Here is a 55,380-nt window from a genome sequence, read left to right as displayed (position 1 = left end):
TCGGGTTCGCTGAAGTCCACGGACTCCTCCAGCCAAAGTGTGCTGAACCGCAGCTCCTGGAAGTCCGGGTGGGAGGCAATGATTTTCGCCGCCGGAGCCGTTGTGGGGACGCCTTCGATCTGCAGCCTGTCCAGGCCGTCCAGCAGTCGCTTGATGGCTGTTTCGCGGTCCGGGCCGTAGGCGATGAGCTTGCCAATGAGGCTGTCGTAGAGCGGCAGCACGGTGTCGCCCGATTCGTAGCCGGCGTCAAACCGCAGGCCTTCGCCCTCCGGCGCCGTCAATACATCCACCGGACCCGGCGCCGGCAGGAAGAGGCCTTCGGCCACGTCCTCGGCGTTGATGCGGGCCTCGATGGCAGCACCCTTGGGCTTCAGGTTGTCCAGGATGGAAAGCTTCTCGCCGGCCGCCACTTTGATCTGTTCGGCGATGAGGTCCACGCCGTGCACCATTTCGGTGACCGGGTGCTCCACCTGGATGCGGGTGTTCATTTCCAGGAAGTAGAACTTCTGGTCCTCCACCATGAATTCGACGGTGCCTGCACCGACGTAGCCCACCTCGCGGGCCAGCCGCACGGCGGATTCGCCCATGGCCTGGCGCAGCTCGTCGGACAGGCCGGGGGCCGGGGATTCCTCGATGAGTTTCTGGTGCCGGCGCTGTACGGAGCAGTCGCGGTCGCCGACGTACACCACGTTCCCGTGGGTGTCCGCGAAGATCTGCACTTCCACGTGGCGTGCGTGGGTGAGGTAGCGCTCCAGGTACACCTCGCCGTTGCCGAACGCGGCGGTGGCTTCGCGGACGGCGGCGTCGAACGCGTCCTTCGCTTCGGCCTCGGAGTTGATCCGGCGCATGCCGCGTCCGCCACCGCCCGCGGAGGCCTTCACCAGCACGGGGTAGCCGTGTTCGGCACCGAAGGCTTCCACGGCGGCGGCGCTGGCGATCGCTCCGTTGCTGCCCGGGGCGAGCGGCACCTGGACACGGATGGCGACGTCGCGGGCGGCCACCTTGCCGCCCATGGTGGTGATGGCGTGTGCGGAGGGCCCAATGAACGTCAGACCCGCGGCCGCCACGGCTTCGGCGAACTCGGGGTTTTCCGAGAGGAATCCGTAGCCCGGGTGGATAGCCTGGGCGCCGGTTTCGACGGCGGCCGCGATGATCTTGGAGATATTGAGGTAGTTTTCGCTGGCCGGCCCGTCGCCGAGGTCGACGCCGGTGTCGGCCACGCGGACATGCAGGGAACCGGCGTCGGCGGCCGAGTACACTGCCACGGACTCGATGCCCAGGGCGCGGCAGCTGCGTGCCACCCGGACGGAAATTTCGCCGCGGTTGGCGATGAGGATCTTGGTGAACATGGTGGTCCTTAGTTTTTAGGCGCGGGAGTCAGCGTGTGAGAGTCAGAGCGCGGGATTCAGCGCGTGATGCAGGTGTTGCGGCATTCGCCGATGCCGGAGATCGAGGTGGTTACGGAGCTGCCGTCAGCCAGGAATTCCTTGGGGTTGAGCCCGTCCCCCACGCCGCCGGGAGTCCCTGTGAGGATGACGTCGCCGGGGTTGAGGGTGGTCACCGCGGAGATGTAGCGGACAAGTTCCACCGGGCCGAACACCAGGTCACCGGTGCCGGCCTTCTGCTTGACAATCCCGTCCACGGCGCAGGAAATCTCCAGGTCCGGGGCAGTGCCGGCTTCGTCGGCGGTCAGCAGGAACGGGCCAAGCGGTGTGGTGGCGTCAAAGGTTTTGCCCTGCAGCCATTCCGTGGTCCGGCGCTGGAAGTCGCGGGCGGAGATGTCGTTGGCCACCGTGAAGCCGGCTATCGCGGCCGCTGCTTCCTCTTCCGTGGCCCGCGAAACCTTTGTTCCGATGACGACGGCGAGTTCGGCCTCCCAGTCAACGGCTGCGGAACCGTGCGGGAGGACGATCGGATCGTTGGCGCCGATCAGGGCGTCCGCGAACTTGGCAAACAGGGTGGGATAGGCCGGAAGTTCGCGCCGCATCTCCAGGATGTGCTCGCGGTAGTTCAGGCCCACGCACACAATCTTTCCGGGGGCGGTGACCAGCGGCGCGAAGTCCGCCGCTGCCAGCGCAACCCGCGCACCGCCGTCGTAGGCTTCCACTGCCGGGGACCCGGCACGCAGCCACTCCCCGACGTCGGCAAACGGCAGCAGCGCCAGGGCGCCGTCCACCTCAACCGCCGCGGACGTTCCCGCTTCGGTGCGAACAGTTGCGAGTTTCATGCGCCCCATCCCAGGTTCGTTTTGAGCGTGGACTTGACGAGCTTGCCGGCGGCGGAACGGGGCAGCTGGTCGGCGCCCATGAAGACAATTTGCTTGGGAATTTTGTACCCGGCCAGGTGCGAGCGCAGGAACGTGGAAAGCTCCTCGCCGTTGGCCTTCAGTCCGTTGCGGAGGACGACGACGGCGCGCACCTCCTCGTCCCAGCGCGGGTCCGGGACGCCCACCACGGCAGCCTCCAGGACTGCGGGGTGCAGGTACAGCGCCTGCTCGATCTCGGCCGAGTAGACGTTTTCGCCGCCGGTCTTGATCATTTCCTTGAGCCGGTCGCGGAAGAAGTAGTAGCCGCGCTCATCCTGGACGGCCAGGTCACCGGTGTGCAGCCAGCCGCCGCGGAAAGCCTCGGCGGTGGCGTCCGGCCGGCCGTAGTATCCGGTCATCACGGACGGGCCCTTGACGCAGATCTCGCCCAGTTCGCCCGGGCCAACGGGCTCACCGAAGGGATCCTGCAGCTGTGCCTCGACCAGCAGGTATTCGGTGCCGATGGAACCGTCGACGGCGGGATCCAGCATGTCTTCCGGCTTCAGCCGGGTGACCATGGGCCCCGCCTCGGTGAGGCCGTAGCGGAAGTACAGTTCGGCGTCGGGCAGCAGCTCGGTGAAGAGCTGCTTGTCCGGCATGCGCAGCAGCCCGGCGCCGGTATGGACCGCCTTGAGGTGGGTCTGGATGGCGCGCTCGGCAAAGACGCCGTTCTCCATCAGCCGGCGCATCATGTTGGGAATGAGGAAGGTGTTGGTGATCCGTTCCCGTCCCACCAGGTCCACAATCAGTTCCTCGTTGAACTTCTCGGCGATCACGCTGGTGGCCCCGCCGATGAAGTGCGGCACCAGCCAGCACAGCAGGGCGGCCGAGTGGAAGAGCGGGGTGACGATCAGGCCGCGTTCCTCAGGCCGGGCGCCCATCTTGCAGTCGTACATCTCGTTGAACGCGTTGGCGGCTGCCGCCCGGTGGGAAATAACCACCCCTTTCGGCGTTCCCGTGCTGCCGCCGGTGTAAATGATGCAGAGCGGGCTGTCCAGGGTGGTGACGTCCTCCAACGGACCCGAGCCGGTGCGCAGGGTGTCCACTTCCGAACCCTGACGGACCAGCCGCGGCAGGTCTTCCTCGGTGCGGCCCAGGATCTCCAGGGCCTCCTCGGCGTTCGGAACGAGCCCTTCCTCCACCAGCAGGATCTTTGCGCCGGTCTCCTTGATGCCGGCGGCGAGCTCCGCGGGTGCCCAGCGCCAGTTGTAGGCAACGTAGGTGCCGCCGGCGGCAGCCACACCGAAAAACGCCTCGGCGTTGAAGGCTGAATTGCCGGCCAGGACACCCACATTGCCGCCCGCCCGGACACCGGCGTCCCGCAGGCCCCGGCCCAAGCTCCACGCACGCTCCGCCAGCTCGGCGAACGTCAGCCGGCTGACACTGTCCACGATCGCTTCACGCGTCGGGTAGCGCCGGTGGTTGAGCCTGATCCACTCACCAATCGTTCGCACTGTCCACTCCTCGGTCGGGCTGATGTGGAGTCCGGAACTTTACGAATCCACTGTACTTATTCATCAACGAACAAGCGTTTGTTCATAGCGTAGTCCGAGTTGATTCTTCCCGCAAGAGGCCGCCCTGATCCCGATCGCCACTATGCAGCGTTCCGCATGCGGGACCATTTGAGGGCCGCGAAAACTCCCCCTTGCGGGCGATGCAGATCACACCCTATGCTTTCGAACGAACGCTTGTCTTACCCTGGTGACCGCACTGGCACTCCGCCCGGCCCAGGCCTTGCCCCTTCACCCATCCACGGAATGAGTTCCAATGTCGGAATTAACAAGTCCAGTTCAGCCCGCCCCGCCCGGGGTGCATGAAGCACCAGCATTCGATCCGAAGACGTCGCAGCGGGCGGTGGTGAGCGGCACGTTCGGCACAGCGCTGGAGTGGTTCGACTTCGCCGTGTATGGCACCCTCTCGGCAACCTTGTTCCCCCAGCTCTTCTTTCCCAGCTTTGACACGAACTCGGCCATCCTGGCTTCCTTCGCCACTTTCGGGGCCGGGATGGTGGCGCGGCCGCTGGGCGGAATTGTCTTCGGCGCCCTGGGCGACAAGATCGGCCGGCGGAACGTCCTGATGTTCACCCTGGTGCTGATGGGCATGGCCTCTGTGCTGATCGGCCTGCTGCCCACCTACGCAGTGGCAGGAATCCTCGCGCCGACGCTGCTGGTGGTGCTTCGGTTCCTTCAGGGATTCGCCCTCGGCGGCGAAGCCACCGGCGTGCAGGTGCTCGTTGTGGAGCACGCACCCACGAATCACCGGGGCCTGTACGGCGGGATCCTGGCCACCGGCTCGCCGCTCGCACAGACGTTCGCCTCCATCACGCTCACAGGGCTCGCCATGTTCCTGTCCAAGGAGGACTTTGCCGCGTGGGGCTGGCGGGTGCCTTTCCTGATGGGCGTGCTGCTGCTGGCGGTGGGGGTGTTCATCCGGCGGCGGATCGAGGAGACGCCCGCGTTCAAGGAGAACCAGAAGAAGGCAGCAGACTCGGCCATCCCGCAGGAACGCGCCCTGGCAGTCATCGTGAAGAAGCCCGGCACGGTCATCAAGCTGGTGCTGTCCTGGGCCGCCTCCGCCGGATTGTTCTGGATCAGCGTCACCTACGCCGTGAACTACCTCACCAAGGAGCTCGGCTACGACAATTCGATCACGTTTGGCCTCCTGCTCATTGCCAACATGGTTTCCATTCCCGCCGCGGTCCTCGGCGGCCGGCTCAGTGACCGGATCGGCCGCAAGAAGACCTTCCTCCTGGGCCTGGGCATGCAGGGCATCGCCGCCGGCACCATGTTCCCCATCATGAACTCGATGAACTACCCGGCCAGCGTGGCCATCATCGCCCTGGCACTGTGCGGCATCCAAGTCACCGCCGGCACGCAGGCCGCGTTCTTCTCGGAATCCCTGCCCACCAGCATGCGCTACACCGGCTCAGCGCTCGGCATGACCCTGGCGGGCCTCATCTTCGGGGCACCCATTCCGTTCATCGCCGCCTGGATCTTCCAGAACACGTCGAACGGGACGCTGGCACTGACGGCAATCGCCCTCGGTATCGTCCTGATCTCCGTCGTGGCCACGCTGACACTGCCGGAACGCTACAAACAGTCCCTGCACGAGGAGCACTGACCCTAGCCACACACGAGGCCACACACGTCGAATGCCCGGCTGGATTTCTCCGGCCGGGCATTCGCGTGTTCCGTCCGCCCATCGAGTGGCGGCATCTCGGCGCTAAGCGTCCGCCTAAGCGCCGAGAGGTCGCCGCTCGGTCAAGCCTTAGGCGGCGGAGCTGGAACCGGCACCCCGAAGGACGCGCTCGTCGGCATCCTTCACCTGGAGTTCGCGCAGCGCCAGGCGCGTGTAGATGCGGACAATCTCGTCAAGCGAGAACCGTCCGCCGGGTTTGAACCAGCCGGCGATGTGCGTTGCCTGGGCCACGAAGCTGTACACGTGGATCTTGGCGTCGATGACGTCCGCGAGCCCGTCCTTGCCGGCGGCGGTGACCAGCTTTTCCAGAATCAGTTCGTAGTCCGCACGCTTCTTGATCACCACTTCGCGTGCGTCCTGGGGCAGCGAGCGCAGTTCGGCGTTGCCGATGAACACTTCCTGGGCCCGCTCGGCGTGGAAGGTGATGTGCTCGGCCAGTGCGGCCTGGAGCAGGTCCACACTGTCCCCGCCGTTCGCGGCAGCCACCGCTTCCTCCACGCGTTCGAGCAGGTCATCGATGATGCCGCCCATGATCTGCAGCAGGAGGTGTTCCTTGCTGTCGATGTGGTTGTAGAGGCTGCCGACCTTCAGCCCGGCGGCGGCGGCAACCTGGCGCAGGGTGGTGGCATCGTAGCCGCGCTCGAAGAAGAGGTGCGCTGCCCCTTCCCTGATGGCCTGGGCTGTGTTTCGTTCGGCTCGTACGGTCATGTTGGCCGCCGCCTTTCAACATCGAGTCGTAGTTGTCTTCATCCTAACAAGCGTCCGCTTTCGGCCGTCAGGCGTTGACACTGGCAAAAACATGCGGAAAACTCAGACTAACGTACAAACGCTTGTAAGTCTTGAGGAGAAGTTCGTGGAACGTCCAAGCCGCTTGTTCGACAGCCTTGTCCTCGGAGGCCAGCCCCTGCCGAACCGCATTGTCCTCCCGCCCCTGACCCGCAGCCGCGCCACGAATGACGGCATCCCCACCCAGCTGATGGAGGAGTATTACCGCCAGCGTGCCGGTGCGGGCCTGGTGATCAGCGAAGGAGTGGTGATCGCTCCGCAGGCCACGGCGTACGCCCGCGTCCCCGGGCTCTACTCCGCCGAGCAGGTGGCGGCATGGCGGCCGGTGGTGGCAGCAGCCAAGCGTCACGGCGCCGCCGTCTATGCCCAGCTGTGGCACGTCGGCAGGCAATCGCATTCGACCGTCCAGCCCGACGGCCTGCCGCCGAAGGCGCCCTCAGCCATCCCCATCACCGGTTACCAGTACCGCGCTCCCTCGGGCAGGATTCCGTACGAGGTGCCCCGGGAACTGACGACGGCGGAGATCACCGACATCGTGCAGGCGTACGGCACCGCGGCCCGCAACGCCGTCCGGGCGGGGTTCGACGGCGTCGAACTGCATGCAGCCAACGGCTATCTGATTGACCAGTTCCTGAACGACGCATCGAACCAGCGGACCGACCACTACGGCGGTTCGTACGAAAACCGCATGCGTTTCCTCCTCGAGGTGATCACCGAGGTAGCCCGGTCCCTCCCGGCCGAACGCATCGGCGTCCGGCTCTCGCCGTCGTCGGACTGGATGGACGCCCGCGACACGGACAAGCGCACCCTGTACTCCACCGCGGTGCGCACGCTCAATGAGCTGGGACTCGCGTACCTGCACCTGGTGGAGCCGGAGATCGCCGGATCCACCACAGTGGCGAGACCCGAGGATTCCATCCCCACCGCGGAGCTCGCCGCCCTGTTCGACGGCGTCGTCATCGTCACCGGCGGACATGACCAGACGTCGGCGGAACGGCTGCTCGCCGACGGAACCGCTGATCTGGTGGGCTTCGGCAGGCTGTTCATCGCCAACCCCGACCTCCCGCAGCGCTTCCGCACCGGGGCCGCGTTGGAGCCACTGCGTCCCGCAGGCATCTACGGCGGCGGCCACGAAGGCTACACCGACTACCCGTCGCTGGCCATCAGCGGACTCTGAACGCCGGACACCAGCCACCCACCCTCCCGAAGGAGACCAGCACCATGAGCACCACACCCCTTAACATCCTGGTGACCGGCGCAGGCGGCGGCATGTGCCGCGGCATCAATGCCCGGCTCGCCGGCGCCGGGCACACCATCGTCTGCGTCGACCTCAACTCCGACGCGAGCGAGGCGGCAGCCCAAACCATCCGCGACTCCGGTGGAAAGGCGGAATCTTTCGCCGCAGACGTGGCGGACGAGGCCGCCGTCGGGAAGCTGTTCGCAGAGGTGACCGCAGCCGTGGGTCCGGTGCACGCGCTGGTCAACGCCGCCGGCATCCTGGACCGGAAGTACCTCACGGACAGCACAGCCGAGTCCTTCCGCCGGGCGCTGGACGTCAACCTGGTGGGCCCGTTCAACCTCATCAGGGCCTTCTCGCCCGCCATGATCGAGACCGGCTGGGGACGCATCATCAACATTGCCTCGATCGCCGGGGTCACGGGCTACCCGTACCCGAGCTACGCGGCGTCGAAGGCCGGCCTCGCCAACCTGACGCGTTCGCTGCTCGAAGATTTCTGGGGCACGGGGGTTACCGTCAATTCAGTCTGCCCCGGTGTGGTGGACACTCCCATGGTCATTCAGGAGGTCCGGGACCAGGTCCGACGGCGTGTCCCCACGCAGAACGTCATCGAACCTGCTGAGATCGGAGCCATGATTGCCTTTCTCCTCACCGATGACGCGCGCAACATCAACGGCGCCGACCTCCTGATCGACGGCGGCGCCACGCGCCTCTTCTCGCTGTTCAACAACCATGAAGGGCAATAGCGTGAGGGCTGGAACCGCGGGCATCACCATCACGGGCACCGCCCAGCGTGAGGCCTGGCAGCGGCGCGTCCTGCCGCCCGTGGAGGTGGTTGCACCGGGCGTCCACAGCGTTCCGGTCGTTTTCCCCGACAACCCCATGCGGTACACCCTCAGCTACGTGCTGCTGGACGGGGACGAGTGCGTGGTGGTGGATCCCGGCTTCGATTCGGACGAGGGCCACGGCCAGCTGCTGGCCGCCCTGGCCAGGCTTGACGTGGGCCCCCGGGAAATCACCGGCATCGTTGCCACTCATTTCCACACCGACCATCTGGGCATGGCCGCGCGTTTGGCACGTGGCTCGGGCGCATGGGTGGCGCTGGGCCGGCAGGAACGCCGGCACATCACCGCCTTTGAGGACGCGCACGAGGAATCGGCCCTGGACCAGGCGCGCATGCTGGGCTGGGGCGTTCCCCGGGAACGCGTGGCCGAGGCAGCCATCAGCCCCGAGGCGCTCCTGAACATGCGCCAACTGGCCGACCCGGACCGGCGGCTCCGCGACGGGGACAGCCTGTCCGTGGCTGGCCGGAACTGGCGCATCATGGAAACGCCCGGCCACACCCCGGGCCACATCTGCCTGTGGGATGACGACGGCGAGCTGGCCCTCTCGGGTGACCATGTCCTGCCGCGGATCTCCCCCAATGTGTCATTGGAGATCCGCGGTGACACGGATCCGCTCCGGCAGAACATCGAGTCCCTGCAGCGGATCGCCGGAAACGACCACTATGAGGTCTGCCCGGCGCACGAATACCGTTTTCAAGGCGTGGGGCAGAGGGCCAGGGTGCTGGAGGAACACATTGAAGAACGTTCGCGCGAGGTTCTCCAGGTCCTGACCGCTGGCGCTTCGACGGTTCACGAGGTTGCCCGCCACCTGACATGGTCCCGGGGTTGGGAATCCCTGGGCGATCTGCAGTTCCGGCTCGCGCTCAGCGAGACCGCGGCGCACATCCGCTATCTAGTCACCTCAGGAACGCATCCAGGGGTTCCCGGGCTGATGCTGGCGGAGTAGCCGGGCATTCCCGCACTCCTCCGCCAGCACCATGCAGACGGCAGCGGGTCACCCTGGAAGCCCGCGGGCCTCCAGGGTGACCCGCTTCGGCATGCTCAGGCTCCCCCGCGCAGGGGAACCTCGACTTCCTCGGCCAGGAACCACTCCACGTCCGCCAGGAAGTGGTGTTCATGGTCAAACAGGTCCTTGGCTTCCGGTCCGCCGTAGGCCGCTTTGACGTCCGCCACCGAGTCAAACCAGAGTTCGGCCATGCCGCTGTAGGGCCACGCCTTCCGGTGCTCGATGGCAGGGTTCTGCCGGTACCGGAGGATGCCCGGCAGCTTCCGCACGTAATCGGGGTGCTCAACGTTCCAGAAGTGCAGGAACTCCTCCCGGCTCAGTTCCGGTTTGGCCTTGACGACGGCTACCACCTTGATCATGTGCCGCGCCTACGCCGGGGTAACGGCCTGGCGCCGCTCCACGGGAACCATCTTGCGCTTGGAGTACAGCCCCAGCCGCCGTGTCAGGTCGGACCGCAGGTCGTTGGCCGGGACCACTGCCTCCACGGCGTTGGCGTTGGCAATCTTGAAGACGTCGATGCCTTCGGCGTACTCGGCGTGCTTTTCCATAATGAACGCCTTGCGTTCTGCCTGATCCTCGATCTCGTGGATCTGGTTGTAGTAGATGCCGTTGACGGCGGCGTCGGGACCCATCAGGGCTGGCCGGGCCGTGGGCAGCGCGATGACGGCGTCCGGGTTCATGGGGGCACCGGACATGGCGAGGTAGCCGCCGCCGTAGGCTTTGCGGACCAGGACGGTGATGCGGGGAACGCGGCACTCGGAGACGGCGAAGATCATCTTGGCGCCGTGCCGGATGATGCCCTGGCGCTCCACCGCGGAGCCGATCATGTAGCCGGCGATGTCTACCAGGAAGACGATGGGGATGTTGTAGGCGTTGCAGATCCAGATGAAGCGGGCGGCCTTGTCCGAGGAATCGGGGAAGATGGAGCCGCCCATGTGCTTGGGCTGGTTGCCCACCAGGCCCACGGGACGGCCGTTGATCCGGGCGAAGCCCGTCAGCATTTCCGGCGCGAACAGCTCCTTGTACGGGAACCAGGATCCTTCGTCCACCAGGGATTCGACGAACTCCTCCATGTCGAAGACCTCGGCCTCGCGGAGCGGCACGATGTCCTGCAGGGACCGGCCCGGGCGGGGTTCCAGGGCGGGTGCCAGCGGGGCCGGCGTCTCCCAGTTCGCGGGCAGGAAGGACAGCCAGACGCGGATGGCGTTGAGGGCCTCCTCGTCGTCCTCCACCAGGACATCGCCCAGCCCGGAGACGGTGCAGTGCATTTCGGCGCCGCCCATTTCCTCCAGGGTGACCTTTTCGCCGGTGACCATCTCGGCCAGGCGGGGTGAGCCAAGGTAGGCGGTGGCGTGGCCGCGGACCATGACGGTCATGTCGCAGAGCGCCGGAACGTAGGCGGAGCCCGCAGGCGAGGGGCCAAACAGTGCACACACCTGCGGCACGCGGCCGGAGATCTGGACCTGGTTGTAGAAGATGTTGCCCCAGGCGTGGCGGCCGGCGAAGCTTTCGAACTGTTCGTCGATGCGTGCGCCTGCGGAGTCGAAGAGGTAGACGATGGGGATGCCGGCCGCGTCAGCCTTGTGCTGGGCCTGCGTAATCTTTTCAAACGTGCGGTTGCCCCAGGTGCCGGCCTTGACCGAGTAATCGTTGGCGATGACGCAGACTTCCCGTCCGTCAACACGGCCGAACGCGATGACCACGGCGTCCCCGGGCAGGCCTTCCTCGTAACGGGCCAGCAGGCCGTCCTCGATGTAGTTTTCGTCGTCGAAAAGGATTGCGAGGCGCTGGCGGACCAGGAGCTTGCCTGATTCTGTGATCTTCCTGCGGTTCTTTTCAGAACCACCGAGGCGGGCCGAAGCGAGCTTCTCGGTCAGTTGTTCGTGCACCGTGGGTGCCGGAACTTCGATGTCCGACGCCGGCGCGGGGGCGACGATCGTAGCTTCACTCATGTTGAGCCTCCAGAAAAATTAGAGTTGGTGTCCTCTATTAGTATACGAACAAGCGTTCGCTCGTCTAGTCTTATTCCAGCGGGACTTACGATTCCCCTAGGGATCCCCCTTTACCGACGCTGAACAGGAGAACCATGCACGGCACCGACGCCACGCAAGCCGGCACAACACTGCCGCAGCCCAAGGGCCGGCCTGACCACTTTTGGGAAGACCTGGTGGCCGGGGACGTCATCCATACTGCGGGCATGACCATCACCGACGCCCATCTGGTCCAGTGGGCGGGCCTCACCGGCGACCTCGTCTCCCTGCACCTGGATGAGACCTATGCGGCAGCGACGCCGTTCGGACAGCGCATTGCGCACGGACCGCTGACCCTCTCGCTGGGTTTGGGCCTGATGACCCAGACCGGCTACTTCAGCAATGTGGTGGCCTGGCTGGGACTGGACGAGGTCCGCGCCACCGCGCCGGTCTTCATCGGTGACACCATCCATGTCGAGGCAGCCGTGGCCCTGGCGCGCGAGACAAAAAAACCCGAACAGGGCATCTGGACAATCGATTACTCCGTACTGAAACAGGACGGATCCACCGTCATGACCTTCAGCAGCAGCTTCATCATCAAGAGGAAATAGGCCATGAGCATTCAAGACGACTTCAAACCCGCGCCGCCGGCCGACATCACCGAGCCGGAGGAATTCGCAGCGTTGCGCAAGCGCGTGCGAGCGGTACTGGCCGAGCACGTCACCCCCGAACGGCTCAACAAATTCGACGAAGCCGAAGAGTACGACGTCGAGCTGTACCGCGAAATCGGCGCCGCCGGCCTCATCAAGCTCGACGGCGAACTCCACGGCCACGGACCCAAGCACCAGGCCCAGGCCGTGGTGCTCGAGGAACTCGGCGCCGGCCCCACCTCCGTCGGCGTGAGCATGGTGGTCCAGTTCATGGGCGTTCAGCTCCTGCACAGCTACGGCAACCAGGCCCAGCAGGAGGAGTTCCTGGCCCCGCTGCACCGCGGTGCAGCAAAGATGTCCTTCGCGCTGAGCGAGCCCGACGGCGGCACGGACGTTGCGCGGGCCATGAAGACCCGTGCAACGCAGCTGGCGGACGGCAGTTGGTCGATCAGTGGACAGAAGAAGTGGATCGGCGGCGCCATGGACGCTGACTACTTGATCCTCCTGGCCCGCACCAGCGAGATCAGCCGCTCCGCCATCGACGGCATCACCATGTTCCTGGTCCCCCGCTCAACACCCGGGATCCGCACGGAGGTCATCGACACCATGGGCATCCGCGGCCTGGCCCAGTGCGACGTCTACCTCGACGACGTCCGGGTCCCGGCTGACAACGTCCTCGGCGAGCAGGACCGGGGATTCCGGCAGGTGCTGGGCACGCTCAACGGTGAACGGCTGAACGGGGCGGCGGTGGCGCTGGGGATCGCCCGCGGAGCCATGGAAACCGCCGTGGGCTGGGCCCGGCAGCGGCACGCGTTCGGCCGTGCGGTGGGCTCCTTCCAGGGACTGCAGCACAGCCTGGTCGATGCCAGCGTGAAGATCGAGTCCGCCCGGCTCCTGCTGCGCCAGGCCGCGGAAGCGTCCGACGCCGGGCAGGGCACCAACGAGACCTGGTCCGCGATGGCCAAGCTGGCTGCGTCGGATGCCGCCACCACCACCACCGATATCGGCATGCGGGTCATGGCCGGCTGGGGCTTCTTCCGCGGCCTGCCCATGCAGCGCTACTTCCGCGACGCCCGGCTGTACACCTTCGCGCCGCTGACGGACGAGATGACCCGGAACTACATCGGCGAGAAGCACCTGGGGCTGCCGCGGTCCTTCTGACCTGGTCGAATAGTTGAGTGAACGACTAGTTGAGTGAACGACGGCGGGTGCGCACCCGCCGTCGTTCACTCAGGGGACCAACTGCGGGCCACTGCATCCAAGGCAGCGTCGTAGGCTGCCTCCCAGTCGATTCCGGGCGGGCCGACCTGTGCCAGCTCCAGGCTGACCAGCCCGTGAACCTGGCCCAGATTGCTGCTGCGATAATTTCGACCGGGGCGGCCGTAAAGGTGCCAGCCGCCTGTTCGGCAAGGACTGCCTCCCTGAGGGGCGCCATGGCATCGGCGGTGTGCGGGCCGGGCTTGCAGCCGGCAAAGGCGAGCGTGTAAACGGCCGTGGTCGAGGTCCCGGCAGCTGCGGCCACGTCCCGCAGGGTCACCCGCCCCGGGCCGTCCCGGTCCACCAGCTCGGCGGCCAGTACCTGCGAAGGTTCGCCTCGGACCGCAATGCTCCCCACCTGGGGCCATGGCGCCGCTACATGAAAGAACTCTCCGGCACGGGCGATATTGGCATCTGGCACGAACATACCAAGCGCCGGCGGCCGGCATCGAGACCGTTTACAGCGGAATGCCCCTGTTTTGCCTTGCCAAGGCAACGGCCCAGGTCCCGATCGGCACAGGCACCCACACGGCCCGACAGCGGATCGGGCACTTCGCTCCGCAGCCCGCACCACCGGACGCCGTGACGGATATGCAGTCGCTCGAGGGCGCCCCAACAACCCCGCACTGATCCCCTCGCCAAGGGATGTTCATCCCGTCATGACCGCGCTGAAACCGGCCGATTCTCCGGGCCGTTGGGCACTATTCCGGGAACCGCCCCGGACGTAGCTTCACAGGAAGACGTAGTTTCACGAGGAGAGGCCTGATCATGATGTATGGCTGGGACGGGACCGGCTGGGGTATCGGCGCGTGGGTGATCATGGCCTTGCTGATGCTGATTTTCTGGGGCGGTGTGGTCACCGTCGTTGTGCTCCTGCTCCGGCGGCCACCCACGGGTGACAGGCCGGCTGTGCCGCGGCCGCTCCACCATGACGCAGAACGTATTCTCAATGAACGCTTCGCCCGCGGGGAAATAGACGAGCAGGAGTTCATTGCCCGGCGCACGGCGCTCAGGCGGCAGGAATGAAGAGCACCTCGAGCGACCCTGACACCGTCTAACGTCAGAAAAACGGGGCGGCCGCCTTCCCGCGGCCACCCCATTTTGGTGCGCGAAAAATCAGGAGCGGTAGTCGATCTCCAGGTCCGCAATTTCCTGGTCGTGCAGGTTGACTACGATGTTGTCCGGGGTCCGGGTGGTCATCCAAATCAGCTCTTCGGTCTTGCTGGCGTTGCCTTCGATGTGCGGCATGTACGGCGGTACGAAGACGAAGTCGCCTTCTTCCAGGTACACAATCTGGCTGTAGTTCTCGCCGTAGCGGATGAAGCCACGGCCCTTGAGCACATAGCCACCGGTGTTGGCTTCGCCGTGGTGGTGGGCATCAGAGATCTCGCCGGGGCCGGTGTAAACCTTGCCGAACCAGAGATTTTCGACGGGGCTGTTCTCCTTGCTGACACCGGAGATTCGGCGGGCATTCAGCGTCTGTCCCGGTGCGGCGGCCAGTTCGTCCGCCCGGCTCACCCGGAACAGGTCCACGTTGCGGTTGATGTCAAAGGCCACTTCAGTCATGGCTCATCCCTCCTGAGATTCGATTTGCCGCCGGTTTCGTCATTGCCCCCGGGGCCTGACTTCAGTATGTCGGCTGTCGGCCCGACCGTCAAGACGTACGCTCGTTCGTAAAGCAATATTCGCCACCCATCCGAAATGGCAACAAATTGCCACTTCTGGCAACCGGTTGCGCGTCGTTGCCTTTTCGCATAAGGTGACTTTCGCGTCGACGGAGCTGTGGGCGCCGCCTCAGAACAGGAATAAGCAATGACGCAAAGCCCCTCGCCTACGGGCACCCAGACACACGGCGCGCCTCACCCGGCCGCCGTCAATAAGACAGAACTGCGCCGTGCAGGCTGGGCCGGCTTCATCGGCACGGTCCTGGAAAACTACGACATGGTTGTCTACGGTGTTGGCACTGCCATCATCTTCAACACCCTGTTCTTCCCCAACGTCTCCCCCGCGGTTGGCTTCATCGCCAGCTTCGGCGCCTACGCCGTCGGCTTCGTCGCGCGGCCCATGGGCGGCCTCTTCTTCTCCCGCTACGGCGACAAGATCGGCCGCAAGTTCGTCCTCGTGGCCACGCTGGCCCTGATGGGAACCGCCACCTTCGCCATGGGCCTGCTGCCCACCTACGAATCCGTGGGCATCCTCGCCCCGATCCTCCTGACGGTGCTGCGCTTTATCCAGGGCTTCGGCGCGGGTGCCGAAATGGCCAGCGCCGTGGTGCTGCTCGCCGAGTTTGCCCCCAAGGGCAAGCGTGGTGCCATGACGTCGCTCGTCTGGGCGGGTGCCGCCGTCGGCTCCGTTTTTGGTTCCGGCGCCTGGATCCTGGTCCAGCTGCTGCCGCGTGAGGACCTCGAGTCCTGGGGCTGGCGCCTGGTGTTCCTCTCCAGCGCGCTGGTGACTATTGCCGCGTACCTGATCCGCCGCAACATGAAGGAATCCCCGGTTTTCGCCGAGCTGAAGAAGGAGCACGTCCAGGCCGCCTCGCCGGTTTCGGAAGTGCTGAAAAAGGGCCGCCGGCCGCTGCGCCAGGTCTTCCTGATCAACATGGGCACGCACGCCCACTCGTACATTTACCAGGCATTCCTCGGCACGTTCCTGATCTCCGTGGTCAGCGTGGAGAAGTCGCTGATCCCCCAGATGCTGGCCATGGGCGGCCTGTTCGCCATCCCCGCGGCGCTGATCGCCGGACGTGCCACGGACCGCTGGGGCCGCAAGCCCGTGAACGTCTTTATCCTCGCGTTCCTCTTCCTGTTCTCGTTCCCGGCATTCTGGCTCACCAGCACGGGCAACGTTTGGCTGATCGCCCTCGTCTACGCCGTCGGCTTCACGTTCGCCGTTGAGGGCGGCATCGCGGCCCAGTCGGCCATGTACGCAGAGCTGTTCGGCTCCAAGTACCGTTACGCCGGCGTGGCCATCGCCCGCGAGTTCTCCGCCATCTTTGGCGGCGGCATCGCACCGATCATCTGCTCGGCCCTGCTGGCATGGATGACCAATTCCTACTGGCCTATCGCCGTCTACATGATGATCATCGTGGGCATCTCGCTGTTCCAGGCGATCAAGGCCCCCGAGACCAAGGACCGCGACCTCACGCTGGAGGAAAGCGCCAGCTAACTGCGCTCCGGCACAATAGCTCCGATACAAAAGCGGTGGACCACCCCGGGGTGGTCCACCGCTTTTGTTCTCAGAGTTGGTAGTCGGACTGGGCAACCAGGGTTTCGTGGACGCAGAGGATGTTGTGTTCCGTGTCCATGAACCAGGCGCACTTCTCGGCGTCCGTGGTGCAGATGTGGTTTTCGGTCCTGAGGTTGGGCAGGTCGTAATCCTGGAACCGGACGCCTCTGGCCTCCATGTCCTGGACAGTCCGCTCGATATCGCGCACCTCGAAACTGAGGGCGGTGTGCTCGGAATGTTTGCCGTCCGAGACCGGCTTCAGCTGCAGCATCGGGCCACCGTCGGCGCCGAGCAGCTCGCTTCCATCCTCTGTCATGCCGCGGTGCGGGAGGCCCAGTTTTTCAGTGTAGAAACTGTGGGCGCGCGCCGCGTCATCAACCGGCATGATGGTAGTGGCATTGTTCAGGGCTATGTTCATTTCGCCACCTCCTACGGGGAAATTTTACGCCGCGGCGCCACACCCGCAATGCCCTTCAGACGCTCTCGCACTTAACGCAGGTTTTCGCCAGACGCTCGATCACTTTCCTCAGGGAAGTGATCGAGCGTTGACGTTTTTGTTGCATCTAGTGAGAGAGGGTTTCCGGAGATTAGCGCTGCACGGTGCGGGTGGGACGCTGCCGCCGGCGGCGCCGCAGCAGGATCAGCAACACACCGCCCACCACCAGCGCGCCGGCAGCCAGTCCAGCGGCGGGGAGCAGACCCGAGGCGCCGGTACTGGCAAGCTGCGCAGGCTCTCCAAGTGGACGTACAACGACGGCGGCGTCACCTGCCGGGACCGGCGCACCGCCCGCGGCGGGAACCACCGCCGTGGTGGCGGCCGGTGCCGGAGTTGCGGATGGGGCGGGCGCCCCGGCAGCCGGGCCGTCCGGTGTGACCGCGGGCGGCACTACCGGGGCTACGACCGGCGGCGCCGCCGGCGCCGGGTCAAACTCGAAAGCCGTCGCCCCCGATTTGCTGAAACCGTTGACAGTTTCGGCCGTAAAGCGCAGTGGCCGGGGCACTCCGGGAGCCGTGAACGACCATCCGCCGGCGGGGTCCACGGGGACTTCGATCGGATCTTCTCCGGCCAGGGTGACCCGGACCTTCGAGCCGGCCGCGACGGCGGACGCCGGAGCAGCGGCCACCTGCCCGGAAATGGTGGCACCGGCGTCGAACGTGGAACCCGGGGCAGGCTTAGTCACCGTGGGCTTGTTGAGGAACAATTCCAGCTGGACGCCCCCGGGGATACTGGCGAGGGAGTCCACGAGGGTGGCGGCAATGGCCCGCTTCTGCACGCCGTCGAGTATTTCGGCCCCGGTGTGGGTTCCCACCGCATAGTTGCCGGAGATCCAGGGGCCGCCGGAATCGCCGCCTGCGGATGCTACGGAGCTTGAGTCGAAGGCGCGGACCGGGCGGGGGTCATTGTCATAGTCGGGCGGCGTAGCCTTTGAGCCGGGCATCATCACTATCGCAATGGAGTCGATGGTGCCGCATTTCCAGCCTGTGGTCCGTCCCGACCGGCACACGGGTTCGCCCTGGACGGGTGCGGCAGCTCCCACAATCTTGACGGGATCCGGAGTCTTGGCATCGCCCCACGTTGAGGCGGCCGGCTGGAGATCGAGGCCGGCTGCAATGTCCTTGATCACCGCAATATCGGTGCCCACGGACGAACCGTCCGTCGCCGCCGCATTGTTCGGACCGCCGAACTGGCTGAACCCGAAGTTGCCGAGCGGGGCCAGCGCAGGCATCGGCCACGGGGTAACTGCGGAGCTGCCACCGGCCGGAGCCCAGCCCAGCGGCTCCAGGCCGGCGGCCTTGGCTGTGCCGTCGCCGGTGCAGTGCCCGGCTGTCAGGACCAGCGGCAGTCCCGTGGGGCCGAACGCGCTGAAGCCGGTGGAGCACCTGATCATGTTGTCGACGAAGAATCCCTGGCCGCCGAAGATGTCGTCCTCGGTTTTGACTGCTGCGCCCGTCTCCAGCTGGACATTCGCGTAGCGGGACACGAACTGCTCAGGTGTCAGCTTGCCGGCAGCGGCCGGTCGAGGCGAGGACGCCGGTTCAGCTGCCAGCGTCGGTTCAGGTGCCGACGCCGGCAAGGAGGGTTGTTCGCTGACAGCGCCGGGGACATCGGATTCCGACGTATTCCCGGGACCTGTGCGGATCACGAAGTGCCCGTCGGTGTAGGCAACGGCCTGAAGACCCCGGGTTCCCACCTCGTGGACGTAGGCCTGGAACAGCTGATCAATATTCTGCGCCACCAGCTCCGGCGCGGAGGGGTCCACTGCGGAAGAGCCCAACATGGAAGAGTTCGATGCAGTGGGAGAGGGAGCGGGAGCAGCCGTGGCGTCAGGGCCCGGCGAGGGCTGAGCCGGCGTTCCAAGCGGTGACGGTGCCGCCAGGACAAAGACTTCAGGACCAGACTGGTTCAGCTCATCCACTTTGGCCTGGAGGGCCGGGCCGGTACCGTGAACCAGGATCTCGCCGTTCTTCAGGCTGACGCCCACAAATCCGGGTAGGGCCTGCAGGGTATTGAGCGCATCGGCTGCCCGCCGGCCGACCTCCCCCGCGGCGTTGAATTCCGTCAGGCTCAAGCCAAGGTCACGCAGCAACGCCTCGGAAAGCCCCGCCTCGGATGGACCGGCCTGCGACGGTGAAACCGTCGAGTCGTCGCCTCCCGTCGCGGCCGCTGCCGGGACAATGCCGAGTGCCAACGCCAAAGCCATTCCAGCTACTGTCCCTGCGGCAAGAATTCGTTTCATTCGGATAGCCGTTCCGCTCGTCCCACTCAGGTATGCTCCGCGCGTGACCTGGACCTGGCGTCACGTGCTTCGTCACCACCTGTCACAGTGGCCACGTACGTCACAAGGGTACCCGGCCGGCGGCGAGGTGTTCGATGGCGGCAACTTCGTTTCCGGACATCCCGTTCTCCATCAGGAAGGCGCGGGTATTCAGTTCGCGGACGAACTTGACCACCGCCTGGCCGCGCTCTTCCAGCAGCGGCGCCAGTTCGGCGTCGTCGAGGTAGCGTTCCCGCGCGTGCGGAGGCCCTTGCGTCCGGTACCGTTCGTTGATGCCGCGCGCCGCCTTTGCGTAACCATCGGCGATGGCGTGGTCCGGGTGGCCGGCGAGGTCCTGGATCATGGCCGCAACCATGCCGCTGCGGTCCCGGCCGGCGGCGCAATGAATCACGACGGCGCCCGGTGCGGCACCTGCCACGGCGCGGAAGACTTCCACGAACTTCTCCGGGTAAAGCCTGACGTTGTGCAGGTAATGGGCGGGATCGTTGAGGTACGGGCCGCAGACAGCGGTGAAACGCGGATCGCCAGGCTCCTCGGTGGGGGTAACGACGATCTCCACGCCGGACAAGGCGCCGTCGGGCACCTCCGGGTCCGTGTCCCGCCGCAGCGCCTCGCGCGGGTGACGCAGATCCACCACGGTGCGGACGCCGTCGTCGTACGCCTGCCGCCACCCGGTTTCGGTGAGCCATTCGCGGCGCCCCATGCGGTACACGCTGCCGGCGACGTGCCAGGCATTAACAGCTCCGTCCCAGCCCACGGCCCCGCCTCGATTCTCCACGCGCATAGCTAACCACACGTCAGCGGTGGCTGCACGCTTCCGTTAGGGGGAACGGGAGCCGGAAATCCGGGTGGTTGCGGGCGATGACGGGGGCACACTGCCGGCGGTAACGTGATCGATTACCTGCCCTCATTCCAAGGGCCGATGATCAAGGGGACAGTCATGAAGGATCATGCAGTACGACGGCGGCTCTCGGCTTTCGCAGCCGGCCTCGCCACCATCGCAATGACTTTGGGCTTTGCCGCTATTCCGGCGGAGGCGGCTCCGCCGGTTCCGAACGTTGACCTGGTTGCTGTTGGTGATTCCTACACGGCGGGAACTGGAGCTGGAGCTTTCGCTTCCAGCCTTCCCTGTATACAGACCAAGGGCGGTTATGTTGATGACCTAAGGGACCTGGCAATTGTTGACGATAACGTAACCAACGGGGCCTGCCACGGGGCGCTGCTCGACCAGATGGCGGACGACGTCGTTCCCAGTGTCATGCAACAAATCGCCCGGCTTACGGCGGCCGAAACCCTCTCCGGGAGAACAGAACTCGTGACGCTGACGGCCGGAGCGAACGACATTGGTGTCAATTCGATTCTCTTCGCCTGTGCTTACTCCACTCCCGAGGATTGCCAGCAGGCGGTATTAAGTGCCGAAGGCAAGTTGCCGGGCATGGCGGCAGACCTCTCCAGGGCTGTGACTGCCATCCATCGGGCGGCACCCCGCGCCAGGATCGCAGTTCTGGGCTATCCGCTGCTGTTCGATCCGGAGCGTGGGATTCCCGTGATTCCCTTGGAGAGGCAGGAAATGATCAACCAAGGCACCGCAGCCCTCAACGCCACAATCGACGCGGCCGTGTCCGCCGCCAACACCGGGTCAAAGGCCAACGCACAGTACATCGATGTGACGTCACGGTTCGCCGAACATGCTGCCAACTCGATCATTAATCAATGGATTGTCTTCGGGCAACCGTTCACTCCTCAGACCTTCCACCCCACGGCGGATGGACATCGTGCATACGCCGCCGCCGTCACCGACGCGGTAAATCTCGCTTCGATCGCCCGGCGGAACTAACGCTGCCCGCTCGCCAAGCACCCCTACGGGTGCTTGGCGAGCCTGTGTTCGAGCCCGTTCCGGACCATGGGCCACTCGTGTTCCAGGATGGAGAACACCACGGTGTCACGCAGCACGCCGTCGGACGTGCGCCTGTGGCTGCGGAGCACCCCGTCCTGCTTGGCTCCCAGCCGGGCAATGGCCTCGCGGGACTGGTGGTTGAGCCAGTGTGTGCAGAATTCCACCGCCACGTAGCCGATGGTCTCGAAGGCATGGCGCAGCAGGCGCAGCTTGGAGTCCGGGTTGGTACCGGTGCCGTGAACGGACGCGGCATTCCAGGTGTATCCGATCTCCACACGGGGCGTGGCGGCGTCGATGTTGCAGTACGTGGTCATGCCGATGATCCGGCCCGGACCGCCTGCGGCCGGATCAATGAGCCGGGTGGTGAACGGCAGCATGGAGCCTTGCTCGTGCATCGCCAGCCGGCGTTCAATCTCGGCCGCCATCCCCTCCGGCCGGGGAACGGACGTGTACCAGAGCTTCCACAGCTCGCCGTCACGGGCTGCGCCCACCAGCCCGTCGTGGTGCTCATGGCTGAGGGGCTCCAGGATGACGTTTTGGCCGGTCAATGTCAGTGGTTCGAGAAAGGTCACAGGATCAGCCTAGGCGCACCAACTGCAGCCCGCTTACTCTTGGGCCACCGGCCTGACTGTCTGCCGGCTACACCACCCGGATGCCCAGGTGCCCCGCCAGGAGCGGTGCCAGCAGGCTTAGCTGGTAGTCATCGATGACCAGCCCTGCCAGGCTGGCCAGTCCGCTGATGGTCCGGAACTCCGTGCCGCGGATATCGAAGTCCTTCAACCGGGCGCCCGTGAGGTCCAGCGCCCCCACGGTGCAGTTCTTCAGCACCACCCGAGTTCCCGCGGCTGAGCCCAGGTCCAGTTCGTTGATGATGCAATCCGTGACCAGGACGTCCGTCAGCTTGGATCCCCGCAGGTTGAGGAAGTCCAGCTTGCCGCCTTCGATCCGCACGGACTGCATGCCGCTCTCATAGAGTTCAGCCGACCCGAGCCGCGGGTTGTTCAGGTGCACGTCACGCCAGGTGGAGCGGGCCGCCCGGAACACCGGCGCGTACAGCTCGGACAGGATGCAGTCGCGAAATCCCGCCCCGCGAAGCTGGGTGTCGTTGAATGAGACCCCTTGGAACTCACACTCAGCGAAATCGGTGCCGCTCAGTTCGAGACCGTCGGCCGCGACGCGGCTGTACCGGACGCCGTCGTACTTTTCACCACGGCCGAAACTGGGAGCGGCGTCCTCGGTCAGGTCCTCCAACCGGACATCAGTGAGGCGGGGACCGGCAACCTTGGGCAGCTTGGCGGCCATTACAGCGATTCCGCTTTGGCCAGGCTTTCAGCCGTCCAAATGGTGTCCGGGCGGGCCCGGCTGCGCTGGGTGCTTGTGGTGTGATCCATGAATCGAGCCTAGCCCGGGACCGTGGCATCGGTCAGAAGTTCTCCGCTGGACTTGAAATAGTAAGCATGCTTTGTGTTATGGTGAAAAGGCATTGTTCGATCAACGGGACACGAAAGGCGGCCAGCGATGGGCCTCGGAGACAAGATCAGTAACGAAGCGGAAAACCTCGGCGGCAAGGCCAAGGAAGCGGCCGGAAACGCCACCGACAATGACAGGTTGAAGGCCGAAGGCCAGGCAGACCAGGTCAAGGCCGGCGCAAAGAAGGTCGGCGAAGACATCAAGGACACCTTCAAGAAGGATTAGTTCTTCAAAAACCGGATGGCGGTGGATCCTCATGGGGGATCCACCGCCGTCTTTTTGCCCTTTTACCGCCGCGGGTGAATTTAGCGGTGCCGGCTCATGCGTCGGCAGCTACCCTTGGCCCATGACGTACGTCGACCTGAGCGCCCAGAGCGCCGCCGCCGGAGGTTCGCCTGCGCTGGGCGGATATCTCGCCACGCCGTCGGGTTCCGGCCCGTTTCCCTCGGTGCTGATGGTCCACGAAGCGTTCGGGCTGAACGACCAGATACGGGTCCACGCGGACAGGCTGGCACGGGCCGGCTACCTGACGCTCGCGGTGGACCTGTTCAGCGACGGCGGCGCCCGGCGCTGCCTGGTCAGCACCATGCGGAGCATGATGACGGGAACCGGCCGGGTCTTTACCGACCTCGCCACTGCCCGGGCCTGGCTGGCAGACTCGCCGCTGTCCACGGGCAAGACCGGCGTGATCGGGTTCTGCATGGGCGGCGGCTTCGCCCTGCTGGTGGCACGCGACGGCTTCGACGCGGCCTCGGTCAACTACGGCCGCCTCCCCCGCGACCCGGAGGGGGCGCTCCGCGGCGCCTGCCCCATCGTCGCCAACTTCGGCGGCAAGGACAGGACCCTGAAGGGCGCCGCGGAAAAGCTGGAGACTGTGCTGGACAACCTGGGGATCGAAAACAGCGTCAAGGAATTTCCCACTGCCGGCCACTCCTTCCTCAACAAAACCGAGGAAGGCCCGGCGGTGCTCCGTCCGCTAATGCGCGTGATGGGGGTAGGCCCCGACCCGCAGTCCGCCCCCGAGGCCTGGCAGCGGATCGAGGACCACTTCGCCAGGCACCTGAAGGAGCCGGACCCCGCCACGGCCGAGGGGAATTAACGACGTCGGCGGGCCGCCCCGGGAGGGTGACCCGCCGTCGTCGTACTTCTTGGCGTACGGTGCCGGAAACTAGCTGAAGAGCTCGCTCTGCGGCTCGTTGTGCTTGACCTTCTGCCAGCCCAGCCACAGCACCAGCGCGAAGAACGGGATGGTCGCAAGGGTCCAGAGGCCCAGCATAAAGACCTCACCGGTGTCGCTGGTCATGGTGTCGAACCCGATCAGCACGGTGATGGCCAACAGCGCCACGAGTCCCAGCCAGCTGGTCCACGGCGAGCCGGGCATGGGCAACGAGGACACCCTGCCCTTCTTCTTCCGCAGGGCAATCTGGCTGGCGAAGATGGAGCCCCAGGTGAAGATCACGCCGATGGAGGCGGAGTTCAGAGCGAGGTCGAACGCATGTGAGCCGCCCAGCCAGATGTTCAGCAGGATGCCCACGAGGTACACGGCGGCGATGGCCAGGATGCCGGCGTAGGGGATGTGACGGCTGGACATCTTGGTGAGCCACTGGGGTGCGTGCCCGTTATTGGCCATGGTGCGGAAGATCCGGCCAATGGAGTACAGGCCGGTGTTGCAGGAGGACAGCGCCGCGGTGATGACGATCATGTTCATGACGTCGCCCATCCAAGCCAGGCCCATCTGGCCGAACACGGTCACGAACGGTGACGTGCCGGCGTGGTACTGGTCCGAGGGCAGGAGCATCGCCAGGAGGGACACCGAGCCCACGTAGAACACCACAATGCGGACCACTACGGCACGGATGGCCTTGGGGACTTCGCGTTCGGGGTTCTCCATTTCACCGGCGGTGATGCCCACCAGTTCAATCGCGTTGTAGGCGAAGATGACGGCGTTGAGCACCAGGATCATGACCAGGGCGCCCTTGGGGAACATGCCGCCCTCGTCATGGAAAAGATTGGCCACCGAAGCGTGACCTTCGCCCACCTTGGCGTTGGTGACCACCATGAACGTGCCCACGGCAAGGAACGTGACGATGGCCGCCACCTTGAGGCAGGACGCCCAGAATTCAAACTCGCCGAACGCCTTGACGCTGAGCAGGTTCACGGCCACCAGCAGCACCAGCGCGGCGATGGCGGACATCTCAACGGGGACGTTGGGGAAGAAGAACTGGAAGTACAGGCCGATCGCGATGAGCTCGGCGATGCCGGTCATGGCCCAGTTGATGAAGTACATCCAACCGGACAGGTACGCGCCCTTCTTGCCGAACATTTCCCCGGCGTAGCTCACGAACGAGCCGGAGGTCTGGCGGTACATGATCAGTTCGCCGAGCGCCCGCATCAGCAGGTAGGCGATCACGCCGGCGATGGCGTAGGAGAAAATCAGGGCCGGGCCGGTGGAGGCCAGGCGTCCGCCGGCGCCCATGAAGAGCCCGACGCCGATCGCGCCGCCCATCGCGATCATGGTTACGTGGCGGCGGCCCAGGGTCTTTTTGTAGCCCTCGGCGCTGAGGGAAGAGTCGACGGCGGCGGATGGCGCCGTGCGGCTCTGAAGTTCTGTGGGGGTACTTTGAGGCACAACAATTCCTTGTGGAGTCGGGGGTGGCCGGCACAAAGTCCCAGGCATGGAGGGCCCGCGCGGCGTTTCAATCTTACAAGCCGCCGTTATGTGTTCGTGACGCGGGCAACACTCTGCGGCAGTTAACGCGAATTTAAATCGCAAATTGCCTCATTCAACAGAACGATATTTTGACATCCACGCATATTGGGCACGGTTCGGGCGAAGGCGTTCGGGCTGCCCTCCGTCACGCCCGGGCCAGCACTCCACGGTCCATCGAGTACCGGATCCAGCGGCCGGCCGCGGCTGTCCGCGCCTTTTCGTCCTTTCTCGCATTCCGGGCAAACCAGTCACGGAGGGCGCGGTCATGACTGACCATCACCAGGGTGCCGGCGAAGTCCGCGAGCGCTTCCTCAAGCTGCTCCACCAGCACAGGCGCCAGGTGGTTGGTGGGTTCGTCCACAATCAGGGTGCTGAAGCCGCCCAGCAAGAGTCGCGCGAGGGCGAGCCTGCGCTGCTGGCCCGCGGACAGGCTGCCCACCGGAACGTGGAACTCGCTGGTGCGGAACAGGCCAAGGCGAAGGAGCGCCTCGGCATGGTCATCGATGTTGCCGCCCAGGCCGGCCACGAAGGCCGGCAGCAGCCGCAGCGACGGCCGCTCCGGCAGCTCGAGCTCCTGCTGCAGGTAACCGACGCGGTCCGGGCGGATCACGGTCCCGCCGGCTGGCTCCAGCGTGCCGGCCAGGATGGACAGCAGTGTCGACTTCCCTGCTCCGTTGGGGCCGGTGATCAGAATCTTGTCGCCTGCCCAGGCTTCAAAATCCGTAGGGCGAAGGCGGCCGGGGACGCTCACGCCCCGGACGGACAGCACCGGTGAGGGCTCAACCAGGCCACCCGGCGCCGGTATGACTGCCGGATCCATGGCCAGGTCCGCATTCAGGCGCAAGGGCACCGGCGGACGGTCCACCGGGCTGGCTTCAAGCCTGCGGAGCCGTTCCTGGGCGTTGCGGACCTTGCTGGTGGCCGCCTTCTGCCAGGTGCCGGCTTTGAAGCCGAAGCTCATCTTGTCGCCGTCGCGTTTGCGGGCGTAACCCATGGTTCCGGCCACGGTGTCCGCCTGCCGCTGTTCGGCCTCCATCGCACCTATCCACTGGTGGTACTGCTGGACCCAGTGCTCCCGTTCGGCGGCCTTCTCCCGGAGGTAACCGTCATAGCCGTTGCCGTAGCGGGTCACGGCACGGCGCTCAGCATCCACTTCGATGATGGTGCCGGCCACTTTGCGGAGCAGCACCCGGTCGTGGGAGACCACCACCACGGTGCCGCGGTGCGCCGCCAGGCGGTCCTCCAGCCACGCCGTGCCCCGGGCGTCCAGGTGGTTGGTGGGCTCATCCAGGAGCAGGATCTCTGCGGGGTCGGCCAGGACACAGGCCAGCGCCACGCGCTCCTGCTCGCCCCCGGACAGCGACCCCAGAGTCCGGCTCCGGTCCAGGCCGCCCAGGCCCAGCCGGTCCAGCGCGGCCTCCACCCTGGACTCAGCCGCGTAGCCTTCGCGCAGCTGGTATTCGGTCTGGAGCCGGCCATACGTCTCCAGCTCTTCGTCCCCGGCGTCGGCCAGACCCGCCTCCAGCCGGTCCAGTTCGGCCTCGAGCGCCCGCAACGACGCCATGGACGCGTCGATGGCTTCGCCCACCGTGAAGGATTCCGGCAGGCCGTGGGTCTGGGCCAGGTAGCCCACCCGGCCATGGCTACCCGCGGTGCCTTTGTCCGGAGCCTCGAGACCGGCCAGGATGCGCAGCAGCGTGGATTTTCCGGCACCGTTCTCACCGACGATCGCCACGTGCTCACCCGCGGTAATGACCAGGGTGATGCCGTCAAGCAGGAGCCGGTCGCCGTAACCATGGGAGACGGCCGAAAGGTTGAGATGTTCAGTCACGGGAAGTCCTTGTTATGTCCGCAGGGTGACCGCCGGAGCCAACGGTTCAGGGGAGGCTCGACGGCGGCCGTGGGGTCGGGGGATGGCGCCAGTCCGGCATGGGCGGGCTGATGCTTAGGACTTCATCGGTCCAGCCTGCCTTGAACTGGTGCGGGAGGTCAATATGGCGCCCCGAAACAAATGTTTTCGGCACACCTAAATTGCGCTATCTTGGTGATATCAGTTCGCCCCCCCGATGACGAGGACCCTCATGGCTTTTCCCACACTTCAGGCACGGCGCGCGCCGGGGCGGCGCTGGTCCCGGCTGCTGCTGATGGGGCCTGCTTTTGTGGCTGCCATCGCCTATGTGGACCCCGGAAATGTTGCCGCTAACCTGACGGCGGGCGCCAATTACGGGTACTTGCTGGTCTGGGTCCTGGTGGCGGCCAACGCGATGGCTGTCCTGGTGCAGTATCAGTCTGCGAAGCTGGGACTGGCAACGGGCATGAGTCTTCCCGAGATCATGGGCAGGCGCCTGGGCAAGCGCCGCCGGCGGTTGTATTGGGCCCAGGCGGAACTCGTGGCCGGGGCAACGGACATGGCCGAAGTGATCGGCGGTGCTGTGGCGCTGAACCTGCTCTTCGGCCTGCCGCTGCTGGCCGGCGGCGTCATCATCGGCCTGGCGTCGATGCTGCTGTTGGCGCTGCAGTCTTCCCGCGGTCAAAAGTCTTTTGAGTACGCCATCCTCGTTCTGCTGGGCGTGATCGCCATAGGTTTTGTTTCCGGGCTCTTTGTGAATCCACCGGACGCCGGAAGCGCCGCGGCTGGCCTGATTCCCCGTTTTGAGGGAACGGACACGGTTCTCCTCGCGGCCGGCATGCTCGGGGCAACCGTGATGCCGCACGCCATCTACCTGCACTCGGCGCTGGCCAGGGACAGGCATGGCTTCTCCGAAGATCCGGCCGTCCGGACACGGCTCATCAGGGCCACCCGGTTCGACGTTGCCGGGGCCCTGATGCTCGCCGGCATAGTCAACATCGCCATGCTCCTGCTGGCTGCGTCCAGCCTTCGCGGCATCGAAGGCACGGATACTATTGCCGGCGCCCACGCGGCCGTCACCTCAGCCCTGGGTCCGGTCATCGGTGTGGTGTTCGCGATCGGCCTGCTCGCTTCGGGCCTGGCCTCCACGTCGGTGGGCTGCTACGCAGGTGCCACCATCATGGGCGGGCTGCTGCGTGTCCGGGTGCCGCTGCTGACCCGCCGGGTGATCACCCTGGTACCGGCGTTGGTGGTCCTCGGTGCCGGGATCGAACCGACACTGGCCCTGGTCCTGAGCCAGGTCCTGCTCAGTTTCGGCATCCCTTTCGCCCTGATCCCGCTGATCCGGCTCACGGGGAAACGCGACGTCATGGGCATCCACGCGGATTCGATGCCGCTGAAGCTTGCTGGCTGGACCAGCGCGGCGCTGATTGTTGTCCTGAACTGCGTCCTCATCGTCCTGACGTTCACGGGCCACTCCTGACGCCCCGTGTTGCTCTATCACTTTTGGTCCCCAAACGGCCTGATTGGGAACCAAAAGTGATAGAGCAACGGGGCGGAAGTTAGGCTGAAAGCATGACAACCACACACAGGCGGCCACCCGCTCCGCAGCCTGAGCTGTACCGGTTTTCCCGGCTGGATTTCGGCACTGTCGGCCTGTACGTGGCTGTGGCCGGACTGTTCGCCGTCGCCGGTGATCTGCTCGCCCCGCTCCTGCGGCAACTGGCCCCCAGCCCCGCGGCAGCATCCTACGGTGTGAATCTGCTCTTCTACGGGACGGTCGGGATCCTGGCGGTGATTGCCGCCCGCCGGGTCATCAGCCGGGACCTGAAGGTGCTGGCCACCCGGCCCTGGTTCACCCTCATGATGGTTCCCGCAGCGGTACTGGCCATGATGATCCTCACCGCCGTGGTGGTCTCGGCGGCCGGCGGGGTGCAGACCTCCGCAAACCAGGCCGGGCTGCAGGACCTGATGCAGCAGGTGCCGGCCTGGTTGATGGTGCCGGTGCTGGTGATCGTGGGCCCGTTCGTGGAGGAGTACATTTTCCGGCACCTGCTGATCGGCAAGCTCAGCCGGCGGGTCAACATCTGGCTGTGCTGTGCCCTGTCCGTGGTGCTGTTCGCCGGCCTGCACATCGTGGGCCAGGAGGCGATCACAATGCCTGCACTGCTGCCCTACTTGGCCATGGGCGCCACCCTGGTCTTTGTGTATGTGTGGACCGGGAAGAACCTGATGTTCTCCTACTTTGTGCACGCGGCGAAGAACCTGCTCGCGGTCATCTTCATCTACGCCATCCCGCCGGAGCTCTTCGACCAGCTCCAGCAGGCCCAGCCCTAATACTCCAACGCGGGGGCGGCTTCCCCTATCCCCCGGGCCGCCGCCGCGCGTAGGTTGGTGGCATGGGACTCAAGATCCAGATCGTGGTGGACAGCAAGAACCCGCACGAACTCGCGGACTGGTGGGCCGAAACCCTGGGCTGGGCCGTGGAACCCCAGGACGAGGCGTTCATCCGCTCCATGATCAGCCAGGGCCACGCCACGGACAAGGAAACCCTCACCCACCACGGCAAACTTGTATGGCGGACAGGACAGGCCATCCGGCCGCCGGAGGAACTCGACGCGAAGGCCCCCGCCCACCGGGTCCTCTTCCAGGCAGTCCCGGAGGAAAAGACCATCAAGAACCGCGTGCACTGGGACGTCCGCCTGGACGGCCGGGACAAGGACGAGGTCCGGAAGCAGCTGGAAGCCCGCGGGGCAACCTTCCTCTGGTCCGCCAACGAAGGCCCGCACGGATGGCACACCATGGCCGATCCGGAAGGCAACGAGTTCTGCATCAGCTGACCCGATTACTAGACTTGTCCGGTGAGCAACCAAATTCCCGCCAAGGTGTCCGACGTCTTTGACCCCACCCGCTGGCGCACCGTCTCCGGCTTCGACGACTTCCAGGACATGACCTACCACCGGCAGGTGGAGCGCGCCGCGGACGGTACCACCCGGGACCTGCCCACCGTCCGGATCGCCTTCAACCGCCCCGAGGTCCGGAACGCTTTCCGCCCGGGCACCGTGGACGAGCTCTACCGCGCCATGGACCACGCGCGCATGACGCCGGACGTCGCCACCGTGCTGCTCACCGGCAACGGCCCCTCCCCCAAGGACGGCGGCCACGCGTTCTGCTCCGGCGGAGACCAGCGGATCAGGGGCCGGGACGGCTACCGGTACGCCGACGGCGAGACGCAGGAAACCATCGATCCCGCCCGCGCCGGCCGCCTCCACATCCTGGAAGTCCAGCGGCTCATGCGCACCATGCCCAAGGTGGTCATCGCCGTCGTGAACGGCTGGGCCGCCGGCGGCGGGCATTCCCTGCACGTGGTCTCCGACCTCACCATCGCCTCCCGCCAGCACGGTAAGTTCAAGCAGACGGATGCCACCGTGGGAAGTTTCGACGCCGGCTACGGCTCCGCCCTGCTGGCGCGGCAGATCGGCCAGAAGGCGGCACGGGAGATCTTCTTCCTTGCCCGGGAATATTCCGCTGAAGACATGGTCCGGATGGGCGCCGTCAACGAGGCAGTGGACCACGAACGGCTCGAGGAAGTGGCGCTGGAATATGCCGCCGATATCGCGCGCCAGTCACCCCAGGCGATACGTATGCTCAAATTCGCATTTAACCTCGCGGACGACGGCCTGGCCGGCCAGCAGGTCTTCGCCGGTGAAGCCACCCGTCTGGCGTACATGACGGACGAGGCCGTGGAGGGGAAGGAAGCCTTCCTCGAGAAACGCGACCCCGACTGGTCCCGCTTTCCGCACTACTTCTAAGGCAGGACGGCACATGAACATCGGACGCCAGCACGTGGGCCCCCTGGATATTGAACCGGCGCTCAGCGCGCTGGCAGCCGCGCTCCGCGGTGAGGGACCCGCCGTCGAACTTTCCGTGAACCCGGACGGTGAGCTGGTGGTTGGCCACACGGAGACCCCCGGCTGCGATGACGCCGTGGCAGTGGTGAGGACGTCCGGTTCGACGGGCGCGCCCAAGGCCACGGTCCTGACCGTCGAGTCCTTGGCGGCCTCCTCCATGGCCACCGCTTTGGCCCTCCAGGGCGAAGGCCAGTGGCTGCTCGCGCTGCCGGTGCAGTTCGTGGCCGGCGTGCAGGTCCTGGTGCGGTCGCTGTTCGCCGGGACCCGGCCGTGGGTGATGGACATGTCCGGCGGCTTCACGCCCGAAGCCTTCACCGCCGGTGCCCTGGAGCTGACCGATAAGATCCGCTTCACATCATTGGTGCCCACCCAGCTGCAGCGCCTCCTGCAGTCGCCTTCGCCGGAGACCCTCGCCGTCCTGCAAAGGTTCGATGGCATCCTGCTGGGCGGCGCACCGGCGTCGGCCGCGCTGCTCGAGGCGGCCCGTGAAGCCGGCCTCCGGGTCACCACCACCTACGGCTCCGCGGAAACCTGCGGCGGCTGCGTGTACGACGGCGTGCCGCTCACCGGCGTCGAGGTCCGGATCGCCGAGGACGGCCGGATCCTGCTGGGCGGCGACACCGTGGCCGCCGGCTACCTGGACGCGCCCGAGAGCACGGACACGTTTTATGAGGAAGACGGCGTCCGCTGGTACCGCACCAACGACCTTGGTGCCATCGGCGCGGACGGCCGGCTCACCGTGCTGGGACGCGCTGACGATGTCATCATCACCGGCGGCGTCAAGGTCTCCGCCGCGCACGTGCAGCACGAGCTGGAAAAGTCCGACGGCGTCGCCGCGGCTTTTGTGGCCGGCGTCCCGTCCGCCGAATGGGGCCAGGCCGTGGCCGCCTACGTTGCGGTGGCCGGCGGCCGTGCTTCCGCAGCCGGCGCGGCAGAAACCCAAGGTGACGGTGCCTTCCCAACCGGGGATCACGCCGTCGTGCTTGAACAGGACTGGCACGCCCACCTTGGCCTGCTGGCACCAAAGACAGTACTGGCCGCGCCGGAACTGCTGATGCTCCCCAACGGCAAGCCGGACCGCCTGGCCATGATCGCGAAGCTCAACGCCCTGCACCAGGGAAAGTAGAGTAGAGCTGCACCGGCGCCCATCCGCGGCCGCTGCGCAACCGTTCCACCGTTCTCCCCAACCCAACGCGAGGTACTCACCGTGGCCACAGCCGCACAATGGATCCAAGGCGCCCGCCTCCGCACCCTGCCGGCCGCCATCGCCCCCGTGCTGATCGGCACGGCAGCGGCCTACGAACTGGATTCGTTCCGTCCCGTCAACGCCGTCCTGGCCGCCCTCGTGGCGCTGCTCCTGCAGCTCGGGGTGAACTACGCCAATGACTATTCCGACGGCGTCCGCGGCACCGACGAGGACCGGGTGGGCCCGCTCCGGTTGGTGGGCTCGGGCGCCGCCAAACCGGAACACGTAAAGTATGCGGCCTTTGGTACGTTCGCCCTGGCCATGGTGTTCGGCCTGGCGCTGGTGCTGATCACCCAGAGCTGGTGGCTGATTCTGGTGGGAATCGGCTGCGTGATGGCAGCGTGGGGGTACACGGGCGGGAAGAACCCTTACGGCTACATGGGCCTGGGGGACGTCTTTGTGTTTGTCTTCTTCGGCCTGGTGGCAACCCTCGGCACTACTTACACCCAGGCCGGGCAGGTCAGCCTCCCGGCCGTCATCGGCGCGATCGGCACGGGCCTGATCGCGTGCGCACTGCTAATGGCCAACAACGTCCGCGATATCCCCACGGACATCCAGGCCGGCAAGAAGACCCTGGCGGTGCGCCTGGGCGACAAGCACGCCCGCGAGAGCTATGTCCTGATGCTCGCCGTGGCCATCCTGCTGGTGGTGATCCTGGCCCCGGGGCTGCCGTGGATCCTGATCGTCCTGCTCCTCATCCCGGCGTGCCTGATGCCCGCCTGGCTGATGATCAACGGCCGCAAGCGCAAGAGCCTGATCCCGGTGCTCAAGCAGACCGGCCTGATCAACCTCGGCTACAGCGTGCTGTTCTCACTCGGGCTGGTGCTCAGCCACGGATTTTAAGCCCGTGCCCTCCGGCGCGCGCCGGCTCTAAACGTCGGGTGTTTTGGGGGTGCTGGAGCGGATGGTGACATCCGGGTTGGAGTCCAGGAGGCTGTCTTCCGCAGCCGCGTCGGCGACCTCGCCGGCACTGCGCATCGGCTTGGCCTTGCCCGAGAACCGGTGGTGCAGGGTAGCGGTAGCGTCGTCGCGCTGCTTCTGGAAAAACAGGTAGCTGATGGCAAACGCAATCAGCCCTGCGCAAATCACAGACAGCACCGCCCCCAACTGCAGGAACATGAACAACACAAAGAGCGGCGCAAACAGCGCCAGCCGGATCAGGGAGTATTTCAGGAAAGCCACCATCCAAGTTTAGCCGCCCTGCCTGAACGCCAGCCGCCTGCGAACGATAGACTTAACGGCATGCTCTTCCGTGTGGCTCTGGCCGTCGCAGTACTCGTCATCTTTGTGTATGGACTGGTGGACGTGATCCGCACTGATGCCAGGCTGACCCGGGGCATCTCCAAGCCCGCCTGGATCATTGTGATGATTGTCCTGCCCGTGGTGGGGGCCATCCTGTGGTTGCTGATGGGGCGTCCCAGGGCCACGGTTCCCGCACGCCGTCAGTACAGCGGTCCCACCGCCCCGGATGACGATCCCGATTTCCTCCGAAACCTGGAGCTCCGCCGCAGGAAGCAGGCCGAAGCCGCCCGCCTCAAAAAGCTCAAGGATGACCTGGAGTCCAAGCGCGACACCGGGTCTGCAGGCACCGGATCCGACGGCACGGGAGAGGCTGACACGCACGACACCGGCGATGTGAAGTAGGACCCATGGCCCAGCACCCCGACGGAGACCACCACATGCCGGTTGATCCCGCCGGGGCTGCCACGCCCCCTCCTCCCCCGCCACGGCCCGGGCTCTCCTACTCCGCGCCGGCACCCATCATTGTTGTTCCGCCCATGCCGCCCAGCATCCGCTTGGCCCGAAGTCTGTGGCTGTTGAGCCTCCTCGCAGGCGCCGCCGTGATCGTGGGTTCCTTCCTGACCCGGGCCTCCCATCTGGAGCGCCTCCGGTCCGTGGTGGACAAGATGGCTCCCGGCGGGGATGCCAACGCCCTGTCCACGTCAACGGCCGTCGTCTTCTGGGGCAGCCTCGGTGCCCTGCTGCTGCTGATTGTGCTGCAGGCTGTGATGCTCTCGGGTGTCGCCGAACGCCGCGGCTGGGCCCGCTGGCTGTTGTGCCTGCTGCTGGCGTGTCAGATTCCCGTCATGGCGGTTGCCGGGGCATTCCTTGTTCCCGAGGGCGACGCCGGCACTTACGTTGTGATCCTTTGGGGCGCCCAGTTGCTTCTGGGCTTTGCGGGCCTGCTTCCGCTGTTCCTGCCGTCAGCCGGCAGATGGTTCAGGTCGCGGCAGAACCGTCCGTAGCGGACCGGCAGCTCAGGTGTGGACCGCCGCTTCAGGCCGGCTGCCGGTGCCGGTGCAGTCCGGCGGAATCGGCCAGGACGCCTTCACAACTGCGCACCACCACACGGCAGGCGTCGAGTGCGGTTCGGTCCGTCAGCGGATTCTCGGCCACCAGCCGCCAGCGGTGCAGGACTTGATGGGCAGCTGCGGTGATGTCCTCCCGTGAAGCCTCCGGCTGCAGGCCGAGGCGGACATGGGCTGCCACGCCGTCCCCTCCGATGAGCCGTTCGGCTTCGGCCGCCAGATCGTGCCGCAGCGGGATCCCGGTGGTGCGCAGCTCGGCCAGCAGATGTAGCTCGCGGAACTCGTGGGCATTGAGCTGCAGGCGTTCCAGTGCTGCGGCCAGGGGTCCGGTGCCTTCATGCGGCGAGCTTCGGAGCAGCTTTTCCACACCCACCAGTGCGGTCCGGGCCTTCAGGGCATCGGCGCGGGCATGGAACTGGTCTGCCAGCATGGACAGCAGCGGGTCCAGTCCGCTGCGGCGGGCCAGCTCGTGCGCCAGCGGGGTGGGATCCGTGAAGCCGGCCCGGAGCAGGACCACCCCCAGCCTGATCCCGAACACCCCGAACCGCTCCAGGAGCTGCGCCCTCGCCTCTGCCGTGAGCCCTTCCGGGTCGGTGGAGCGCAGGAACCTGTCCGCGGAAAGCATCAGCCGTTCCCTGTCTGCCCGGTCCATGGCGGCGAGGAGGGCCAGCGAGTCGTAGTCTGACTGGCGCATGCTCCGGGCGCTCTGGGCGAGGAGACCGGCCACCGGGACCACCCCCAATGCCAGCTTGCGCAGGCCGGGGTCCCGGCGGTACCGCTCGGCAATGTCTCCCGCGGAGATCATTGAATCGATCCTTCCGGCCCCTATTTCATCAGCACGGGACAGGACGGCCACAGAGTTCACGGTGCCGGAGCGGCCTGCTTCGGTGTCCTTGAAGGACTCCAGGAACCTGAGGTCGGAAGCATGCATGTGCCGCATCAGGTAGACAACGGCGTCCGCCTCAGACGGTGAGTCTGCCGGTGTGAGAAACCCGATGGAACGGGCAGAAACATTCTCGGACAGCGAGGCGATTCCCGGAGTGTCAATAAGGGTGACGTTCCGAAGACTTTCCGAGGGCCATTCCACCACCAGGCGTTCCACGTCTTCCGGGCCGTCCGCACCCAATTCGAAAACGAGCCGTCCGTTGACCCGTTTGAGGGGTAGCAGCCGCGGTTTTCCCCGGACGGGGTACAGCGTGATGCGGGGCGAGTGGGCGAACCGGTACCAGGTGACAATCCGGGTGCACTCGCCGGTGTCGGTGGGGGCGATCTCCTCGCCGATGATGGCGTTGAGCAGGGTTGATTTTCCAGCTTTGACCATTCCCGCCACGGCGATCCTCAAGGGTCCGGCCAACCTGCCGGCGTAGCCTTCCAGGGCCGCAACGGCGACGGGGTCATCCTCATAGACGGCGAGCGCCTCGTGAATCAGTTTTGCTGCTCCGGAGACCAGTGGCGACTTCATCCGGCCGCCACCGTCGGTGCGCGCCGGGGTGCGCCGGCCGGTCCCGGTCCACCTTTTGCAGGCGCCGACTCCCCCTCCGCTAACGCCCTGGCAGCCTGTTGCAGCGTGTCCACACGATTAAGCTCTGCCCTGATGTCCCGGATGCGCAGGTCTTTTTCGAGCGTGTACGTGGTGGCAGCTTTCTGCGCAGCTGCCACGGAGTCCGAAAGGGACCGGTGGTGCTCCTGGGCAATTTCGGTGAAATGGTCACGGGTGGTCCGCTGGACCAGCCGGAGCCTGTCTTTGAGTTGTTTGCCCACCTGGAACACCACATCGTCCAACTGACGGCGGACCAGCGTCTTGGCATCCGCCTGGCGACGCTTAAGCCTGGCTTCCTTGTCCTCCCGGTAGGCCTTACGGCCAAGGAGGAGACCGGCGCCGACGGAGAGCGGGTTGATCAGTGCCAGCCCGAAGAGGCCGGTCAGCAGTCCGAACATCAGGACCCCTCCATAGGAGCCCCGCATGCCGATGAGGACCTTCTGCATCGCGTTGATGCGCCCTTCATCCAACCCGGGCATGTCATCCACGGGATCCAGCGCGTCTCCGGTGTCGGAGACACGCAGGACAGGAAGCGCCACCTCATCCTCGGAGAAGTGCTCGGCAACCTGGGTTGCCAGCCATTGCGCCCGCTCACTGGTCCAGACAAAGGTGTCGGAGATGGCGGAAGCAGCGCTCTCTTCCAGCCATTTGGTGAACTCGCTCCATGTTGGGCCCGGATCGCCCTGGTCAATGGCCGTCTCAGCTTCGCGCTGGATCCGCCGTAACCGGTCCCGGAGGTCGTACTCCATGTCGGCGATCAGGTCGCCGATGCCATCATTGAGCGTGGTCTGCCAGCGGGCGGACTTCTTGCGGAGCTCATCGGCCTCCAGTTTGGCCGCTTCCAGGCTGGCGATCATGGCCGGTGTCCCCTGCGGGTCCTCCAGCGCAGCCAGTTCCGACTCCAGGGAGAGGCGAAGGTTGTCCGTGACGGACAGCAGGTCCTGGCTCACCGCGCGCCGCTGGATCCGTTCGGCCTTGCCCACTATTTCCGTCCGGAGGTGGCCCACCAAGGCAGGGAATCCCGATTCGGTGTTGAGTTCCGCGTCCTGCTGCCGCGCAGCCTCAAGGCGAAGATCCGAGGACAGCGGAAACAGCGGTATGTCCGGCGACACCCGGGCCAGGTGGTCCCGGTCCAGTTCGGCAACGCGGCGCCATTCCGGGTACAAATCCGTTTTGGACAACACACCTACGACGCTTGGCGTGATCCGCATGGCCTGCCGGAGGAACCGGATTTCGGGCTCGGTGTATTCCTGGGAGGCATCGGAGACGAGCAGCATGGCATCTGCTGTGGGCAACGCGGTCAGGGTGGTCAGTGTGTGGGTTGAACCCAGCCCGCCCACCCCCGGTGAATCGACAAGCGTCAGGCCACCGGCCAGCAACCGGCGGGGCAGGAAGACCTCGGCTGCCACCAGTTTCTTGGCATTGCCCGGATTCCCGCGCTCGGAAACGTACGCGGCCAGGTCACCGATGTTGATGGGCAGGCGCTCGAGGGCTTCTTCGTCGCCGGGCTCCGCATCCGCGTGCGGCACAAGGACAGATGCCGACGCCGGATCACCGTTCCGGACGACGGTGGGCACCGACGTGGCGATGTCGTCATCGACAGGGCAGACCGGCGCGTTGACCAGGGCGTTGATGAGTTTGCTTTTCCCTTGCTTGAATTCGCCCACCACAATCACGCGGATGCTGGGATCGTTCAGCCTGCGCAGGGTCTGGTCGAGGCGTTTGCGCAGGTCTGCGCGGCCGCCCTCGCTAACGATTTGGATGCCCCGTTCAACCAGTTTGACCAGTTGCGCCGCCGTTGCGGGGGCAGGCTGCCTTGCGACTGTTGAGGGATCCTCCGCCATCGCCGGTTCCTCCTGTCGTTGCGTTCGATCCACGGCAAGTCCTTTTGCGTCAGGTCGAAAAGGAATGTCGGGGATGAGCCAGGAAGAGCCCGGCAAAGGATGGTGATCCTTGGCCGGGCGCTGCCTGGACACTACGGATTAGGCTAGGAGGCTGCTGCGTCGTCGCCGGCCAGAGCCACATGCGTCTCGATCTCGGAGTTGTCCTGGAACGAATCCACCGCCACGAGCGAGTGGTCGGAATTGTCCTGGAACGAATCCGTTACGGCAAGCGAGTTGTCGGAATTGTCCTGGAAGGAGTCGGCAATAGCCAGCGAATTGTCGGTGGTGGTGTTGCCGACGTTGTCCAGGTTGTTCTCCGTGTTGCCCACATCCCGAACATCAACGGAATGGTCGGAGTGATCGGAATTGTCCGAGTTGTCCACGCGGTTATCGGAGTTATCCGAGTGGTCCGAGCTGTCGGAGTTATCCGAGTTGTCGTTGTAGGAATCAGCAACGTCCAGGTCCACATCGGTGTTGAAGGAATCGTCGATGTCCGTGTGGGTGTTGCCAACGCTGGCGTCACGGCCCGCGTTGACGGAGTTGTCCGTGGAGCTGTCGTTGGAGTTATCCGTGTTGTACGAGTCGCGGATGTTGTTGGAGTCCTTCATGTCCACGTCATCGCCCGCAGCCACTGCCCTGTCACCGGAGGCGATGACGGCGTGGTTGTCGAAGTACTGGCTGACATCGCCGTGCGCCCAGATGTTCTGGTTGACGGACTGGTCGGTGATGGTGTCCCGGTCATCCACAGTTGAGGTCCAGGAGTAGTTGTTGACCACGTTATGCAGCTGCTGGACGGCGTGGGAGTGGTCCCACCGGTCACCGTGGTCGCCGTGGTCGCCGCCGGACGGCGGGGGCGTCACCGCCACTGTGCCGCCGCCGGTTGCTGCACCGTTGCCGCCCGTGTTGTATGAGCGCTCGAAGGAGGACGCGTTGACGGTGATGGGAGCGAAGTCAAGAATTACAGGCATTGCAGCGTCAACATCCGCGGAGCAGACACCGCCAAGTCCCGCATCATCCAGGGCACCCTCGGGATCGTCCAGGAACGCCTGCGCTGCCTCGTGGTTTCCGAATAGGCTCATCAGGAACTGCACGAGGTCGTTTGCGAGTGTCGGCATTTGATGGTCCTCAAATCTTCTCTGAGTAGTGGGAGTCCGGCCTCACTACCGGGCTTGAATCAAACGTAGGGTCCCGGCCCCGGACCGGGCATCGGGTCGTTTCCCCCTATCGGCGGACCCCCTGCCGGGGGTTCCGTTCCCCCGCCGTTAGGGGTATTAGGGGGTCACTCGCTCTGGGGGTCGTCGGACCCCAAAGCAATCCTCAGCCTGATCAGGAGGTCCGAACGGTTTTCAGCCCCGAGCCGGCGGCGCATCCGGGCAATGTGGTGCTCGGCGGTACGCGGCGAAATGTAGATTGTTTCCCCGATTTCACGGTACGTCTTTCCTTCCAGCACCAGCCGCGCCACTTCCTTTTCGCGTTCGCTCAGCAGGGACGCGTCCGGCTGGCCGGCAGTGTTGACCTGGTCCGTGTGGGGTCCGTTGCGGCCCTCCGATGGGGAGCTGGGGCCGGGCCCGGACGAGTTCCCCTGCGGATGGAGGTCCCGGGCACAGGACAGGAGGCGCATCATGTCCCTGCGCTCATCCGCCCGTGCCGCGGCGTGGCCTGCCAGCCTTGCCCCTTCCCAAGGCATTCCGACGGCGTTCAGTCCACGGGCCGCGGCCTCCACCTCCGCGGCCTGGAACTTGCCGGCAAGGACGGATACCCAGGCTTTGCCCGCCGCCGCCAGTCGCGTGGCAAGGTGGCTCTGGTCTGCTGCCCGGGCCAGCGCGGCAGCGTGGGGTGCCAGGTCGCCGGGGCTTTCGTTTAGGAGGGCTGCCTGGACGGCGGCCCAGTGCAGGGGCAGGGACCACAGCGGCGGCTCCCCCAGATCCCGCAGCAGCTTCCACGCTTCGTCAAGGTAATGGGCTACCCGCCGGATCTCCCTCAGCCGGGCTGCCGTGATCATCAGTTCCCCCCACGGCAGCAGGCTGTACAGGTCAACGGTGGTGTGCAGCATGGCTTCGCGGGCGCGTTCCCAGGCCATTACCAAGTCATGGACTTCGCCGCTCCTGCGGGCCAGGCCCACTTCCAGGGCGGCGCGGAGGAATTCGTCGCGGGGCACCAGTGGCCAATGATTGGCCTTGGAGGCCTCGTTGATGGCCAGCCTGGCTTCGTCCGGGTTGTCCTGTTGCATGGAGGACCACGCCTGGAGCAGGAAGAGCCGGGGTTTGGCGGAGTCGCCGCCCTGGGAGGCTGCCGCCGCGGCCCGCGCAATCGTTTCCGCGAGGTGCGGTTCGCCGCTGTGCAGGGCCACAAGCGCAGCCAAGGCCCCGGGCGTTTCCGGAACCGGCAGGGCCGCCCCCGAAGCGTTCAGCATGTCGGACGCGTGGATGAGGGTTGGAAGTCCCTGGTGCGGATCCCCGGAGAGCGATTCCACGATGCCTCTTGCTGTCTGGGTCTGTGCCACAGCCAGGAGAGTGGGCGAACCTGCCGCAGAGTCCGCCGGGAACACAGCATCGGCCCCTGCGCGGTTCCCTGAGCCGACCATCGCAACCGCTGCGGCCGGCCCGGACGGTCCCAGCCTTGCCGGGCCCAGCCAGTTGTAAACGTCGGCGGCGCGGGCCAGCATCCCCCGCTGGGCCCAGACAGCGGCCGCCACATCAACTCCGAGACGGAGGTCAGGCGGATTCGGGCTCGTGAGCAGCCCATCGATGATCCGCCCGGCAGCATCCAGGTCCCCCGTGGCCGAAGCTGCCTGGGCCCGGCGGGCCGCAGTGGCCAGCTCGTCGGCCCCGGCGAGGAGGGCTTCGTCGTACAGCTGGGCGGCCAGCCCCGGATTGTGCTCCAAGGCCCGGTCACCGGCCTTTTCCAGCTCGGCGGCGACGCGGCGGTCCGCCAGTCCGCTGCGTGCCAGCTCGCGGGCAAGTTCGCCGAGGGGCCGGCCGTCTGCAGCGAAGCGGCCCACGAGTTCGCGCTGGAGTGCTTGGATCCGTGGAGCGGGCGTGGACGTCATAAGGGCCTGGTGGACGGTTCCCGCCAGGGTGCCATCGGCATTTAGCAGACCTGCCGATTCCGCGGCGGCCACCAAGGCTTCGAGGCTTTCCACCTGGCCGTCGGAAACTTTGCGCTCAAGGTCCTGCGGCAAGGGTCCAGGGAGTGTGAATCCCACCGCCAACGCCAGCAGGAGTTCCCTCACGGCGGCTGTTTCCCCGTGGAGCTGTGCCGCCACAAGCTGGGGGTTGGCGGGCGGGGTCAATCCGGTTTGCGGCGCGGCACGGTGGGGCATCGTGGTTCACCCTCCGGGCACTGTGGTTGGATCAGCGCTGGCCGAGGTCTGTATGGCCTGCGGTGCTGGGGCGGTTGTTTCCGTTGCCGTGGGTTGCGGCTGTGTGGTTGGCACCGGCTCCAGGCTTGGCGTCGGTGTCGGCCCGGGCGTTGGCGGCGGTGTCAGGTCGGGTGTGGGAGTTGCTGTGGTGGGTGGCGGCGTTGGCTCGGGTGTCGGGGCCGTAGTTGCCGGAGGGTCAGTCACTGGCGGCTGAGTCTCCGACGGCGGGACAGTCGCAGGCGTTGTGGGCGGAAGCGTTCCCGGCGCGGCCACCTCAGTCGGTGCGCCGGATGTGCCTGGTCCATCTGGCGCAGGCCCCGGCCCGGCATGCCCGGCAGCCGGCCCGCCAGTGGTTGCGACGGCCGCCGGGGCCGGCGCCGCGGAGGACGGGGATGGCTTGCCGGCGGGCGCGGCGGACGCCTCCAGCCCGGCGGAAGTAAAAGGGGCATCCCCAGGCTTTGCGCTCGCCTCAATGCCGATGCCGGCCATCGGTGACCCGCCCGGTGCACCGGAGACGGCACCGGACATGGTGCCGCCTGGAGCGGCATCAGCGGGCGCGGCCGGCGGAGCGAACATCGCGGTAAGGCTTCCCAGCCCCTCCGGGCTCCCCGCCGCTGTGGCAGTCAGGATGGTGAACAGGGCGGCCCCGGCAGCCACTGCCGTCAGTCGAATGGCCGGCCGCGGGGCGTGTGATCCGCTCTTCGCGCCGTGGGCGCGGCCGGCAGGTGCTCCACCGGCACCTGCCTGACCGGATCCTGCACTTTCGGAACCTGCGTGGCCGGAACGAAAGCCCCTGGCACCGTCGCCAGCGAGAGCGGCGGTGCCAGCCAAGGAGCCAACCGCTGCCCCGGATTTCCGGGACCAGCTGGCACGGCGGACAACGCCGTGCGGCTCAAAAGCTATGTCTGTCGGGCCGGGGATTTCAGGGATCCCGGCGGCAGTTTCAGCGGATGCGGCCGCCGCAGCCGGCCCGGCCACCCGAGCAGGCCCGGCTGGTTCAGCGGGCCCGGTAACCGGTGCGGGGGCGGCGCGGAGCGCGGCCACGGCGGCGCCGAGGCAGATGGAGGACTTGGGGTCCGCGTCCACGGCGATCGGCCGGTCCAGCTGTGCCGAGATCAGCTGTGCCACTAAGGGAATCCGTGACGAACCACCTATCAGGAGCACCGCGGTCAGGTCATCCGGCTCCAGGCCAAGCTGCTCCAGGGAGCGCTCCAGGGCGTCCACGGTCTCGCGGATCGGCTCGTCGATCATCGCCTCGAACTCGGAACGGACTAGCCGCACCTGTTGCTGCGCGCCGGGCAGGAACACCGCAATGTTCGCCTCGCTGTCGGCCGAGAGCGCTTCCTTCGCCTCCACGCATTCACGCTTGAGCCGGGCCAACGCCGCCAGGGCGCCCGGATCCTCCGGATCAATGGCCGCCAAAGCATCGCCCGTGTGGGCGGCCACGTGGCGGAGCACTTCGGCGTCGAAGTCGGCACCGCCGAGGCCATCGATGCCGTCCGGGCTGCCCAGCAGGTCGAAGTGGCCGCGGCCGTCCTTCCGCAGGATTGCGGTGTCAAAGGTCCCGCCGCCGAGGTCGTAGACGGCGATGGTACTGCCATCGTCCACACGCACCTGGGACGCGTAGTACAGCGCCGCCGCTTCCGGTTCACTGATGAGGGTGACGTTGTGCAGCCCCCTGGCTGCGAGTGCTGCCAGGACCGCCGAGGTCCGGTGTCCGCCCCAGGCCGCGGGGTGCGTGATGATGATTTCCGACGGCGGGGCGCCCTCACGTTCTGCGGCCCGGTCCACAACCCAGTGGGCCATGGTGGCAAAGATGTCTTCGGCCTGAAGTGAGAGCGTACCGACGGCCAGCGGGACACTGTCACCGATCCGGCGCTTGAACTCACGCACCACCCGGCCGGGATCGTCCAGGCCGCGGCGTTCTGCAGCCTCCCCGATCAGAAGGGGGCCCTCTTCGGGGTAGTACACAACAGACGGAACCGACGTGCCGCGGAGTCCCAACGGCAGGCTCTCCGGAACCGACGGGGCGCCCAGGTCATTCTTGGCAATGGCGGCGGCCGTGAAGCTGGTCCCGACATCTATCGCGAGAACGTAACTCATGGGTACCTCTGAACAACGCAGATGGCCGGTCCGCAAGCTTCATCACGGACAAGCTTCCACCAAGGTAGCATCACCGCCTGCCGGGCGACACCCTCATTTATACATCGATTGGCGTATCAAGCGGCCGCGATTTGGGGGTACCCGGCGAAACCCCTGCTCAGAGCCCCGAGTAGGAGTGCAGGCCGTTGAAGAACTGATTAACAATCGTGAAGTTGAAGACCACGCAGAGGTAGCCGACGATGGACAGCCAGGCGGCGCGGGTCCCGGTCCAGCCGCGGGTGGCGCGGGCGTGGAGGTAGCCGGCGTAGACCACCCAGATCACGAATGTCCAGACTTCCTTGGTGTCCCAGCCCCAGAAACGGCCCCAGGCCTTTTCGGCCCAGATGGCTCCGAACATCAGGGTGAACGTCCAGCCGATGAAGGCGATGGCATTGATCCGGTAGGAGAGGTTCTCCAGGCTGAGGGCGGAAGGAACCAGCCGCATGAAGCCCAGCTTGTCCCCACCGCCGGCTGCGATGGTCTTCTGCCGGTGGGACTGGACCAGTTGCAGCGCGGACATGGCAAACGTGAGGGTGAACAGCGCCGAGGACATGACGGCGATGGAGACGTGGATGATCAGCCAGTAGCTCTGCAGCGCCGGAACCAGGTGGCCCACCGGCGTCCAGTAGGCAACCGAAGCAGCCACGAGCATGACAATCGCCAGGCCCACCACGAACGTCCCCAGGAACCGCAGGTCGCGGCGGATCAGCACCAGCAGGAAGACGGCCACGGCCACAAAGGCACCCGTGGTGAGGAATTCGTACATGTTGCCCCACGGCACGCGGCCTGCGCCCAGCGCACGGGTGACCACGCCGGCGCCGTGGATCAGGACACCCAGCACGGTGAGGGCGACCGCAACCCGCGCGGGAACGCGGCGTTCCGCCGCATACCGCATGTCGGCGTCGGCCGTTTGCCCTGCCGCGGACATTGCCCCGGCCTGCTTGGCAGCGGACGACGACGGCCGTTCGGCCCGTCCTGCAGGCCCGGCCAGGTGCGAATCCACCCTGTCCGCTGCCGCGACCGAGCCACGGGCGGCCCCCGCGGATGCACCGACTCCCGCCGCTACCGGCACCTTGACCCCGGCCGAAGCCCCGGCAGCTTCGGCCGCTTTGAGGTCAATGGCGCGCAGGGCCTTGCTGCTCTTGGCAAGGTCCCACGCAAACGCGATGAAGGCCACGGTGTAGGTGCCTGCAGCGAGCAGCATCAGCAGTTCACTGTAGGCGCCCATGGTTTCGTTGATGGCAAAAGGCATTACTGGTCCTTTGTGGGTCCGGCGGTACCGGTGGGGGTGGTGACGGAGTCTGCGCCATTATCGTCCAGACGGCTGGGAGTTTGCTGGGTGGAGCCGGAATCATCAAGCTGCCACTCGTCAGTGAGCAACTTGCGGACGGCCTGCGCCTCGGCGGCCAGGCGGTGGTCCTCACCGCGGGCCAGGAGTCCGTATTCCACCATGGTCCGGCCGTCCTCGTGGGTTCCGGTCCGGACCCAGACGCGGCGGCGGTTGACGTAAAGCGAGACGATGAGTCCTGCCACGGCCAGCAGGGCGAAGATCAGTGCTGAGACCTGGCCGGGGTTGTGGTGGATGTCCACGCCGACGTACCGCTTCACGCCGTCGAAGCTGATGCTGCCCTTGCCGTCCGGCAGGGTGTACGTGCTTCCGGGTGCCAGGGTGATGCCGCCGGCCTCAAGCTTGCGGTTGTTCAGCGGGGTCAGGCCCTTGACGTCCAGTTCGAAGACGTTCTGCGGAGCCCCGTTATCAAGCCCCAGGTCACCGTAGTAGGAGTTCAGGGTGAGCTGCGGATTGAAGAGGCCCGGATCGCCGCTGAAGGAAATGCCTTCGTCCGTGACGAATGCGGTGGGCAGGAAGAACCCTACGAAGCCCAACTGGTCCGGCCGGGCATCGGGGACCTTGATGACCACGGAGGAGTAGTAGTTCTCGCCCTGGAGCTTGGCCACCACGGGACCCTGCATGGCCACGTTTCCGGCGCCGTCGCGGATGGTCACCACGGGGGCGTAGCCGTTGCCCGTCAGGTAGATACTGGTGCCGCCCAGGGTGACGGGATCGTTGACTTTGAGGGTTTCCTTCTTTTCCGGCGCGTCCGGACTTTCCTTGGTGGTGACCTGCGCGTTGAAGTCGATGGGCTGGCCGAGCTTGCCCCGGGATTCGCGGTCGAACGTGACATCGAACTTGTCCAGCTGGATGGAGTAGGGCTGCAGCTGGCTGGACTGGAAGTTGGTGCCGGGGGTGAACTGGTCGTAACCCACCAGGGTGTTCACGAACGTGTCGCCCTCAACGAGGATGCGCTGGCCGCTGTAGCCAAACAGGCCGCCGATGGCGACGGACACCAGCACGCCGATCAGCGAGGTGTGGAACACCAGGTTCCCCACCTCCTTCGCGAAGCCGCGCTCGGCACCCAAAGACGGCCGCGCGCCGCCGTCGTCCCTCACCTCAACGCGGTAGCCACGCTTCCGGAGCAGCCCCGCCGCGCTGTTGATGGCGTCCGACGCCGGGAGGCCGGCGTCGGCGGGCACCACCAGGGTGCCGTACTCGGGGAGGCGGGAGAGCCTTTTGGGGGTCCGTGGCGGCTGGGAGCGCATCGCCTTGTAGTGGGCGATGGCGCGCGGCACCACGCAGCCGATCAGCGAAATGAAAAGGAGGATGTAGATGGCCGAGAACCAGGCCGAGGAATAGACGTCGAAGAGCTGCAGCTTGTCCAGCACTTTTCCGTAGTCGCCGTTGTCCTTGATGTACTGCGTTACCACGAACGGGTTGGTGGGGCGCTGCGGGAACAGCGAGCCCGGGACCGCCGCTACAGCCAGCAGCAACAGGAGGAACAGCGCCGTGCGCATGCTGGTCAGCTGGGTCCAGGCCCAGCGCAGCATTCCCAAGGGCCCCAGGACGGGAAGTGACGCTTCTGCCTTGGCAGCGGCTACGGGTGCCGGAGACTTCTTGTTTTCTTTCACGCGCTCGCTCATCAGATTGGCAACTTCACATCGGTTTGGAACCAGTACTGCAGTTCGGTGACCCAGGCACCCCAGACGCCGCTGGCCATCAGCAGGCCCAGCACCACCAGGACGCCGCCGCCGAACCGCTGGATCGCCAGGCGGTGCTGGCGGAAGAAGGACATCACGCCCATGCCCCGGCGGACGGCGAGGGCAATCAGCAGGAACGGAATGCCAAGGCCCAGGCTGTAGACGAACGCCAGGAACGCGCCCTTGGCAGCGGAGGAACCGCCGGACAGGCTCAGCAGCTGAACCGCGGAGTAGGTGGGTCCGATACACGGGGCCCAGCCCAGGCCGAAGGTGAGGCCCAGGAGGGGCGCGCCCCACAGGCCGGCCGGCGGTTTGGCATGGATCTTGGCGTCACGCTGCAGCCAGCCGAATCCGCCCATGAACACCACGCCCATGATGATCACCAGGATCCCCAGAAGCTGGGTGATCCAGGCGTTCTGCGAGCCGGTGATCAGGGTGCCGAGCTGGCCGAAGGCTCCGCCCAGCAGCACAAAAATCACCGAGAAGCCCAGCACAAACAACCCGATGCCCGCGAACATCCGGCCGCGCTTCTGCTTCTGCAGGTCCACCCCGCTCAGGCCGGTGACGTACCCGAGGTAGCCGGGCACCAGGGGCAGCACGCACGGCGACAGGAAGGACACCAGGCCGGCGAGCAGGGCCACCGGGATGGCAAGCAGGAGTGAGCCGTTCAGGATGGTCTCGGCGAAGGGGCTGTTCACGGTCCGGGACCGCCGCTACTCTGCCACGGCGGCGGTGATGAGGGCTTTGAGGGTGCCCTTCTGGATTTCTCCCAGTACGCGCGAGGCAACCCGGCCCTGCTTGTCCAGGACCAGGGTGGTGGGGACTGCGCCGGGCGGGACGATCCCGGAGACGGCCAGGAGCACGCCGCCGTCCTTGTCGTCGAAGCTGGGGTAGGTCAGGTTGAACGTCTTGTCGAAAGCCTCGGCGGTGGCTTTTTCGTCGCGGAGGTTGACGCCGAAGAACTGCACACCCTGGTCCTTGAACTCCTGATGCAGTTCTTCCAGGATGGGCGCTTCAACCCGGCACGGGGCACAGGCGGCGAACCAGAAGTTCAGGACGGTCACCTTCCCCTGGAAGTCCTGGGGGCTGACGGCTGCGCCGTTGAACAGGGTGCCCTGGACGGCGACGGCGGACTTGCGGTCTCCTGCCGCGAATTCGGTCACCGAGCCGTCTCCGGCGATGTAGTTTTTGTTGTCGCCGGCCTTGGCCTGCTTGGCGAGGGCGTCCTCCTGGGCACAGGCGGACAGGCCCAGGGTAAGCGCCGTCAGGGCGGTGGCGCCGGCGGCGAGGACGGCGCGGCGGGACGCGGGACGCGGGTTGTTCAACATCTCAGGCTCCCGGGGTGGTGGCAGCACCGGGAAGAAGGGCGGCAGCAGGCTCGCTGTACTCCACGCGCAGGAGTGAGCCGGCGTCGTCGAACACCAAGGACGTGACAGAGGTCAGCGTGCACTCGCGCTTGCGCGGGTCGTGCCAGAGCGGACGGCCTTCGGCGCTGAGGCGGGTGGCCCAGATGGGGAGCTGGTGGCTGACCATGATGGCCTCGGGGCCGTGGGATCCGTAGTCCCCGGCGGCCAGTTCGATCGCGCGGAGCCTGGCATCCTCGACGGCGGCCCGGACACGTGCGGCCTGCGCCTTGTACGGTTCGCCCCAAGACGGCCGGAGCGGGTTGATCAGGTGCGGCCAGTGCTTGGGCTTCTTGAGCTCGGCCTTGGTGACCTTCATGCCCTGGAAGTAGTTCTCAGCCTCGATGATGCGCTCGTCAGTGTGGATTTCCAGGTGCAGGGCCTCTGCCGTGGGTGCCGCAGTTTCCTGCGCCCTGACCAGCGGAGACGCCGCCAGGTAGACGATACGGGCGCCCTCGGCGGCACGCTCAGCGAAGTGAGCCGCCAGCGTCTGCGCCATTTCCCGGCCCAGCTCTGAGAGGTGGAATTCGGGCAGCCTGCCGTACAGAACGCCGTCGGGATTATGGACCTCGCCGTGGCGGAGCAGATGGACAGTGGCTTGGGGCATGTGTACCAGTTTCTCAAAGATGGCGAGCTATCCGAAATCTTCTACATTGCGTAGAACTAAAACGTTGGGAAAAAAGTTCCTGAACAGGGAACAAAACATGCAAATGCATGCTTACACTAGACGCAGCGGACAGTTGATACTTCAACCGATCAGCCTATCCGGACCAGCACCCGACAATCCCAGGAGATACACCATGGCTCTTCCCGCAGACGTCACCACCGGCATCTGGACCCTCGACAACTCACACAGCGAAATCGGCTTCACGGTCCGCCACGCCGGCATCAGCAAGGTCCGCGGCCAGTTCAAGGATGCAACAGCAACCTTGGAGCTCGCCGAAAACGTGGCCGATTCCAAGATCAGCGCCACCATCCAGGCAGCCAGCTTCGACTCCGGCGACGTCAACCGGGACGGCCACGTCCGCGGCGAGGATTTCTTCGACGTCGAGAAGTTCCCGGAAATCTCCTTCGTCTCCAACGGCCTGGTGGCCCTGGCCAACAGCTACGAGCTGACCGGCGACCTGACCATCAAGGGCGTCACCCGTCCGGTCACCCTGGAGACCGAGTTCAACGGCGTGGCCGTTGATCCGTTCGGCATGACCCGCGCCGGCGTTTCCGCCGAAACCACCATCAGCCGCAAGGACTTCGGCCTGACCTGGAACGCTGTGCTGGATGCCGGCGGCGTGCTGGTCAGCGACAAGGTTGCCATCAACCTGGAGTTGGCGTTCATCGCCCCCGCAGCGTAGTTCTTCTCCCTCATACGTGCCGCGCACGCGCCCGGCCGCCTGGATCCCCAGCGATCCAGCCGGCCGGGCGCGCTGTGTTTAAGGCTCGTTGTGCTTAAGCCGCGCTGTGCTGAATCCGACGGGGTCCGCAATCTACAGTGAAGCCATGAGCACCCCCAACGATGCCCCGCAGCCCCAGCAGCCCGGCTCCCAGCCGCCTGCCGGCAACGTTCCTGCCGGCTACGAGCCGCCGCCGGGCTATGAACCGCCCCAGGGTTATCCCGCGCAGCCTCGCTACCAGCAGCCCGGTTCATTCCCGTTCCAGATGCCCGCGGATGGTCCACGCAACGTCGGCGATGCCCTGCCGAAAGGCGGCCTCACGGGCATGTTCAGCGTGAGGGGACTGCCTGTCGAACTCAAAGTCTCTTACTGGGTCTGGCTGATTGGCGGGATGCTGGGGGTCCTGGGTACCTTCTTCGGTTTACTGGCCACGTTGGCGGTCTTCACCGTGTCACCCGTACTGGCGGGAGTGATCCTCGTCCTGGTCCTGATTGCCCTCGCCCTGGCCGTCGCGCAGATCGTCCTGTCCATGAAGATGAAGGAAGGGAAGCAGTGGGCCCGCCTGGCGCTCACGATCGTTGCCGGCCTCTCGTTGCTCCTGGCGTTTCTGGGCAGCGGCGTCGGTGAAGGCATCGGCAACAACTGGCTCGGGTTCCTGATCAATGCCGCTGCGACAGTCCTGATGTGGCTGCCGAACTCGCAGGCCTGGTTCACCGCCGTCAAGGGCCGCCGTTAAGCCATCCCAGGCGAAACTTCCCACTTGCCCGGGCGGTACACCAAGCCCGGCGACCCGCTCGGCGTTCGGGCGCAGCCCGGAATACCTCTTGGGAATGACCCACCGTGACACGGCCGCGGGGTACGGTGGAATCAAGCCGTACTGGGGGCAGGGCCAGTGGACTGCACCCAGCAGCCGAACTGACTTCCAACCTGCAAAGGACCGCTCATGAGCACGCCAGTCCCGCCTCCCGTCCCCAACGAACCAGAGCCCGGCAATCAGCCCACGGCACCCCGTTACGGTGATAACAGCCCGCAGCCAGGGCAGGACACGCCCCCGTATGGCCAGAACGCTCCGGCTGCACCGCAGTACGGGCAGAACGCGCCGCAGTATGGACAAAACGCCCCGCAGGCGCCGCAGTACGGCCAGCAGGCCCCGCAGTACGGACAAAACGCACCTCAGTACGGACAAAACGCACCTCAGTATGGCCAGAACGCCCCCGCCCCGCAATACGGGCAGAATCCTCCGCAGTACGGCCAGCCCACTCCCCCGGCCTATGGACAGCAGCCGTTCGGACAGTCCCCCTACGCCCAGTACCCCTCGGAAAAGCCGCAGGCCACCGGGACTGGTGGCATACCGCAGTTGGTCAACGTCTCGTTCTGGCTCCTGATCGCCGCCGCGGCGGTGTTTGTCATCGGCATGCTGATGGGAATCACTATGCTGGATGACCCCATGATGCGCACCACCTTCGAGGACGCCATGCGCAACAGCGGCGCCTCCGGAACCACTGTTAATTTCGACGACTTCAAAGGCGCCCTGGCCGGCTTCCTCGTAGTCATCGCCATTCTTGGCGCAGCAATGTACCTTCTGGTGGCGTTCTTCATCCGCAAGGGTAAGAACTGGGCCCGGGTCCTGGGCACGGTCTTCGCCGCCCTGTCCGTCCTGAGCCTCTTCCAGGTACCCAGCTTCGGGACCCTGGGAACCCTGGCCGGCATCGCTGCGATCGTCCTGCTGTACCTGCCCGCAACCGCGCCCTACTTCCGCAGGCAGCAGCCGTTCGCCAACCCTTACACCACGCCGGGCAACCCGTACGGACAGTAAGTTCCACGCACTGATCCACACCGCAACGGTCGTGGACCCTGCAGCCGCCGAGTAAAACCTAGGCGGTCTGTTCCGGGGTCTGCGCCCGTTGTGCGTGGTAGGCCAGGATCTGCAGTTCGGTGGCCATGTCCACTTTGCGGAGGTTGACGCTGTCGGGGACCTGCAGCATAACGGGAGCAAAGCTGAGGATGCTGTGGACGCCGGCTGCCACCACGCGGTCGCAGACCGCCTGCGCAACCGCGGCCGGCAACGCCAGGACCGCCATGTTGGCGCCGGTCCGGTGAAGCACTGTTTCCAGGTCCGCAACGTCGCTGACGCGCAGCCACCCCACCTCATTGCCCACCACCATCTGGTCGGCATCAAAAATTGCCACCACATCAAAGCCACGGGATTCAAAGCCGCCGTACCGGGCCAGGGCCTTGCCCAGGTTACCGGCGCCCACAATGGCAACTTTCCAATCGTGGGTCAGGCCGAGCGCCGCGGAAATGTGGCGGCTGAGGTATTGGACTTCGTAGCCGACGCCGCGCGTTCCGTAGGAACCCACGTAGGACAGGTCTTTACGGAGGGTCGAGGAGCTGACGCCCGAGGCTTCCGCGAGGGACTCCGAGGACACCCGCTCCACACCGTCGGCCAGCAACGTGTTCAGGGCGCGCAGGTAGATGGTCAGCCGTGCCACGGCCGCAGGCGGAATCTGTTTGGCAATCTCCCCCGTCGGTGCCGCCGGTGGACCGTCTACGGCCCGGGGAGATGCATCCAGCGAACTCACTTTCCCCTCCATTGCCTCGCGTTGTGACTCCACTCTAGATCCCAGCCGCCTCTGCCAACAAAGCAAGCGACATATTTGGCAATCGGTTGCCTACCCGGCCATGGTGCGCTGCAGGACACGCTCAAGCCGTGCCTCGTCGATCTTCCAGAAGTCGCGCTGGACGCCATCAACCAGCACCACCGGTATCTCTTCGGCATACCGCTCCCGGAGTTCGGGCAGGTCGTCAACCAACTGTTCCGTCCACCCAAGTCCCAGAGCAGACGTGACGCGTCCGACGGCGTCGCGCGCGTCCGCGCACAGGTGACAGTTTGATTTGGTGATGAGGACTACCTCCGGCTTGGCCATGCCTTAACCGTATCGCCCTTTGGGCGCCCCGCCGGGGCGCCCACGGCCGCCGGGGGCGCGGCTGAAGTCCTCAAGCTCCGACTATTGACTAGACTCGTGGACATGCCCGAGGAGAAGTACGTCGCTGTAGTCACCCAGCCGGATGCGGTGATGCAGACCGGCGAAGCGGCCTTCTTCGATGTCGACAACACCCTGATGAAGGGCGCCAGCCTCTTCCATGTGGCCCGCAAGATGCACCAGCGCGGCGCATTTACCTTGACCCAGGCCGCCGGCTTCGCCTGGAAGCAGTTTAAGTTCGTGGCCCGGGGCGAGAACATGGATGACGTCCACGCGGTCCGGGACTCGGCCCTCACCCTCGCAGCCGGCATCACGGTGGACGACATCAAGGCACTGGGCGAGGAAGTCTACGACGAAATGATCGCCTCCAGGATCTGGCCCGGAACCAAGGCCCTGGCGCAGCAGCACCTGCGCGTGGGACGGCGCGTCTGGCTGGTCACGGCCACGCCCATCGAGGTTGCCACGGTCATCTCCACCCGGCTGAGCCTTACTGGGGCCCTGGGGACTGTTGGCGAGGTGGCCGACGGCATGTACACCGGCCGGCTGGTGGGCGACATTCTGCACGGCTCGGCCAAAGCTGTAGCCGTCCGGGAGCTCGCCGACGCCGAGGGGCTGGACCTCAAGCGGTGCTGGGCCTACAGCGATTCCTATAACGACATCCCGCTACTGACCCTCGTGGGGCACCCTGTGGCGATCAATCCGGATTCCCGGCTGCGACGGCACGCGCGCGATCACAACTGGCCGGTCTACGATTTCCGCTCCGGCCGCCGCGCTGCCACACTGGGGCTCAAGATGGCGACTGTCGGCGGCGCCATCTACGGCCTGTGGCGGGGCTTCGCGCGCATCCGCGGCCCCCGCATCTAGGCCCCGCATCTAGGTCGCAATAGATGTCGTTATGAGCGCTCATAACCGCATCTACTGCGACTTACTTGGGTGCAGGAGCAACAAAAATGCCCGCCGCCGGGAAGGCAACGGGCATTTTCACGCTTGAAGTATCTCTACTTCTTATTGCGACGCTGGTGACGGGTCTTGCGAAGCAGCTTGCGGTGCTTCTTCTTGGCCATACGCTTGCGACGCTTCTTAATAACTGAACCCACGAAAGTTCCTCACAAACTAGATGCAGTACCTGTCTGATGGAAAAGGTCCGTGGACAGAGCTACAGACAAAAACAACTGACAGATTCTTACAATGACGTAAAACGTTCCTTAACAGGGTACCGCTTCTTTGCGGCGGCCACTGACCGCGGCCGTCCCATAGGCCGAAAAGATGTTTAGGCCGTTTCGGTGTGCCCGTCCACCACCGCACCCTTGAGGTACTGTTCGACGGCACTTTCCGGCACCCGGTACGACCGGCCGAAACGCACCGCGGGCATTTCGCCGGAATGGACCAGGCGGTAGACGGTCATTTTGGAGACGCGCATGACCTCGGCCACTTCGGCCACGGTCAGGAACTTCGCGTTCGAGAAGTTCTGTTCTGCGGACATTTCCCTATTCCTTTGCTGACGGATGACGACTAACCCCAGCTGTGTTCCATTGCGGTGTGCCGATGCTGAGCCATCCACCAACCATGTGATAGATACTCTAGAGGTTCATGGGGCTGTAGTGAAAGTCATTCCGCGTAATCCCTATGCAACACGGCGTTTCCGGGCGGAGGCGGCAAGCTGGTCCAGCACCGAAACCGACACGTCCCATTCCATGCAGGCATCGGTGACGCTCTGCCCGTAGACCAGATCGGACGTGCCCCCGGCGTGCTCGGCAACGTCCAGGTTCTGGGCGCCGCCCACCAGGAAGCTTTCCAGCATGACACCGGCAACAGCCTGCGCCGCCTGGCCACCCTCTTCGAGCTGGGCGCCGATTTCCAGTGCGACTTCGGCCTGCCGGTGGTGGCTCTTGCCGCTGTTGGCGTGGCTGGCGTCCACAATCAGGCGCGGGTTGAGGCCCTTGCCCCGGAGCTTGGCAGAGGCGCTTTCGACGTCGGCTGCCGAGTAGTTGGGCCCCTTGCGTCCGCCGCGGAGAATGACGTGCGTATCAGGATTCCCGGCGGTGGTCACCAGCGCGGCACGGCCGTCGCCGTCGATTCCCAGGAATGCCTGCGCTGCCGCGGCGGCGCCGCACGCGTCCACCGCGACCTGGAGATCGCCGTCGGTCCCGTTCTTGAAACCGATGGGCATGGACAGCCCGGACGCGAGCTGGCGGTGGATCTGGCTCTCCGTGGTGCGGGCCCCGATGGCGCCCCAGGAGATGAGGTCCGCCATGTACTGCGGGCTGATGGGCTCGAGGAACTCGGTGGCGGTGGGCAGTCCGAGCGCGGTGACCTGCTGCAGGAACTGCCGGGCGGTTCGGAGCCCCGTGACCATGTCGTGGCTGCCGTCCAGGCGGGGATCGTTGATGAGGCCCTTCCAGCCCACCGTGGTGCGCGGCTTCTCGAAGTAGGTCCGCATGACAATCAGCAGGTCTTCTTTGTGCTTCTCGGCCTGGCTGACCAGCCGGCGGGCGTATTCGAGGCCGGCCTTGGGGTCGTGGATGGAGCAGGGGCCCACGATGACCAGCAGGCGGTCATCCACGCCGTCCATGATGGCACGGACCTCATCGCGGCCGCGTTCGACGACGTCCGTCACCCGGTCATTCAGCGGCAACTCGGCGATGAGTTCCGCAGGCGTGGGCAGCGGCGTGAATTCGCTGACGCGCAGGTTGGACGTGGATTTAGCGGGAGTGGCTGTCGCGGTGCTCATGTTCGGGGTCCTGTTCCGGAAGGGAAGCGGGCCCAGATCAGAACCCGCCGGAGAAATGGCGAAGGGCAGAGAATGATCTCTGCCCTGTTGGCTCTGAAGGTAGTTGGATGCGTGTCAGTTAGACGCGGGCCCCTCCAGAGCCAACGAAAAATACGCATACCAACGGTTTGTCATGGAAATGACCATAAACCCGGGCCCGCGGATCGCCAAATCAGTCGCGTCACACGCAGAAATGCGAACCTGGCAGTCAGCTCCTAAGCTCCCTAT

General features: G+C 65.7%; 53 protein-coding genes and 1 tRNA gene (1 of these 54 only partly in view). 22 read left to right on the top strand and 32 right to left on the bottom strand.

Translation table 11 applies throughout. The features are described from left to right. The 3 genes in view from NQJ30_RS14035 to NQJ30_RS14025 are tightly spaced (at most 56 nt apart) and all read right to left on the bottom strand, a layout consistent with a single transcriptional unit that may run on beyond the window. Window positions 1–1,349 carry the 5' portion of an acetyl/propionyl/methylcrotonyl-CoA carboxylase subunit alpha gene (locus NQJ30_RS14035; RefSeq protein WP_255770571.1) on the bottom strand. 421 nt of this gene lie to the left of the window's left edge, so 1,349 of the gene's 1,770 nt are visible here — the first part of the coding sequence; its start codon is at window positions 1,347–1,349; its stop codon lies off the left edge, out of view. A 56-nt stretch (window positions 1,350–1,405) separates the two neighbouring features. Further along, window positions 1,406–2,227, bottom strand: a complete 822-nt coding sequence (locus NQJ30_RS14030) for a fumarylacetoacetate hydrolase family protein (protein ID WP_255770570.1) — start codon at window positions 2,225–2,227, stop codon at window positions 1,406–1,408. Next, window positions 2,224–3,759 (bottom strand): class I adenylate-forming enzyme family protein, encoded by a 1,536-nt coding sequence (locus tag NQJ30_RS14025; protein ID WP_255770569.1) that lies wholly within the window; start codon window positions 3,757–3,759, stop codon window positions 2,224–2,226. The genes NQJ30_RS14030 and NQJ30_RS14025 overlap by 4 nt, the downstream gene beginning before the upstream one ends. Before the next feature lie 313 nt (window positions 3,760–4,072). Here NQJ30_RS14025 and NQJ30_RS14020 point away from each other — a divergent pair, with 313 nt between their 5' ends. Beyond that, on the top strand, window positions 4,073–5,425 hold the full coding sequence (locus tag NQJ30_RS14020; protein ID WP_255770568.1) for an MFS transporter: 1,353 nt from the start codon (window positions 4,073–4,075) through the stop codon (window positions 5,423–5,425). 147 nt (window positions 5,426–5,572) lie between these two features. On the opposite strand, the gene NQJ30_RS14015 is transcribed toward NQJ30_RS14020, so the two are convergent. Then, window positions 5,573–6,211, bottom strand: coding sequence for a TetR/AcrR family transcriptional regulator (locus NQJ30_RS14015; RefSeq protein WP_255770567.1), 639 nt, complete (start codon window positions 6,209–6,211; stop codon window positions 5,573–5,575). Window positions 6,212–6,356: 145 nt separating this feature from the next. On the opposite strand from NQJ30_RS14015, the gene NQJ30_RS14010 reads away from it, so the two are divergent. Genes NQJ30_RS14010 through NQJ30_RS14000 form a run of 3 tightly spaced genes read left to right on the top strand, consistent with a single transcriptional unit; the run spans window position 6,357 to window position 9,317 of the window. Then, a complete protein-coding gene (locus NQJ30_RS14010; protein ID WP_255770566.1) occupies window positions 6,357–7,466 on the top strand; it encodes an alkene reductase in 1,110 nt (369 codons plus the stop codon). A gap of 44 nt (window positions 7,467–7,510) precedes the next feature. Next, window positions 7,511–8,272, top strand: a complete 762-nt coding sequence (locus tag NQJ30_RS14005) for an SDR family NAD(P)-dependent oxidoreductase (RefSeq protein ID WP_255770565.1) — start codon at window positions 7,511–7,513, stop codon at window positions 8,270–8,272. 1 nt (window position 8,273) lies between these two features. Further along, window positions 8,274–9,317 (top strand): MBL fold metallo-hydrolase, encoded by a 1,044-nt coding sequence (locus NQJ30_RS14000; protein ID WP_255770564.1) that lies wholly within the window; start codon window positions 8,274–8,276, stop codon window positions 9,315–9,317. A gap of 95 nt (window positions 9,318–9,412) precedes the next feature. Here the strand turns inward: NQJ30_RS14000 and NQJ30_RS13995 are convergent, their stop codons facing one another. Together NQJ30_RS13995 and NQJ30_RS13990 are read right to left on the bottom strand one after the other, a co-directional pair. Then, window positions 9,413–9,736, bottom strand: a complete 324-nt coding sequence (locus tag NQJ30_RS13995; protein WP_255770563.1) for an EthD family reductase — start codon at window positions 9,734–9,736, stop codon at window positions 9,413–9,415. A 9-nt stretch (window positions 9,737–9,745) separates the two neighbouring features. Next, window positions 9,746–11,329: an acyl-CoA carboxylase subunit beta gene (locus NQJ30_RS13990; protein ID WP_255770562.1), complete on the bottom strand. Its 1,584-nt coding sequence runs from the start codon at window positions 11,327–11,329 to the stop codon at window positions 9,746–9,748. Between the two features lie 134 nt (window positions 11,330–11,463). Between NQJ30_RS13990 and NQJ30_RS13985 the strand changes: the two genes are divergently transcribed. Both NQJ30_RS13985 and NQJ30_RS13980 read left to right on the top strand, forming a co-directional pair. Beyond that, a complete protein-coding gene (locus NQJ30_RS13985; RefSeq protein WP_255770561.1) occupies window positions 11,464–11,958 on the top strand; it encodes a MaoC/PaaZ C-terminal domain-containing protein in 495 nt (164 codons plus the stop codon). A 3-nt stretch (window positions 11,959–11,961) separates the two neighbouring features. Continuing rightward, complete coding sequence (locus NQJ30_RS13980; RefSeq protein WP_255770560.1) at window positions 11,962–13,158, top strand: acyl-CoA dehydrogenase family protein; 1,197 nt, start codon at window positions 11,962–11,964, stop codon at window positions 13,156–13,158. 25 nt (window positions 13,159–13,183) lie between these two features. Here NQJ30_RS13980 and NQJ30_RS13975 read toward each other — a convergent pair whose 3' ends face one another. Next, entirely contained in the window at window positions 13,184–13,675 is a 492-nt protein-coding gene (locus tag NQJ30_RS13975) for a hypothetical protein (protein WP_255770595.1), read from the bottom strand. Window positions 13,676–14,022: 347 nt separating this feature from the next. On the opposite strand from NQJ30_RS13975, the gene NQJ30_RS13965 reads away from it, so the two are divergent. Then, a complete protein-coding gene (locus NQJ30_RS13965) occupies window positions 14,023–14,280 on the top strand; it encodes an SHOCT domain-containing protein (protein WP_255770559.1) in 258 nt (85 codons plus the stop codon). Between the two features lie 90 nt (window positions 14,281–14,370). Here NQJ30_RS13965 and NQJ30_RS13960 read toward each other — a convergent pair whose 3' ends face one another. Further along, on the bottom strand, window positions 14,371–14,820 hold the full coding sequence (locus NQJ30_RS13960) for a cupin domain-containing protein (protein ID WP_255770558.1): 450 nt from the start codon (window positions 14,818–14,820) through the stop codon (window positions 14,371–14,373). A 246-nt stretch (window positions 14,821–15,066) separates the two neighbouring features. On the opposite strand from NQJ30_RS13960, the gene NQJ30_RS13955 reads away from it, so the two are divergent. Further along, on the top strand, window positions 15,067–16,419 hold the full coding sequence (locus NQJ30_RS13955; RefSeq protein WP_255770557.1) for an MFS transporter: 1,353 nt from the start codon (window positions 15,067–15,069) through the stop codon (window positions 16,417–16,419). Between the two features lie 70 nt (window positions 16,420–16,489). Here NQJ30_RS13955 and NQJ30_RS13950 read toward each other — a convergent pair whose 3' ends face one another. The 3 genes from NQJ30_RS13950 to NQJ30_RS13940 all read right to left on the bottom strand — a co-directional run bounded on the left by NQJ30_RS13950 (window position 16,490) and on the right by NQJ30_RS13940 (window position 20,034). Further along, a complete protein-coding gene (locus tag NQJ30_RS13950) occupies window positions 16,490–16,897 on the bottom strand; it encodes a VOC family protein (protein WP_255770556.1) in 408 nt (135 codons plus the stop codon). A gap of 169 nt (window positions 16,898–17,066) precedes the next feature. Then, entirely contained in the window at window positions 17,067–19,181 is a 2,115-nt protein-coding gene (locus NQJ30_RS13945) for a peptidase (protein ID WP_255770555.1), read from the bottom strand. 136 nt (window positions 19,182–19,317) lie between these two features. After that, complete coding sequence (locus tag NQJ30_RS13940) at window positions 19,318–20,034, bottom strand: tyrosine-protein phosphatase (protein ID WP_255770554.1); 717 nt, start codon at window positions 20,032–20,034, stop codon at window positions 19,318–19,320. Window positions 20,035–20,145: 111 nt separating this feature from the next. On the opposite strand from NQJ30_RS13940, the gene NQJ30_RS13935 reads away from it, so the two are divergent. Continuing rightward, window positions 20,146–21,093 carry an SGNH/GDSL hydrolase family protein gene (locus NQJ30_RS13935; RefSeq protein ID WP_255770553.1) on the top strand — a complete coding sequence of 316 codons (948 nt, stop codon included), beginning with the start codon at window positions 20,146–20,148 and terminating at the stop codon, window positions 21,091–21,093. Between the two features lie 23 nt (window positions 21,094–21,116). Here the strand turns inward: NQJ30_RS13935 and NQJ30_RS13930 are convergent, their stop codons facing one another. Then, the gene (locus NQJ30_RS13930; protein WP_255770552.1) at window positions 21,117–21,725 is read right to left on the bottom strand and encodes a GNAT family N-acetyltransferase; all 609 of its coding nucleotides are present in this window, start codon (window positions 21,723–21,725) and stop codon (window positions 21,117–21,119) included. A 67-nt stretch (window positions 21,726–21,792) separates the two neighbouring features. Then, window positions 21,793–22,455, bottom strand: a complete 663-nt coding sequence (locus NQJ30_RS13925; RefSeq protein ID WP_255770551.1) for a pentapeptide repeat-containing protein — start codon at window positions 22,453–22,455, stop codon at window positions 21,793–21,795. A gap of 216 nt (window positions 22,456–22,671) precedes the next feature. On the opposite strand from NQJ30_RS13925, the gene NQJ30_RS13920 reads away from it, so the two are divergent. Both NQJ30_RS13920 and NQJ30_RS13915 read left to right on the top strand, forming a co-directional pair. After that, window positions 22,672–22,848: a CsbD family protein gene (locus NQJ30_RS13920; protein WP_255770550.1), complete on the top strand. Its 177-nt coding sequence runs from the start codon at window positions 22,672–22,674 to the stop codon at window positions 22,846–22,848. Between the two features lie 121 nt (window positions 22,849–22,969). Next, the gene (locus tag NQJ30_RS13915; protein ID WP_255770549.1) at window positions 22,970–23,722 is read left to right on the top strand and encodes a dienelactone hydrolase family protein; all 753 of its coding nucleotides are present in this window, start codon (window positions 22,970–22,972) and stop codon (window positions 23,720–23,722) included. 69 nt (window positions 23,723–23,791) lie between these two features. Here the strand turns inward: NQJ30_RS13915 and NQJ30_RS13910 are convergent, their stop codons facing one another. The 3 genes from NQJ30_RS13910 to NQJ30_RS13900 all read right to left on the bottom strand — a co-directional run bounded on the left by NQJ30_RS13910 (window position 23,792) and on the right by NQJ30_RS13900 (window position 28,504). After that, window positions 23,792–25,252 carry an amino acid permease gene (locus NQJ30_RS13910; RefSeq protein WP_255770548.1) on the bottom strand — a complete coding sequence of 487 codons (1,461 nt, stop codon included), beginning with the start codon at window positions 25,250–25,252 and terminating at the stop codon, window positions 23,792–23,794. A 226-nt stretch (window positions 25,253–25,478) separates the two neighbouring features. Continuing rightward, window positions 25,479–27,164 carry an ABC-F family ATP-binding cassette domain-containing protein gene (locus NQJ30_RS13905; protein WP_255770547.1) on the bottom strand — a complete coding sequence of 562 codons (1,686 nt, stop codon included), beginning with the start codon at window positions 27,162–27,164 and terminating at the stop codon, window positions 25,479–25,481. 1,265 nt (window positions 27,165–28,429) lie between these two features. Then, a tRNA-Leu gene (locus NQJ30_RS13900) sits at window positions 28,430–28,504 on the bottom strand. Window positions 28,505–28,757: 253 nt separating this feature from the next. Here NQJ30_RS13900 and NQJ30_RS13895 point away from each other — a divergent pair. The 5 genes from NQJ30_RS13895 to NQJ30_RS13875 all read left to right on the top strand — a co-directional run bounded on the left by NQJ30_RS13895 (window position 28,758) and on the right by NQJ30_RS13875 (window position 33,182). Continuing rightward, window positions 28,758–29,519 carry a CPBP family intramembrane glutamic endopeptidase gene (locus NQJ30_RS13895; RefSeq protein ID WP_255770546.1) on the top strand — a complete coding sequence of 254 codons (762 nt, stop codon included), beginning with the start codon at window positions 28,758–28,760 and terminating at the stop codon, window positions 29,517–29,519. 62 nt (window positions 29,520–29,581) lie between these two features. Continuing rightward, window positions 29,582–30,022, top strand: coding sequence for a VOC family protein (locus tag NQJ30_RS13890; RefSeq protein ID WP_255770545.1), 441 nt, complete (start codon window positions 29,582–29,584; stop codon window positions 30,020–30,022). Window positions 30,023–30,043: 21 nt separating this feature from the next. Further along, on the top strand, window positions 30,044–30,994 hold the full coding sequence (locus NQJ30_RS13885) for a 1,4-dihydroxy-2-naphthoyl-CoA synthase (RefSeq protein ID WP_255770544.1): 951 nt from the start codon (window positions 30,044–30,046) through the stop codon (window positions 30,992–30,994). Window positions 30,995–31,007: 13 nt separating this feature from the next. Next, window positions 31,008–32,219, top strand: a complete 1,212-nt coding sequence (locus tag NQJ30_RS13880) for an AMP-binding protein (RefSeq protein WP_255770543.1) — start codon at window positions 31,008–31,010, stop codon at window positions 32,217–32,219. 81 nt (window positions 32,220–32,300) lie between these two features. Then, on the top strand, window positions 32,301–33,182 hold the full coding sequence (locus tag NQJ30_RS13875) for a 1,4-dihydroxy-2-naphthoate polyprenyltransferase (RefSeq protein WP_255770542.1): 882 nt from the start codon (window positions 32,301–32,303) through the stop codon (window positions 33,180–33,182). A 27-nt stretch (window positions 33,183–33,209) separates the two neighbouring features. Here NQJ30_RS13875 and NQJ30_RS13870 read toward each other — a convergent pair whose 3' ends face one another. Beyond that, a complete protein-coding gene (locus NQJ30_RS13870) occupies window positions 33,210–33,524 on the bottom strand; it encodes a DUF4229 domain-containing protein (RefSeq protein ID WP_255770541.1) in 315 nt (104 codons plus the stop codon). Window positions 33,525–33,581: 57 nt separating this feature from the next. Here NQJ30_RS13870 and NQJ30_RS13865 point away from each other — a divergent pair, with 57 nt between their 5' ends. After that, window positions 33,582–33,983 carry a PLD nuclease N-terminal domain-containing protein gene (locus tag NQJ30_RS13865; RefSeq protein WP_255770540.1) on the top strand — a complete coding sequence of 134 codons (402 nt, stop codon included), beginning with the start codon at window positions 33,582–33,584 and terminating at the stop codon, window positions 33,981–33,983. Between the two features lie 5 nt (window positions 33,984–33,988). Then, window positions 33,989–34,585, top strand: coding sequence for a hypothetical protein (locus NQJ30_RS13860; RefSeq protein WP_255770539.1), 597 nt, complete (start codon window positions 33,989–33,991; stop codon window positions 34,583–34,585). Between the two features lie 31 nt (window positions 34,586–34,616). Here NQJ30_RS13860 and NQJ30_RS13855 read toward each other — a convergent pair whose 3' ends face one another. The 10 genes from NQJ30_RS13855 to NQJ30_RS13810 form a co-directional block, all read right to left on the bottom strand. After that, window positions 34,617–36,110, bottom strand: coding sequence for a dynamin family protein (locus NQJ30_RS13855; RefSeq protein ID WP_255770538.1), 1,494 nt, complete (start codon window positions 36,108–36,110; stop codon window positions 34,617–34,619). Next, entirely contained in the window at window positions 36,107–38,032 is a 1,926-nt protein-coding gene (locus tag NQJ30_RS13850; RefSeq protein WP_255770593.1) for a dynamin family protein, read from the bottom strand. Before NQJ30_RS13850 ends, NQJ30_RS13855 begins: the two co-directional genes overlap by 4 nt. A gap of 143 nt (window positions 38,033–38,175) precedes the next feature. After that, entirely contained in the window at window positions 38,176–39,186 is a 1,011-nt protein-coding gene (locus NQJ30_RS13845; RefSeq protein ID WP_255770537.1) for an IniB N-terminal domain-containing protein, read from the bottom strand. 164 nt (window positions 39,187–39,350) lie between these two features. Next, a complete protein-coding gene (locus NQJ30_RS13840; RefSeq protein ID WP_255770535.1) occupies window positions 39,351–41,393 on the bottom strand; it encodes a LuxR C-terminal-related transcriptional regulator in 2,043 nt (680 codons plus the stop codon). A 6-nt stretch (window positions 41,394–41,399) separates the two neighbouring features. Then, window positions 41,400–43,535 carry an Hsp70 family protein gene (locus tag NQJ30_RS13835; protein ID WP_255770534.1) on the bottom strand — a complete coding sequence of 712 codons (2,136 nt, stop codon included), beginning with the start codon at window positions 43,533–43,535 and terminating at the stop codon, window positions 41,400–41,402. Between the two features lie 157 nt (window positions 43,536–43,692). Continuing rightward, the gene (gene ccsB / locus NQJ30_RS13830) at window positions 43,693–44,826 is read right to left on the bottom strand and encodes a c-type cytochrome biogenesis protein CcsB (RefSeq protein ID WP_255770533.1); all 1,134 of its coding nucleotides are present in this window, start codon (window positions 44,824–44,826) and stop codon (window positions 43,693–43,695) included. Continuing rightward, window positions 44,826–46,550 carry a cytochrome c biogenesis protein ResB gene (gene resB, locus NQJ30_RS13825; protein ID WP_255770532.1) on the bottom strand — a complete coding sequence of 575 codons (1,725 nt, stop codon included), beginning with the start codon at window positions 46,548–46,550 and terminating at the stop codon, window positions 44,826–44,828. Before resB ends, ccsB begins: the two co-directional genes overlap by 1 nt. Continuing rightward, window positions 46,550–47,305 (bottom strand): cytochrome c biogenesis CcdA family protein, encoded by a 756-nt coding sequence (locus NQJ30_RS13820; RefSeq protein WP_255770531.1) that lies wholly within the window; start codon window positions 47,303–47,305, stop codon window positions 46,550–46,552. The genes resB and NQJ30_RS13820 overlap by 1 nt, the downstream gene beginning before the upstream one ends. Before the next feature lie 15 nt (window positions 47,306–47,320). Next, on the bottom strand, window positions 47,321–47,935 hold the full coding sequence (locus tag NQJ30_RS13815; RefSeq protein WP_255770530.1) for a TlpA family protein disulfide reductase: 615 nt from the start codon (window positions 47,933–47,935) through the stop codon (window positions 47,321–47,323). A gap of 1 nt (window position 47,936) precedes the next feature. Then, window positions 47,937–48,617: a histidine phosphatase family protein gene (locus NQJ30_RS13810; protein WP_255770529.1), complete on the bottom strand. Its 681-nt coding sequence runs from the start codon at window positions 48,615–48,617 to the stop codon at window positions 47,937–47,939. 193 nt (window positions 48,618–48,810) lie between these two features. Here NQJ30_RS13810 and NQJ30_RS13805 point away from each other — a divergent pair, with 193 nt between their 5' ends. The 3 genes from NQJ30_RS13805 (at window position 48,811) to NQJ30_RS13795 (ending at window position 51,214) form a co-directional block, all read left to right on the top strand. Then, entirely contained in the window at window positions 48,811–49,359 is a 549-nt protein-coding gene (locus NQJ30_RS13805; RefSeq protein WP_255770528.1) for a YceI family protein, read from the top strand. Window positions 49,360–49,504: 145 nt separating this feature from the next. Next, window positions 49,505–50,134: a hypothetical protein gene (locus NQJ30_RS13800; RefSeq protein WP_255770527.1), complete on the top strand. Its 630-nt coding sequence runs from the start codon at window positions 49,505–49,507 to the stop codon at window positions 50,132–50,134. Between the two features lie 207 nt (window positions 50,135–50,341). After that, window positions 50,342–51,214, top strand: coding sequence for a Yip1 family protein (locus NQJ30_RS13795; protein ID WP_255770525.1), 873 nt, complete (start codon window positions 50,342–50,344; stop codon window positions 51,212–51,214). A 58-nt stretch (window positions 51,215–51,272) separates the two neighbouring features. On the opposite strand, the gene NQJ30_RS13790 is transcribed toward NQJ30_RS13795, so the two are convergent. After that, window positions 51,273–51,980 (bottom strand): redox-sensing transcriptional repressor Rex, encoded by a 708-nt coding sequence (locus NQJ30_RS13790; protein ID WP_255770524.1) that lies wholly within the window; start codon window positions 51,978–51,980, stop codon window positions 51,273–51,275. 90 nt (window positions 51,981–52,070) lie between these two features. Beyond that, a complete protein-coding gene (locus tag NQJ30_RS13785) occupies window positions 52,071–52,325 on the bottom strand; it encodes a glutaredoxin family protein (protein WP_255770523.1) in 255 nt (84 codons plus the stop codon). A 102-nt stretch (window positions 52,326–52,427) separates the two neighbouring features. Between NQJ30_RS13785 and NQJ30_RS13780 the strand changes: the two genes are divergently transcribed. Next, on the top strand, window positions 52,428–53,246 hold the full coding sequence (locus NQJ30_RS13780; protein WP_255770521.1) for an HAD family hydrolase: 819 nt from the start codon (window positions 52,428–52,430) through the stop codon (window positions 53,244–53,246). Window positions 53,247–53,380: 134 nt separating this feature from the next. Here NQJ30_RS13780 and NQJ30_RS13775 read toward each other — a convergent pair whose 3' ends face one another. The 3 genes from NQJ30_RS13775 to NQJ30_RS13765 all read right to left on the bottom strand — a co-directional run bounded on the left by NQJ30_RS13775 (window position 53,381) and on the right by NQJ30_RS13765 (window position 55,113). Further along, window positions 53,381–53,479 (bottom strand): 30S ribosomal protein bS22, encoded by a 99-nt coding sequence (locus NQJ30_RS13775; protein ID WP_003792170.1) that lies wholly within the window; start codon window positions 53,477–53,479, stop codon window positions 53,381–53,383. Between the two features lie 173 nt (window positions 53,480–53,652). Then, the gene (locus NQJ30_RS13770; protein WP_190987656.1) at window positions 53,653–53,865 is read right to left on the bottom strand and encodes a helix-turn-helix domain-containing protein; all 213 of its coding nucleotides are present in this window, start codon (window positions 53,863–53,865) and stop codon (window positions 53,653–53,655) included. Between the two features lie 141 nt (window positions 53,866–54,006). Continuing rightward, window positions 54,007–55,113: a 3-deoxy-7-phosphoheptulonate synthase gene (locus NQJ30_RS13765; RefSeq protein ID WP_255770520.1), complete on the bottom strand. Its 1,107-nt coding sequence runs from the start codon at window positions 55,111–55,113 to the stop codon at window positions 54,007–54,009. Window positions 55,114–55,380 lie beyond the last annotated feature (267 nt).

The sequence above is a fragment of the Pseudarthrobacter sulfonivorans genome (assembly GCF_024391045.1).
Taxonomy (GTDB): Bacteria; Actinomycetota; Actinomycetes; order Actinomycetales; family Micrococcaceae; genus Arthrobacter; species Arthrobacter sulfonivorans_B.
Note: the sequence above shows the minus strand (reverse complement) of the source record. Positions and strands in the feature narration are given on the sequence as shown.

Excerpts from the sequence above, each read along its gene's own strand:
- NQJ30_RS13805 (WP_255770528.1), top strand. The coding sequence starts at position 48,811 with ATGGCTCTTCCCGCAGACGTCACCACCGGCATCTGGACCCTCGACAAC.
- NQJ30_RS14020 (WP_255770568.1), top strand. The coding sequence starts at position 4,073 with ATGTCGGAATTAACAAGTCCAGTTCAGCCCGCCCCGCCCGGGGTGCAT.
- ccsB (WP_255770533.1), bottom strand. The coding sequence starts at position 44,826 with ATGCCTTTTGCCATCAACGAAACCATGGGCGCCTACAGTGAACTGCTG.
- NQJ30_RS13985 (WP_255770561.1), top strand. The coding sequence starts at position 11,464 with ATGCACGGCACCGACGCCACGCAAGCCGGCACAACACTGCCGCAGCCC.
- NQJ30_RS13845 (WP_255770537.1), bottom strand. The coding sequence starts at position 39,186 with ATGCCGACACTCGCAAACGACCTCGTGCAGTTCCTGATGAGCCTATTC.
- NQJ30_RS13770 (WP_190987656.1), bottom strand. The coding sequence starts at position 53,865 with ATGTCCGCAGAACAGAACTTCTCGAACGCGAAGTTCCTGACCGTGGCC.
- NQJ30_RS13895 (WP_255770546.1), top strand. The coding sequence starts at position 28,758 with ATGACAACCACACACAGGCGGCCACCCGCTCCGCAGCCTGAGCTGTAC.
- NQJ30_RS13795 (WP_255770525.1), top strand. The coding sequence starts at position 50,342 with ATGAGCACGCCAGTCCCGCCTCCCGTCCCCAACGAACCAGAGCCCGGC.
- NQJ30_RS13915 (WP_255770549.1), top strand. The coding sequence starts at position 22,970 with ATGACGTACGTCGACCTGAGCGCCCAGAGCGCCGCCGCCGGAGGTTCG.
- NQJ30_RS14015 (WP_255770567.1), bottom strand. The coding sequence starts at position 6,211 with ATGACCGTACGAGCCGAACGAAACACAGCCCAGGCCATCAGGGAAGGG.
- NQJ30_RS13925 (WP_255770551.1), bottom strand. The coding sequence starts at position 22,455 with ATGGCCGCCAAGCTGCCCAAGGTTGCCGGTCCCCGCCTCACTGATGTC.
- NQJ30_RS13850 (WP_255770593.1), bottom strand. The coding sequence starts at position 38,032 with ATGGCGGAGGATCCCTCAACAGTCGCAAGGCAGCCTGCCCCCGCAACG.
- NQJ30_RS14030 (WP_255770570.1), bottom strand. The coding sequence starts at position 2,227 with ATGAAACTCGCAACTGTTCGCACCGAAGCGGGAACGTCCGCGGCGGTT.
- NQJ30_RS13980 (WP_255770560.1), top strand. The coding sequence starts at position 11,962 with ATGAGCATTCAAGACGACTTCAAACCCGCGCCGCCGGCCGACATCACC.
- NQJ30_RS13765 (WP_255770520.1), bottom strand. The coding sequence starts at position 55,113 with ATGAGCACCGCGACAGCCACTCCCGCTAAATCCACGTCCAACCTGCGC.
- NQJ30_RS13950 (WP_255770556.1), bottom strand. The coding sequence starts at position 16,897 with ATGAACATAGCCCTGAACAATGCCACTACCATCATGCCGGTTGATGAC.
- NQJ30_RS13955 (WP_255770557.1), top strand. The coding sequence starts at position 15,067 with ATGACGCAAAGCCCCTCGCCTACGGGCACCCAGACACACGGCGCGCCT.
- NQJ30_RS13840 (WP_255770535.1), bottom strand. The coding sequence starts at position 41,393 with ATGCCCCACCGTGCCGCGCCGCAAACCGGATTGACCCCGCCCGCCAAC.
- resB (WP_255770532.1), bottom strand. The coding sequence starts at position 46,550 with ATGAGCGAGCGCGTGAAAGAAAACAAGAAGTCTCCGGCACCCGTAGCC.
- NQJ30_RS13810 (WP_255770529.1), bottom strand. The coding sequence starts at position 48,617 with ATGCCCCAAGCCACTGTCCATCTGCTCCGCCACGGCGAGGTCCATAAT.
- NQJ30_RS13780 (WP_255770521.1), top strand. The coding sequence starts at position 52,428 with ATGCCCGAGGAGAAGTACGTCGCTGTAGTCACCCAGCCGGATGCGGTG.
- NQJ30_RS13835 (WP_255770534.1), bottom strand. The coding sequence starts at position 43,535 with ATGAGTTACGTTCTCGCGATAGATGTCGGGACCAGCTTCACGGCCGCC.
- NQJ30_RS13920 (WP_255770550.1), top strand. The coding sequence starts at position 22,672 with ATGGGCCTCGGAGACAAGATCAGTAACGAAGCGGAAAACCTCGGCGGC.
- NQJ30_RS13800 (WP_255770527.1), top strand. The coding sequence starts at position 49,505 with ATGAGCACCCCCAACGATGCCCCGCAGCCCCAGCAGCCCGGCTCCCAG.
- NQJ30_RS13965 (WP_255770559.1), top strand. The coding sequence starts at position 14,023 with ATGATGTATGGCTGGGACGGGACCGGCTGGGGTATCGGCGCGTGGGTG.
- NQJ30_RS13860 (WP_255770539.1), top strand. The coding sequence starts at position 33,989 with ATGGCCCAGCACCCCGACGGAGACCACCACATGCCGGTTGATCCCGCC.
- NQJ30_RS13870 (WP_255770541.1), bottom strand. The coding sequence starts at position 33,524 with ATGGTGGCTTTCCTGAAATACTCCCTGATCCGGCTGGCGCTGTTTGCG.
- NQJ30_RS13785 (WP_255770523.1), bottom strand. The coding sequence starts at position 52,325 with ATGGCCAAGCCGGAGGTAGTCCTCATCACCAAATCAAACTGTCACCTG.
- NQJ30_RS13960 (WP_255770558.1), bottom strand. The coding sequence starts at position 14,820 with ATGACTGAAGTGGCCTTTGACATCAACCGCAACGTGGACCTGTTCCGG.
- NQJ30_RS13815 (WP_255770530.1), bottom strand. The coding sequence starts at position 47,935 with ATGTTGAACAACCCGCGTCCCGCGTCCCGCCGCGCCGTCCTCGCCGCC.
- NQJ30_RS13865 (WP_255770540.1), top strand. The coding sequence starts at position 33,582 with ATGCTCTTCCGTGTGGCTCTGGCCGTCGCAGTACTCGTCATCTTTGTG.
- NQJ30_RS13990 (WP_255770562.1), bottom strand. The coding sequence starts at position 11,329 with ATGAGTGAAGCTACGATCGTCGCCCCCGCGCCGGCGTCGGACATCGAA.
- NQJ30_RS13995 (WP_255770563.1), bottom strand. The coding sequence starts at position 9,736 with ATGATCAAGGTGGTAGCCGTCGTCAAGGCCAAACCGGAACTGAGCCGG.
- NQJ30_RS14005 (WP_255770565.1), top strand. The coding sequence starts at position 7,511 with ATGAGCACCACACCCCTTAACATCCTGGTGACCGGCGCAGGCGGCGGC.
- NQJ30_RS13880 (WP_255770543.1), top strand. The coding sequence starts at position 31,008 with ATGAACATCGGACGCCAGCACGTGGGCCCCCTGGATATTGAACCGGCG.
- NQJ30_RS13855 (WP_255770538.1), bottom strand. The coding sequence starts at position 36,110 with ATGAAGTCGCCACTGGTCTCCGGAGCAGCAAAACTGATTCACGAGGCG.
- NQJ30_RS13945 (WP_255770555.1), bottom strand. The coding sequence starts at position 19,181 with ATGGCTTTGGCGTTGGCACTCGGCATTGTCCCGGCAGCGGCCGCGACG.
- NQJ30_RS13890 (WP_255770545.1), top strand. The coding sequence starts at position 29,582 with ATGGGACTCAAGATCCAGATCGTGGTGGACAGCAAGAACCCGCACGAA.